The sequence below is a fragment of the Rhodococcus sp. G6(2025) genome (genome assembly GCF_058628105.1).
The window spans coordinates 112,935-168,100 of record NZ_CP179751.1; the positions used below are offsets into that span (position 1 = coordinate 112,935).

A 55,166-nucleotide genomic window follows, 5' to 3' on the forward strand; every position below is an offset into this window, starting at 1 on the left:
GTTGCCCAGTTCCGACGGGCTCCGGGGGCGGAAGTTCCGGAACAATCGTGTGGTGGTCGAGGGGATGCTGTATCGACTGCGGACCGGGTTGCCCTGGCGAGATCTCCCGTCGCATTTCGGGCCGTGGAAGACGGTGTGGAAGCGACATCGCCGCTACGCCGGAGACGGAACCTGGGATCGGGTGCTGACGGCTCTGGTCGCGATGGCCGACGCCGGCGGGAACCTGGACTGGGCGGTATCGGTCGATTCCACAGTGGTCCGTGTCCATCAGCACGGTGCGAACGCCGCCCGCCACACAGGGGGATCTACCGAATTACACGAACCTCGGTGACGAGCCTGCCGATCACGGCATCGGCCGGTCGAGGGGCGGGTTGACCAGCAAGGCGCACCTGGCGTGCGACGGTCACGGGCGCCCACTGTCGGTGCTGGTCGGCCCCGGCCAAGCCGGTGACAGTCCGATGTTCGCCCACGTACTGGAGGGAATCTGCGTCCCGCGGCTCGCCGGCGGAGCGCACCGCACGCGCCCCGACGAGGTCCGGGCCGACAAGGCGTACTCATCACGGGCCAACCGGGAACTGCTGCGCAGCAGAGGCATCAAGGCGGTAATCCCCGAGAAGACCGATCAGGCAGCGAACCGGGTGAACAAGGGCCGCTCGGGTGGGCGGCCACCGAACTTCGACCCGGAGTCCTACAAGGGGCGCAACGTGGTCGAACGGGCCTTCAACAAGGCGAAACAGTGGCGTGCGGTGGCCACCCGCTACGACAAACTCGCCCTCACCTACCGCGCCGGATTCCTGCTCGCCGGCATCGTCGAGTGGCTCAAACTATTAGGAGACATGTCCTAGTGTGAACCCGTTAATGTGACGCCGCTTACTCTTCCCCGACTCCATTGAATCCTCAACCAGCGTGTCGTTACCCTGATATCACGCCCTTACGCCAGCACTTTCCGCAGGCGACGAGGACAGGGAAGCATCCCCCGGACACGACGCCTTCCCATTCACCGATGTCGAGAACAGGCATCAGCGCATCGGCACTGCCATCCCGCTTCCGAACGTGGTGCCGATAGGCCGTCATCCCCGCCGTCGTCGCGTCACCGCCTGACCGCGGCCTTCTCCAGAGGCCGAGGAAACCCGGAAACGTGTCGAATAGGACTGTCGAGCAGCATGTCTCGGATACGTCGCTGCGCATACCAGTTTTCCAACCTTCACTACGAGGAGGCAGCCCACCCGCGTCTTCACATCAGACGGACCGGCACGAAGCGTGCATCTACTCGCCGGCCGCTCCCCTTTCCCGCACCCGGCACACCCGACTGCATAGTCCAATGTCCTCTTTTCGAAAGCGACTCATCCCACTCGTGTCTGATCTTCCGCACCTCCGCATCCACGCCGACGGGAACTGGCAGGACCTCGCATCGTGCCGCGGTACCGATACCGACCTGTTCTTCTCCCCCGACTGGGAACGCGGGAACGTCCGTGCCCGCCGCGAACACGCCGCCAAACAGATCTGCCGCGACTGTCCCGTGCTGACCGAATGCCGCACCCACGCCTTGTCCGCCGCCGAACCGTATGGCATCTGGGGCGGCATGTCCGAGACCGACCGCGCCCGCCACCGACGACGACGCACCCGCCCTGACAGCACACCCGTCCTGAACCACCCGCATCGTGTTCGAGCAGGTGACGGGCACCACGAACAAGGCGCCGACGCCCTGCTCGCCGGAACCTCGGCACCATCGACCATAGGGAACCTTCTCGCCGCACCCGCCCGAACCACCAAATGGACCCACCGATGACCACACCCACGCCGCGCCCTCTAACCACCGCAGTGTCCACCGCGTAGATCAGACACCACCTCGACCGCACCACACCCGATCACACACCCCCCGCCCGGCCTCGATGACCGACCCCACGACCGCGGTCCGAAACCCGAGGTAGGCAGGCGCCGATGAATGACATGTGCAGGCACCGATGAATGCCGATCCCGCCTTCGAGGATTCCGCCGACCGCTGCGCGGACGCGCTCCCCCGCAGCCGCTTCCTCACCGACCGCTACCTGCGGTCGGTCGACGCCGACGGCCTCGCGGTCATGATCTTCCCGGACCCGACCCCCCACGACCTCGTCTACGCCACCGACGAGAGAGAGCGCCGAGAAAATCGACGAACTCCAGCTCACCCTCGGTGAGGGACCCTGCCTCGAATCACACCAATTCCAGGCACCACACCTGATCGACGGCCTCACCGAACCCACCGCGGCTACCCGGTGGCCGATCTTCGTCACCGAAAGTCTCCACCCTCGGTGTCCGCGTCATCTACGCCTGCCCCTGTCCACCCGCCAGGACGGGCCGGTCGGAGTCTTCGAACTCGACCGCACCCACCCCCGACCTCACCCACGCCAAGTACCGATCCGCGCAGCGCTACGCCGCCGCCCGCGCACCGACCCTGGTCACCAATCTCCACACCCGCACCGCGACCCCCTGGCGCGATGACCACCACCTGTTCCGCCATAGCAACATCTCCGTCGCCGCCCGCCTGACCGCCCACCGTCTCGACACCCCCGCCGCGGAGGCACTCCTACGCTTACGCGCCGCGGCCTACGTCGACAACCGCGCCATCACCGACCTCGCCGACGACATCGTTGCAGGACATCGTTGCAGGACATCGTTGCAGGTCACCGCACCCTCCGACCAGCACACGAAAACACCGGCACAGCGGGCAGACCCGCACCGGCCGACCGCGGGGCAGGGACCAGAGCTGCACCCCTTCGGTGGTGTTCGTGTCGGCCGTCGGCGTTCGGGTACTCGGACCACACCCCACCCCAACCTGTTCCCTGCTCCCGGGAGGCCCGATGGACACAACCTTCACCTTCATCGGCAACGCCACCGCCCTCATCCGGCATGGCGAGATCACCGTCCTGACCGATCCGAACTTCCTCCACCAAGGACAACGCGCCTACCTCGGATACGGACTCGTCTCCCGGCGCCTGCGCGAACCCGCGATACGCATCGACGAACTACCGCCGATCGACGTGATCGTCTTGTCCCACCTGCACGGTGACCACTGGGATCGCACCGCACAGCACAACCTCGACCACGACATCCCGGTGGCCACCACCCCACACGCCGCGAAGAAACTCGTCAAACGCGGATTCGGTCGCGCCCACGGCCTCTACACCTGGTCGACCCACGAGATCCTGAAAAGTGGTACTCGACTGACGATTACCTCCCTGCCCGGCCGGCACGCACCCGGTTGGACGCGGCGGCTGCTTCCCCCGGTGATGGGGACGATGCTCGAGTTCGGACCTGAAACAGGAGCTGCGGAACGTCGCCTTTACCTCTCCGGCGACACCCTCGTCGTCGACGACCTCACCGCCATTCCGCAACGCTTCCCCGACATCGACACCGGTGTGCTGCACCTCGGCGGCACCCGCTTACCCGCCGGGCCCGCGCTGCCGTTCGGTCTCACCGTGACCATGGACGGTCGCCGCGGTGCCGACGCCGTCGAACTCATGGACCTGCCCCGGGTCATTCCCGTCCACTACGACGACTACACCGTGTTCGCCTCACCACTGTCCGACTTCGCCCGCGAACTTGACCGACGCGGATTGAGCGGGCGGATGATCCACGTTGACCGCGGCACCACCATCACCCTCTGACCACAACACAGCGACCCTCCACCCTGTCCTCCCCCGTGTGGGCCTGACATACGTGCGCAGTGTCGTGTCGACCTCTACGGCCCTCGGCGGCGAGCACAATAACCACGGGTTCCCGGACCGACGAACGCCAACCTCAGTGGAAGCGCAGACTTACTGGGCGCCACATAATCCCTTCGCCGGCGCGGACGGAGTCAGGCACCTCCGATCGCGAACCACCTCCGCCGGATTCCCACCCAGCAAGTACGGTCGTTTCCGTGCGTCGCTTCGACGGCGGTGCCCACCTCGTTCACGGGGCCGAGACCATCTAGGAGCAGCGAGCACCACAATCGCCAGTCGACGCGGGCATGGTCCTCTACAGTGAACCCTATGGCGGAGTTCCGGATCGCCGTGGAACCTGATGGCTTCGTGACCGCCAACACGCCTCATCTCCTCTTACACGCGGTCCCGCAGCGAGACAACGACTTCGTCCTCGCATCAACCCAACGGAGGGACGTACCGTTCGCTTGTGCCCGCAGCCCTCGGCGGTCGAACACCGCTGTCCAGAGGCGCTGGCGTCGCTGGGCGCCCGTGCCCGCGGGTGCGGATGCCGATCACACGGTGGAGCTGGGATATCGGGACGACTGCCCGTTGCGGTGCGCCCGCGACAGTCGCCGGTAGACGTCGATGTAGGCGTCAACCATGACACCGTCGGAACAATGTGACCCGGCCCGGGCGCGCGCCGCCGCACGGGACAGTCCCACAGTCTCCGGGATCGCTCGCACCAGGGCATCCAGGTCATCGGGTGGGACCAGCCGACCACAGTCCTCGGTCAGCACCTCCGGGATCCCGCCCCGAGCGAACGCGACCACGGGGGTGCCGCAGGCGAGTGCTTCGGCGACGACCAGGCCGTAGGGCTCGTCCCATACCGGTGTCACCAGCGCCGCCGCGGACCCGCCGATCGCCTCGGCCAGTGCGGGCTGCTCGAGGTGCCCGAGATACGTGATGCCGGAGCCGAGATGGGGGCTGATGGACCGGACGAAATAGTCCGTGTCGCTGATCGGGCCGGCCAGCACCAGAGGGTATCCGGCGCGCCGCGCAGCAGCGATCGCGAGGTGGGCACCCTTCTCGGGCACCAGACGGCCGAACCAGATCAGACGCCCGCTGCCGGCGCCGACCGGCCACGCGGCGAGGTCGACCCCGTTGGGAATGACCTCGATATCGCCGACCACATGCGCCCACGCGGCGGCGGTGTGTGCGCTCACCGCCGCGAAATGGGCACCCTGCCCGCGGCTGACCGCGATGGCCGACTCCAGCCACGGGGTCGGCGGGGTGTGCAGCGTGCACAGAATCGGGGTGGGGACGGTGTCCGCCATGGCCACCGGCAGGTAATGCAGGCTGTGGTTGTGGATCACGTCGAACGCCCCCGCCAACGGGCCTGCGAGGGTGAGCATCAGCTGCAGATACGCGTGATGCTCGGCCATGAACCGGGTCGACGGCATCGATGAATCCGCCCGTGCCGCCGCGCTTATCTCCAGTGTCCGGACCTCGAGATGCGCACAATCGAGCGCCGGATCCGAGCCCGGACCGGCGAACAACGTCACCCGATGCCCGCCCGCAGACAAGGCACGCGCCAACCACCACACATGCGACTCGAGGCCGCCGGCAAAAGGCTGCCGGATCGGGAAAAGGCACGAGGCGAGCAGCGCGATACGCAGCGGCGACCCGCTCACGACAGTGCCCGTCGGCGCCGACGAATCACAACGGACCCTGCATCTCCGGTGACCGCCACCCTCCGGGCACCGTCGGCCCATCGACCGGCACCGGGCCCAGAAGCCGGACACGGTCATCGTCGTCGAATTCGGAGGGACACCGAACAGTCACATCCGACGCCGAAGCCACTCGGATCATCTGCACACCCTCTCGCCGAAGAAATGCTGTCGTCACGTTCAGCACTCCTACCTACACTCCCGAACGGAACGTCGCCTCTGACGGTGCGGAACCTCTCCCAGCGTGCGACCACAAGCCGTCCGCTTCTCGACGCGTGCCCGAAACGGAATCCGCCCAAACGGGTGCTCCCTCGGATGCACGCGCTGTCCCGATCCGCGGCATCCGGGATCGCCTCCGTGGCGAACGGTAGCCGCGCCTGCTCGTCTCGATACGCCGCGTTCAATCTGTGGTGACGAGCTGTTGCGCCGCGAAAGCGTCACCGCTTCGACAGCATGAGTTCGAAGCGGTGGCGCTGCTCGCGCAGCGGCATGCACGATCTGCAGTCGAGCCGAAGTGGTGTAGCCGACCGCGGCTACCTTCGACCGCGGCTACCTTCTTGGTTCCTTAGATTCCATGTCTACGAGCCGAGACGGCCGGGAACACTCTCCCGCGCGGATATCAGCGCGCGCCTGCTGGACCGGTAACACCGTCCCAGCGTCGTGGCGTCCCGCCACCGCAGCGGAGTTGGGCGGAATTACGCTGCCGCGTAGGCACACCCACGCCGTTCGGTGGTTCAGTAACGCGCTGCTGCCGGGCAGCGACGTCAGTCGATGACCGCGTCCACCGCCTTCTTCAGAGCGGAAGGCTGCGCCGGTGAGGTCGGCGCCTTCTCCTTCAGTTCGAGCAATCCGGCACCGATCTCCTGCAGCTTCTTGCGTCCCAGATGCTCACGCACCTGCGGGAACCACTCGTCTTCTTCTTCCTGAATATGGTGCTCGACGTTCTCGATCAGCACGGTCGTCTTGGCGTCAAATCTCTCGTCCTCCGGGGACATCGCCGCCAGTTCAGAGACCAGGACGTCGGCGACATGGTGTTCCTCGTAGGACTCGAGCACATCGTCCTCCAATTCGGGAACCAGGTCGCGGACCTTCGGATACATTCCTTCATTCTCGATGTAGGTGTGGACGGTCAACACCTCGATGATCTTGCCGACAACCTCACCCTTCTTCGCGCCTTCTCCGGCACTGCGGAACGCACGGAACAACTTACGGATTTCTTTGTGATCGTTCTTCAAGATCACGATGGCATCGGACGACATGAGATCCCTCGATGAAATCGGGCCCGATTCCGGGCTGATGGGCGCCAGACGTTAGTACCCCAAGTCGCACGAGAGGAAACCGTGCGGCAACACCACACAAGCCAGTCGGGGGCGGGAAACCGCCTGTTCGACCGCCGCGTACGATCGCCCGTGCCCGTCTCCGGCCGGCAGGGCGATGCCAGCGGGCCGGTGTCGGCTCGTTTTGGCTTCGGCGGGGTGGGGCACACGCGGTGCATGACGTCGTTGTGGCGAGACCACCAAAGGGCCTCTCTCCCCGATAGTGACCACGGCGTCACGACGTCACGCGCTCACGCCGCACTCGGGTGTCGGGCGGACCGGTCACGTCGAACTCCACCCGAGCCCGCGCAACGGCGAGGCACATTCCTGCGGAACGGTAGGTAACGATGAGGATCGCAGTGTTCGGTGCCGGATACCTCGGTGCCACTCACGCCGCCTGTATGGCCGAACTCGGGCACGACGTGTTGGGGGTCGACGTCGACCCGGCGAAGCTGGCGACACTCGAAGCCGGCGAGGTGCCGTTCTACGAACCCGGACTCGAGGACGTGCTCCGCCGCAACGTCGCCACCGGGCGGCTGCGCTTCACCTCCTCGTATGAGCAGGCCGCCGCGTTCACCGCGGTGCATTTCCTCTGCGTCGGCACCCCGCAGAAGAAGGGTGAGTACGCCGCCGACCTCGTGTACGTCGACACGGTCATCGACACCCTCGCGCCCCTGATCACCGGTCCCGCGGTGCTCTTCGGCAAATCAACCGTGCCGGTCGGGACCGCCCAGCGGCTCGGCGCCCGTGCACGAGAGCTCTCACCCGCCGGAGCCGAACTGGAGGTGGCGTGGAACCCGGAGTTCCTGCGAGAGGGATTCGCCGTCCAGGACACCCTGCATCCCAACCGGCTGGTGCTCGGCATCGACCGCCACCGACTCGGCCGCGCAGAAGAAGTGGCACGCGGGGTGTACGCGCAGCTGCTGGCCGCGGACGTCCCCTTCCTCGTCACCGATCTGGCCACCGCCGAGTTGGTGAAGACGGCGGCCAACGCCTTCCTCGCCACGAAAGTCTCGTTCATCAACGCCATCTCCGAGGTATGCGAGGCCGCCGGCGCCGACGTCACCGTGCTCGCCGACGCGCTCGGATACGACGCCCGCATCGGGCGCCGCTTCCTCAATGCCGGAATCGGGTTCGGCGGCGGCTGCCTGCCGAAGGACATCAGAGCGTTCATGGCCCGGGCCGGCGAACTCGGCGCCGACCAGGCACTCACCTTCCTCCGCGAGGTCGACAACATCAACATGCGACGTCGTACCCGCACGGTCGAACTTGTCCGGCACACCTGCGGCTCCCTCCTCGGTGTGCGGGTCGCGGTCCTGGGTGCAGCATTCAAGCCGGACTCCGACGACGTCCGCGATTCGCCCGCGCTGAACATTGCCGGACAGATTCAGCTGCAGGGCGCGTCCGTGAACGTCTACGACCCGAAGGCGATGGACAATTCGCGCGTGCTGTTCCCGACGCTGGGATACGCACCGACCGCTTCGGACGCGTGCCAGGGCGCCGATGTGGTCCTGGTGCTCACCGAGTGGTCGGAGTTCTGCAAACTGCAACCGGGCGACCTGGATGCGGTCGTGCGCAACAAGGTGCTTGTCGACGGCCGCAATTGCCTCGATCCCCAGCAGTGGCGCCGCGCGGGATGGACCTATCAAGGGCTCGGACGACCATGACACCAATCCGGTCACCCCGGACTTTTGCACACACGTGCGGTTGGCGTCTCGGTGCCCGGCGCCTTTCTTGGTGGTGCCGAACGCAACCCGATTGCCACTGACATGTTCAGGTGTTACCCGCAAGCCGGTGCCGTGACACCAACCGATGGTGCCTCAGGCGCTTTCGTGGTCTTCGAGTCCGACCGGCGTCACGCAGTTCGTCCCGGTGCCGGGACAGTGCGGGTTTGTCGGTCGCGAGTTCGCCCATCAGGTCGCTCAGTGCGTCGGCGATCGCGTTGAGCTTGTGCCGGGCGTCGTCGGCCCGCTACTGAGTGTTCTGCAGCAACGCGACCAGCAGGAACGTGACGATCGTGGTCAGGGTGTTGATGAACAGTCGCCAGGAATCGATGTTGCTGATCACCAGAAACGACGGCGCCCACACCAGCACCAGGAGAACACACAACGCGAAGAACCACGCATGGTGACTTCCTTTTCGCACATGCTCCCTATCCCCTACCCCAGCACGGCAACTCTCAACCGGACATCGAGGCGTGACCGAGGCGGAGATGCCTGGCCGAAGGGCTTTTCGGGGGACAGTGACCAACCGGGCTCCGTCACTTCGGGGTCCGGAACCGGCGACGGTGACGTGCCAGGGGTACCTACCCGAACCCTGCGCGCCGACACCCGCCCGGTGCATGGGCAGGACCTGTTTCGGGCCTGGCCACCCCAGGTACTCGACACAGACCGCCCACACTCTCTGCAGACCTGCGAAGGGAATCATCATGGCTACCGGAGAAACCGGCTTCGACGACGTCAGCTTCGATCTCATCTCCGTCCAGTACCACTCACTCAAAGCCGGCCACGACTACGGCCAATATGTGCGTGACGCGAGGAACGCCGACCGTGACGACATCGCGTCGTTCTTCGAGCAGGTGATGGCCGAGGACGCCGACCGCGCCCGCCGCTGCCACGCCTTGCTCAAAGAGCTGTCGGGTTCGGCGGATGCCGGTCCGGCGATGACCTGACCTCGTCGGCGCCGGTCCCGAAGCCGAAACTCCGTATTGCTGAGGAAGTCTCCGATGTTCCACTCGCCCGACGACACCGTGGTTGTCGGCGACGACGTTTTGCCGGTCATCACTGCTCTCGCCGAGCTGACCGACATCGTCGCCGACGACCCGCAGGTGTATTTGCGCCACTCGAAGAGTCCGCGCGTCGACGCCGAGAAGGGCCCGTCCCGGGACTATGAAGCGCATCTGACGTTGCCGGGTCTGTCGGAGACCACGATCTCCCCGGAGCCGTTGCGACCGCCCGGTCGAAGAGTGGGTGGCCCGGCGGATTCACAGGCACGCCGAACTCGCCGCGGAAGACGGCTGCTTCGCCTGGCTGCTGAAGGGGACCGTGGTGGGCCGGCGTCCGGACCACGAACCGTTGCTGACCGATATCGAGCCGCTGGCCCGGCTGGATCGGAAGGTCCTCGACGAGGCCGCGCTGGTCTACCGGGAACGATTCGACCTGGGCCGGGAGTCCACCAGCTGACACGACGACACTCGTGGCTGTCGTCGCAGGAAAACAGGGAACAGCATCGTTTGAAACGACACCGGTCGCCGGACGGCTGCACCAGCTGTTGGATGTGAACTGATGCAGCCTCGACGGCTCTGATGCTCCGGAACACCGAAGCTGTCTGGAGGGTCGGGTACCCGGATTCTGAGGGGGCAAATCGCACTCGCGGTGTGCGTGCCGTATCAGCGAGTTTCGGTGGCGCAGGAGATGCCGCCGGGCTCGTAGAGTGAGAACCATGGGGCGGGTTCGGCGATAGAGGATGTGATTTGTGGAGGATCGGCGGCGGTCGCTGTGGCATGCCGTCGCGGACGCCACGGGCAGCCCGGGACAGTCTGGGTGGGCGCAATCGGTATGCCGCAACGGTGTTGCGGTGCTGCCGGGGGTCGATGCCGCGGCGGTGACGCTGCGCGCGACCGAGACCGCCCAGGACCTGCTCGGTGCCAGCGATGACTGGGCGCGGGCGCTCGAGGATCAGCAGTACACCCTCGGCGAGGGACCGGGGGTGGCGGCCTTCCGCACCGGGGAACCGGTGCTGGTGGGCAGCCTGGACGCTGCGGACCGTTCCTGGCCGGCGTTCACCGATGCCGCGCAAACGTTGGGGATGGGCGCGGCGTTCGCGTTCCCATTGCAGTTCGGTGCCATCGCGCTCGGCACCCTGGATCTGTATCGGCGCGCCCCCGGGATGCTGGCGGGCCGGGCGATGGCGGACGCCGCGGCGTTGGCGGACCTGATCACCCTGGCACTGCTCGGGAGGGAGCAGGCGCACAGGGGCGGGCAGGACTGGTTCTCCGGCGCGGGCTCGTACCACGACGTCAACATCGCCACCGGGATGCTGGCCGCACGCCTGGGGATCAGCCTAGGCGATGCCTTCGCCCGGTTGCGTGGGCATGCCTTCCTGCTCGACCGCACAGTGCTGGAACTCGCCCGGGACGTGATCGCCCACCGCATCGACGTCGACGACCTCGGCGAGTGAGACCATGGAAGCCAGGAGGCGAACCCACATGTCGCAGAAGAGCCCGGACCCGGGGGTCAGGGTGATCGACGCACTGTCGGAGATCGCCGGAGCGCTGGTCGACAGTCAGCAGGACGTGGGGGCGGTGCTCTTCCGGAGCACCACGATCGGGGTGGAGTTGTTGTCGGCGGCCGCGGTCGGGATCATGATCGTCGATCCGCGCGGCGGGTTCGGGGTGGTCGCCGCCTCCGACGAACGGGCCCGGTTGGTGGAGTTGCTGCAGACCCAGACCGAGAGTGGCCCGTGTCCGCAGTGCATCCGCACCGGGGAGGTGCTCGCGGTTCCGGATCTGGCGGTCGATCCCGACCGGTGGCCGGAGTTCGCCGCTGTTGCCCGCGACATCGGATATCGTGCGGTGCTCGCGATCCCGATGGTCCTCGACGGCCGCACCGTCGGCGGCCTCAACGTCCTCTACAGCCAGCCCACCGTCTTCGACCAGGAAGATCGTCGGCTCGGCGGTCTGCTCGCCGCCCTGATCGTGCTCGAGCTCACCCGAGACGAAGAGGACGACCGGGCCGGCCGGCTGGCGGAGCGGACGCTGGTGCTGCTCAACGACCGGGTGCATGCCGGGCAGGCCACCGGTTTCGTCGCCGGCACCCTGGACGTCTCACCGGCTCGGGCCCGCGGATTGCTCGACGACTACAGCCGTCTGCACGCGGTGCCGCTGCGGCAACTCGCACGCCGGATCACCGACGGCACTGTGCATCCCATCGAGCTGACCGAGACCGGCACTCTCGAGGCCGGGAGCGGGAAGTAACACCACCACACCGCCGACGGCCCTCAAGTCCGATGCACGTCCTGAGCTGACTTTACGGCCAGTCCGGATCGGACCGGCCGTGCGCGGCGGCGTCGACCTGACCGCGCAACCGATCGGATTCGGCGGTGCTGGTTGACCCCACGCAGTCGGAGTCGAACTCACCGGTGGCCTGCTCGGTGGACAGCCCACCCCACTGCCGCAGAATGCCGATGCTCTCCGCCCGGGCGGCCCGCAACTCGACAGATCGGCGCAGCCGCAGGGCGGCGGCACGCAGTGAGAGTTCGACGGGGCCGGACACGACGGGTCACCGTCCTCTCGTCATCGGCCGCGGACCGGGACAGGGATCGGGATCGGGACGGGGACCAGGCCCTCGACCCGGCCCTCGACCTGGACCTCGACCGGGGTCGGGACCGGGGCCGAGGTGGACGATCCGTTCCGCGACCTTGGCGACCGGGGTGTTCGAGTCCTGGGACAGGGTCACGAGGATCTGGAATGCCTGGTCCGCGCAGACCGAGAAGCGTTCCATCAGCATGCCCTTGGCCTGCCCGATCAGATCACGGCTGACCAGCGCGGACCGGAACTGCGACTCCCGTTGGCCGGCGGTGACCGCGATCGCGGCATGGGCGGCGAGGACTTCGCCGATGGTGACCGATTCGTCGTCGAACGCGTGCGCGGTCGTGGCCAGCACATTCAGGGCGCCGGTGGTTGCGGTGTGGGTGTAGAGCCGAAACGAGACGATGCTGTACACGCCGGCACGTAGCGCTTGCGGGGTGAACCGCGGCCACCGCACCTCGACGGTGAGGTCGTCGCTGCGGGTGACGAACCCGTCCACCGCGGCGTCGACGCACGGACCCTCCCCGAATCGGGCCTGCACCCTGTCGAGATCGGCCGGCAACGCCGACGTGGCGGCATGGGACTCGTAGTGGTGCCGTCCGGCGATGGTCAAAATGTCGGCGCTGTCCGCGCCCGGGATCAGGTCCACCGCGGCCTGGGTCACCGCACACAGGGTGCTGTTCAGGTCGCTCGGCGCGGTCCAGGAGCGGGCCAGATCGGCCATCAACACCCCGAGACGATCGTGATCGACATCGGTCACCGGTGCACCGCCCTTTCGCGTTGCCGGCGTCGGCGCCTGGGACATAGCAACGCTTCAGATTGTGCTGGGGCCACGCGAAATCACCGGAGGCATCTTCTCTCGCCTCACCTCGAACACTACGCCCCGACACCCACCGCAAACCGGCCCCAAGGGTCGGTAAAATGGGTTCGTTTACCGCGGTAGAGAAGCCTGCCCACCCCCAGCGGCAGGTGAGGTGTGCCTGACGCGTGTTTGCCAGGAGGAGATCACCGATGTCCCACCAAACCTTCTCGCCCGACAATGACCTCGACGTCATCGCCCGGGTCGACGCCGTCGCCTCCGCCCTGGATCAGTTGCGCGTACGCTTCAGCGTCGCCGACCCGCCCACCACCCCCGTCGCCGACCAGCCCACCACCTCGTTCCTCGAGCAGTTGTGCCGGTGGGCCGTCGACACCATTCCCGGCGCGCACATGGCCGGCATCACCCTTGTCCATCCGGACGGCCCCGCGACCACCCCGGCGTGCACCGACCCCCGGGTCGTCGACATCGACGCCGACCAGTACCGGACCGGGCAGGGACCGTGCCTCGAAGCCGCCGCCACCCGCACGGTCGTCAGGGTGAAACTCGACGAGTTGCCGGAACGCTGGCCTGATTTCGCCGCCGCGGTTCGTGGTCTCGGAGTGCGCAGTTACCTGTCCGCGCCGCTGCGCCTGGCCGAGGATCATATCGGTGCCCTCAACCTCTACAGCATCGACGGCCACGGCTTCAGCGACCTCGACGCCGCCCTGCTGACGATCTACACCACCGTCGGGGAAACCATCATCAGCCTCTCCCGCGACCTCGACCGCGCCCGCCACGACCTGTCCGGCGTGAAAACCGCCATGGAGAACCGGGGCGTCATCGAACAGGCCAAAGGCGCCCTCATGGCCTCCCGCGGGATCGACGAGGACACCGCCTTCGCGTCCCTCGTCGACGCCTCCCAACGCGAAAACGTCAAACTCGCCGCCGTCGCCCACCGGATCGTCACCTCACTCGACCGCCATTCCTGAAAATCGCTCCCCGACTGTCCCGACCATGCCGTGTGAGCCGACCCGGTGCCGTAAGACCCCACGGGAGCTTGGAATCCGTGCCGCGTGTCGAGGGCCCCCTCTCGAACAGCGACATCGCTTGACGCTCGATTCGACACACGCGGTGGGTGTACTGGCGGGGACGAACAGTCGTCTGCCACCCCTGGGAAAGCGGCAGCTCGGCAGGCTTCTATCATCGGAATCTGCAGGTTGAGAGAGCAGCCCTGGTAATTCTTCGCCCCGGCGGAACGAGTCCAGGTTTGATCGCCACACGTCACCCTGCGTCGGTTCCCCGGGATGTCCGTCCGGAGGCCCCCTTCCCATGGCATCGCTACCGTGCCCTGTTCCACCGACCATGCACCCCGAGGGTCGCGATCCCCGGCGCACCGACCCCCACGGTCCGCTCGTCGCCGAGTGGGGTGCCCGGGCAGCATGCCGAGGCGTCGACGCTGCGATCTTCTTTTCCCCCGACAAGGAACGCGGACGCGACCGCGCCCGCCGGGACGCCGAAGCGAAGCGGCTCTGCGCGAGCTGCCCGGCGCTCGCACCCTGCCGCAACTACGCCCTGTCCGCTCCCGAACCGTACGGCACCTGGGGCGGGATGAGCGAGACCGAGCGACGCCGATACGCCCGCCAGCAGCGGCGTGCCGCGAGCATGCAGTAGTCCCGCAGCGGCCGACGACCGGGGACGCGAAACCCGCGTACGCGCACACGGCCTACGGGCTCAGTGGTACGCCGGTGACGAGGAGGAGGATCGGCGCCCGACCACGACGGGGTGGTCGGCGCCGCGGTCGTCGGGTACTGGTGGCGATCGCGGTGCCGGCAACGGCCGTGACGTCGCGGGACGAGGGCAGCACAGTCGGGTCGCTCTCGGTCCCGGCGCCCGCTCCCACCGCGAGTGGCAGCCCGGCCCCGGCCGCGCCGCCGCCGATGATCAGCTTCGAACCGATCGCCCCGGCACTTGCGATTGTCGCGCCGAACGTGACGCACCGCGCAGACGTGGGCAACGGCGGCGGGAACGGCAGCCAGGGCGGCGGCAACGACGGTCCGGGCCACCGGAAGCAAGGAACCACCAATGGGGCAACGGCAGTGGCGGCGGCGGGAACTGAGCGGATCATTTACGGTGCTCGCTGGCCATCACCAGGAATCGACTGCGCCGCTTCCGCGGAGTGCGGGGATCATTAATGACAGGAGGGAACCTTTGGTGCGATGGTCACTTCGGTGGACCCATAAGGATGTGTCAGCATGGCGATCGTGACGTGATCGCCTTGGCGCGTCGTTCAACCCGAGCTCCAATGCCGTTGGAACTACGCACGATTGAAGCGGATGCGCCGTGCCGGCCGAGGTCGACGGCGACTCGGTGTGCGTGGGTCCCGCGAATCGGCGTGGAGCGGCGCCGAGATCAGGAGAAAACTGCGTCGCCGATATCCCGGTGCACGAGTTCGAACCATGCACTGGTTCCGCCGCGAACGTGCGGATCCGGGTAACACAGGGCCAGGCGTTGCCCGTCGAACGCGGTGAACCATTCGTACCAGGAAATGTGCTCGAGTCCCGCGGTGCCTTGGCCCGGCACGTCGATGCGCAGAACTCCGGCGCTGTTGGCGGTCGCCGTGTTCGTCATCCTCGCCGGTGCGCCGTGGTGCGCCTCGACCCAACGGCGGATCTCGTCATGGTCTGTGGTGATGTGGCGGTGTGCGCTCTGCATGGTCATCGGATCAGTTTCTCGGTCGCAGTCAGCCCTGAGCTGGGTGTTTCTTTTGGAGGAGATCCCGGATTACCCACAACCGCGACAGATGAATCGAACACCAGCTCAGGGCCCGGCATGGGGGCGAGTCGAGGGTTCCGCGGTCGAGGAGCCACAGGGCATGCTCGGCGGGGTTGTTGCGCCAGCGGTAGATCACCCCGTCGGCGCCCGGGTCGGCGCCCAGGGTTGGGGACGCCGCGGTCCCAGCCGACCACCGTTCCCGACAGGGCCAGAGCCGAACGCACCACACGGACGGGAGAACAGTCTCAGCCCTCGTCTGGTGGGGTGGGTTCGATGTCACCGTCGTCGACGAAGACCAGAGTGCCGTCATCCGCGGCGACGGCCCACCGGCGCACCGGCGCCCACTCGGGACCGGCACCGGTGCCCGCCTCGGCTGCGTAGTCGTCGACCACCACACCGGACATCCAGGCTGACCAGGCGCCGCTACCTGCCCGTACCCGGACCCGTGCACCCGGCCACGATCGGGCCACGAGCCTCCTTCGGCGTTTCGGGCAGGGAGATGATTGTGGGATGATTGTGGTATCCCCACCCCGAGGCCTCCTCGCACAGCCCCGCCGACGGGTGGACACGTGCGACGAACCATTTCCCCACCGACGAGGGGCAGTGTGTATCCACCAACTCGCTGGGCGATGATCTAGGGATCGGGGGCAGTGAGGGAGGCGATCAGCGTCTGGGCGACACGGTGCAGCTTGGTGCCGGTCCGCTGCGAGATCTCCACCAGCCGGGAGAACGCCTCATCGGCGGTGATGTGGTGCATCGCCATCAGCATGCCCTTGGCCTGGTCGATCTCGGCCCTAGACATCAGCGCCGCCTCGAGTTGCCCGACCGTCGCCGCCGCGCTGTGCCAGCGACGGCTGTTGCTGATCGCCGCCGACGCCGCCGTCGTCAGCAGGCGCATCAGCTTCTCGTCGAACGGGTCGAACGCCTCCGCCCGGTAGCTGTAGACGTTGAACGACCCGACCAGCTCCCCCGGTCCGTCGCCGTCGACGATCACCGGAACCGACAGATACGCGCGGATCCCCGCCAGCTTCGCGGCCGTATCGAATTCGGGCCACTGATCGGTATGTTCCCCGATCACCGCGCGGACCGGTGCGCGGCTGTGGGCGGCTTCGAGGCACGGTCCCCGGTTTGCCGCGTACTGCTGCGCGTCAATGTCCAGCACGGTGTCGTCGGTGGCCACGATCGTGACCGGATCCGGGGTGTCGATCCGTGTCACGCTGACCGCGTCCGCATCGAGCAGGGCGATCACCGCCGTGCGGGCTAGTCGGCCCAACACCGCCTCGAGGGTTTCCTCCGCGGCGGTCGCCGACCGCAACTGGTCCAACGCCTCGGTGACGGTGTCCAACGCGACACCGACCGTCTCCATCGACACAGACCCGGCGCCGTTCGCACCCAGCTCACCCATCACGACCAGGCCTCCAACCCACTCAACCCCGTCTCCCCTGAGTATCCCCCTCCACGCATACTCCGCGAAGTCAGGTGCCCAGCTAGAGCCGTCGACGAGCGACCGTGGTCATCCGCTCGACCAGCACCGGCCGCAGCGGGGCCGGCGCAGCGACGTCGAGGTACCCGACCAGTGTCCGGAAGAACGCCGTGGTGTCCATCCCGAAATCGGCCCCTGATGACCTCGGCCGGGCCGCCGCCGCGGGCGCACCACCGCAATGCGAACGCCACCATCCGACTCAACTCGGTCGAATCCGCGGTCACCACCGCCCCTGGCGGTGCTGTGCACCGGTTGCCGCCCCACGGGTCCAGGCCGCCAAGACCTGCCGCGAACACGATTGCCCGGTGCCGGCGGCATCGCCGGCGACGGCCACCGGGTCGAGGTGGGCACTCCGTCGGGTGGATCCGCCGGCAGCCGGCACAGTGGATCGGCACGGTGCTCTCATCCGGCAGCGCTCAACCCTTCCGGGCGGCCGGCGCCGACGGCGAGGGCTGCGAGAGAGCCGTTCGACGAACCCGACCGGCCTGGGATCGGGAACGACGGATCCCTTCTGCCGGCGTGCCGTTGGGGTGCGCGGGCCGCCAGAAATGCCTCGGCGACGGTGGCGAAGCAGGGCACCGCCGCACCGAGGCCGATCCTCCTCAGCATCGAGCGCACCTCCGCCGATGCCGCCACGGTCAGGCGGCACCGCTGCGCCGACAGATCGGTCGCGGTGTCGTGCAACGCGGCGAACCCGGGGCAGCCGAGAAACGGAACATCCAACAGGTCGACGACGACACTGTGACCGGTCAGCACCGATTCGTCCAGGCACGCCGACAGCCCCGGTGCGGTTCCGGCGTCCACGTTCCCGGCCACCCGGATCACCACCGGACCGCCGGGTGGCTCGTCGATGTCGATGCGGAACTCGGTGGCCCCCGACGCGGTGGCGTTCGGCCGCCAGGTGTCCGTCAACCAGGACTGCACCTGCTCCGGTGAGTCGACGACGGAATGGAAGTAGGTCATGAGGTTTCCTCCGGGGTGGAACCGGCCCGAAAACCCAAAAAAGGCCGAGAATCTAGCCGGTGACGGACAAAAATGCCTGCCGGGCTGTGTACTCAACCTCTGCCCTCAACGATAACGCCCATTGCCCAGGAAGCAACCCACATCCCGGGACACGGCATACCGCCGACCCACCATCCCGGCCGCTGCCGGAGATCCTCATCGCAGGCACGTCCGAGCAGTGGTTTTACCCCACGGCGGACGGGGTCGCCGTCACACAGGTTCCACCCCGTCGGGCGGCCCGGCTCGGGTCGAGATCCGTTGGGGTGATTCGATGTTCGATCAGTGTCGAACCGAACGGACCCTCGACACCAGCGAGGCATGCGCCCGCTACGGCGTCAGCTCGCGTGCGCGTGCCGGTGCGAAGGGAGTTGGGCGAGGAGCTGCTCCCATTCGTCGAACCGGACCGCCTCCGGTGTGCGCCGACCGGGCGAAGCCCCGGCGGCGAGGTCGACCAGATGCCGGGCAGCACCGACCACGGTCAGGTGATGGCGGCGGGAGACGTCGAGGAGTTCGTCGAAAGCCTGGGCGTCGCTGCAGCGGCGGGCGGCCATCAGGATGCCCTTCGCGGTGGCGAGAAGTTCGCGACCGTCGGGGCGGCGCCGGGGCATCAGGCGCGTGGGGGCGGGAATCGGGGTCAGGGGTGATTCTGCGGTGTCCTCGAACATGTGGTGTGTCCTTTGCTCTCCTACGTCGGCCGGGAGGTGCCGGTGTGCCAACAACCACTCCCGAACGGACGCGAAAATGTGAGTCACGTCACTGCCGATGCCCGATAGTTCTAGCACACGCCCGCCGGGCCCGCGATCCGCACACCCGCCCAAGTACCGGTATCGGTCGCCGTCCCCGCAGGTCACGGCGTGTTCCTGTCAACCATGAAGCATCGCCGCGGAACGAGGGCGGCGGCGGGTCGCCGGTGGTCAGGTGGGTAGGGACGAGAGGACGGTCAGCGCGCTGAGGGCGAGCGTGACGATCAGCCCTCCGGTGATCGCCCCGCCGCTGCCCGCGCCGAGAACCAGGGGTCGTCCATCACGAGGAGCGCCCTCCGGGTCGTCTGCGGTCATCAAATTTCTCCTTGGTTCCTGGCTCGTCACGGCGAACTTATCTGCATCTCAGGATATAGATTTTTTACCTTCTCGGCGTCGGAAATTCAAGCCGAAACGCACGATCACCGACTCGACGCGCACAGCCCCGATCGGCGTGGCACGATCCCCGCCTGCCCCACATCCCCCACATGAAGCTCGGCTGCCATTCGCACGAATGACGCGGGTGAAAGCGGGACCTCGGCGAGAACACTTCTCCGGAGTGGGGTTCAGCCGAGAGGGTCCACCCGCCCCTCCTCCGAAATGTCCAGATCCCCTGCCAGAAAACGACAATCGAAAGATCGGCAAACTCCGAACGGACCCGAATCACGATCCCACCCCGGAAATGCGGACGCTACAGCACGCCCGGACCCCGGGCACCGGGTCACCTCACCGGACCCTCTAATGTGACGGGTCCGAACACGCAGAGCTTGAAGGAAAACCACCATGGCCACCGATTACGACGCCCCCAGAGTCGGCGAATCCGACGACACGGCGGACACGTCCCTCGAACAGCTGACCGCCAGCCGGAAAGACATCCAGTCCCCCGTCGTGGACGTCGAAGACACCGACACCGCCGAGTCCTTCGAACTGCCCGGCGCCGACCTGTCCGGTGAAGAACTCACCGTCCGCGTCCTCCCGAAGCAGGCGGATGAATTCACCTGCACCAGTTGTTTTCTGGTCCACCACCGCAGCCGCCTCGCCGACCCAGCGCAGCTGATCTGCCGGGACTGCACCTAACCGAACACCGGAAGCCACCGGCTACCTCGGATGGCCCTGGGCTCCTCGCCGCCGCACGAGCATCCCGCATCCCAACATCTCGGGGCGGGACCCGCCCGCGGGCGGCGGTGTGCCGCCGTCAATCTCCCCGGTGCCGGCCGGGTGTGGGCCACGGCCCCATCCCGATCACGTTCCGGGATGGGGCCGTGGAAACTCGGATCGACGGGCAGGTCCTCGGTGTAGACGAAGGTCAGTCGCCCGTCGTCGACCGCGATTCCCCACCGATGCACCGGCGCCCACACGTGCCCACCACCGCCAGGGTCGGTCACTGCCGCGTCGTCCGCGATGATCTCCCCGATGATGTCGGCCGCGGCGCTCCTGCGAACCAGCTCCCGGACCGGCCGTCAACGGCATGATCCCCGGCAACAGGAACCCCACATCTCGTCGACCCGCTGCTCGAGATCCACGCGATGGGTCGGGACCTGGGCACGGCCCGATGCCGGAGGAGCAGGCCGCTCGCGCGCCCCCGGTGAACGCGCCGAAGACGAACCGCGCGAGCGTCGGCGGGCCGCGGGTCCAGCTCAGCAAGATCACCCCACCAAGGCAGTCCCCACCGTGTCCCTCGCCCAAGGGCGGCGACACCGGCACGATGCGGATCAACCTCAACTGAACCCGCGGCCGGCGCGGACTCCTCGGCAACGGCGCAATCGACCTCGAACTCGCCTGCCTCTACCAACTCAACAACGGGTCCAAAGGCGTCGTCCAAGCACTCGGCAACGCATTCGGCGACCTGCACTACCCGACCTACATCGCCCTCGACGGCGACGACCGCTCCGGCACCAACACCGGCGGCGAGAACCTCCACATCAACCTCGCCCACCTCGCCGACTTCAAACGCATCCTCATCTTCGCCTACATCTACGACGGCACCCCGAACTGGTCCGCCGCCGACGGCGTGGTCACCTTGTACCCACCCCACGGCCCCCAAGTGGAAGTACGCCTCGACTCGCCCGACAACCGCGCCCGATCCTGCGCCATCGCCCTGCTGAAGAACGAGAAGAACGAATTCACCGCCATACGAGAAGTGCGATACATCAACGGAACCCAATCCGAAATCTCCAAAGCCTACCGCTCGGGAATGAAATGGACCGCCGGCCGCAAATGACCGCACCCGAGTGGCCCGACCGAGGGGTGATCGCCGCCGGACGTACGACCCCCATCCGACGACCACACCACGATGTCAGCGCGAGTGCCGGGAATCGACCACCGACTGAACCGAAGCTGATCGGCCTCGCCTGACCGCAAGAAGAGACCACACAGCGACACACCGTCCGGGCAAATCGGCCACCGATAGTGGCCGTTTCGGTACGGGAGACAGTTCTCGGCACCGACACTCACCCAGCAGGTGCCAGCGGAACTCCCATCGGCCCCTCGGTGCACACTGTCGACCAGCGCTCGTGAATGCAACCTCCCGTACCAGTCGCACCGACCGTCCGCCCGCGTTCATGGCTGTGACACCGGCGCGCTCATCTTCGGTGAGCCTGGCTTCGAAGAGACAGGCAAGGGTTCGTCCACTGAACGTCCGTCGGATTGAGAGACCCCGGCAACCCGGAGTCGGTGTGTCACGCTCAAGAGCGGACACCACTCGGTTCAGCCGCCCACAGCCGGCAACTTCGCCGCAGCGTCATGGAAGGCACGCACGATTGCGGCCGAAATCCGACCGCGAAAGGACACTTCACGGCCCTCCCCGATCGCCCACTCTCGAATCTCCTTGGCCGTCGTCTTCGCCGGAGCCGTGCCCGCCGCCGCTCCCTTCACCGGAGCATCCTTCTCGACAATCTTCTCCACGGCCGTCTTCTTCGCCGGAGCCTTCTTCGCCGGCACCGTTTTTGCCTGAGCCTTCTTCGCCGGCACCGTTTTTGCCTGAGCCTTCTTCGCCGGCACCGTTTTTGCCTGAGCCTTCGTTGCCTGAGCCTTCGCTGCCTGAGCGTCATGGAAAGCTTGCACGATCTCGGCCGAAATCCGGCCGCGGGAAGACACTTCGCGACCCTCTCCGATCGCCCACTCTCGAATATCCTTGGTCGTCGTCGCCGCCGGAGCCTTGCTCACCGCCAACGCCTTCGTGGCGACAATCTTCTCCGCCGCCGTCGACTTCGCCCCTGCCGTCTTCGCCGGCGACTTCCTCACCGACGCCTTCTTCGCAGCCGTCATCTTCGGCCCTGCCGTCTTCGCCGGAGACTTCTTCGCAGCCGTCTTCTTCGCGGGAGCCTTCTTCGCGGGAGCCTTCTTCGCAGCCGTCTTCTTCGCGGGAGCCTTCTTCGCGGGAGCCTTCTTCGCGGGAGCCCTCCCCTCGACTATCTTCTTCGCGGCCGCCTTATTCGCCGGCGCCGCTTTTGCCTGAGCCTTCGTTACCTGAGCGTCATGGAAAGCTTGCACGATCTCGGCCGAAATCCGGCCGCGGGGAGACACTTCGTGGCCCTCTCCGATCGCCCACTCGCGGATCTCCTTGGTCGTCGTCTTCGCCGAACCTTCGGAAATCCTCGGTGATACCACCTTCGCGCTCTCCTTCTACGTCAGGGCAATCGTCGAACGCACACAGTAACGGCAGGCTCGTCCTGGAAATGAGGAAGCTCACCGAACTAACAATTCAACGTCTCAAGACATTGTCCATGTGGGCAGACCAAACACGATCCTCTTCGAGCTCAAAATCACATCGCACCGAGCTTCATGCAGGACGAGCACGACTCACCCCGACAGGGACCATTCTCCACCGAAATCCCGAAATTGCCTCGGCAGCTGCGGCATTGAAATGGTCGACATTGCCGAATTCGGTGTTCACGGTGCCGAGCAGGGTGTGCGCCCGACGGCCCACCACCTACTCACCGACGACTGTGCCGCAATTCCGGCGGTGCAGCGCCTCCCTGACTCGGGTCACAGCGGCACCGAACCTTACCTCGCGAAGGCCGCGCGCCGGCCACATCCCCAGCAGCCCGGAGAACACCGTCGTGGCCGTGCCACCGCATTCGGGGGGTGGTCACCCACAGCCGGCATCATTCTCTTCCGCACCGCACTCACACACACGGTTCACCCGAAACCGGCTGCGGCACCGTGCACACGAGTGCAGACAACTCGACACAACACCGCGATGATCAACAGCACCGGGACGGCTACCCCTCGCGACAACAGTGGGGCGCGCGCCGGCCGAGAAACCGCGGGTGCTCACTCCGATCAACTGGCGTCAGCCATACGTCGCCTCGCTATCCCACTGTCAGATCGAAAATCGTGACCGAGCGAGGCGAGCACCATCTCTCGGGCCCATCCGTCGGCATCGAACGGCGCCGACCGCACCACCATCAGCATCGGCGGTTTCCGTCCGTCGACCAGCATGAGCGTGAGTTCATTGCATCCGTGCCGGCACTCTGTAATGCAGCCCTGCGCGGCGACAATCGTGCGGGTCAAGATGTCGGTCACGGTCCGGCGGGTCTGCGCGTAGTCCCACCCACGCCGTCAGCTAGGCGCCCTGGCCGAGCCAGATGATGTTCCGCTGGCCACCGCAGGACCGCCACCTCGACATCCTCGTCGAGCACCAATCCGTCCACGACTTGTCGGCCAACCGTCGCGTGCGGACGATCAGGTCCGGTGGCCCTGGCCGCGCAGTATTGCCTCGGCAACCACGGCGCCGACGGACAGACCGATATACACCGCGGTCAGCTCCCCCATCGCACCTGTTCCCTTCAGCGCTGACAAGGTCTCGAGGCACATCGTCACGGCTCGGCACCCGGCCCCGGAACCCTGTGTCGGGGGCGGTAGATCTCCCAGTTCAGGCTGAGTGGCCGCCGGTGTGGGTCGCCGCGCGCATACGAATGCCCTCTACCAGCACAGATGCGGTGAGGTGCGGTTGACGTACGGTGTGGGGATGGGATCGCCCATCACCAGTCTGTACGCGCGCGTGGCGCAGGACTTCACCAATCGTCTCCTGGGCTGCCCGCAGGACCGCTGGAACTCGGCCTCCCCCTGCCCAGGCTGGACCGCCTGGGACGTCGCCGCCCATGTGGTGGGTAACCACCGACGGGCCTGCGCAGGGCTCAGGGGAAATGACTACCGGGCGCCTACCCCTGGGGAGGACGTGGTGGCCGCATGGCTGGATGCGACGGCCCGGGTACAGGCCGCCCTGGAGTCGGAGGCGACCGCCCAGCAGGTATTGGGCGCCGAGTTCGGCAACCTGCCTTTCGAGCAATTCGTCCGGCGGATGGCGTGCGCCGACACGCTGATACATACCTGGGATTTCGCGCGCGCCACCGGGCAGGACGAACACCTCGATCCCGAGGCAGTCGAGCTGGCCCGAACCTTTCTGGTCGCAGAAGACGACCGGATCCGACTCCCCCACGCCTTCGGGGCCAAGGTGGCGCCCACAGACAACGCCGACGCCCAGACCCAGCTGTTGAACTTCTTGGGCCGCGCCACCTAACAGAAGAAACTGCCTGGCGCACAGAGTCGGCCGCACGGCTCTATCGACGATGTGCCGATCGACTGGGCTGATCGCGCGGCGTCGCCATTCTTCATCGTCGCAGTCGCGTTTCGGCGTTCTGGTCGCGATCGCCGCGCGGCTCGATCTGCTCTTCAGAGTGACGTTGCTGCCCTGAACTGAGGAACCGCATCGAAGACACTGAGTGCGGAGATCTTCTCCGCCATCCCGCGTTTTCCCGGATCGACCGTGACCGGAGATGCAACGCGCCGTTGCCGGCACCGTCATGCCTCCCGCACCGGATTCAGATGCGTTCGCTCGGCGCCCAGAACCTCACTGCCCACCGAATGTAGGGTCGGGAGCCGGCTCGGTGGCAGATCGACCGAAAGTCGCGCAGCCACTTATGAGCAGAGCGGATTCCCGCTCAGCTGTTCTTCTTCGCGACCATGGCCATGGTGCCCCGTTTCCAGCTCCCGCACTCAAACACTCGCTCAGTGTGCGGCTCGGGTCGGGACCACGAATAGAGACCGTATGCTCGCACAGCACGGTTCTAGGTCGCGAGCCGACCACCTCGGCTCCCCGACTCCGCTGAGCCGATTCGATCAGGTCCCTATTCAGCACAATGGCAACACTATTCGGTCTGTTTGGGGTGCCCTGTGCCCGCATGCTTCAGCCACAACGTGCGGTGCTCGATATCCAGCACATACCAGATCCGGCCGCCGGCGGTGACCTCGTACTGCCACTGCTCCATCTCAACACCGTTGTGCACCCCGGTCGCGAGCTTGCCCTTCAACCGGTGATGGCGTGTGGTCGACTCCCCCGCGACCGTACGGCGTCGCAACTCCTCGTACGCCACCAGCGTGTTCGCCGGCGCCTGCCGGCACAGCTCATCCCACCCCTTCGCCGCCTCGCTGGTCGCGAACCGCAGGTCCCACAGCTCCCCGGCCGCTGGCGGTGCGACGCGCTCACCCCGCTTCGGGCTCACAGCTCCGGCACCGGCACGGCCCCGAAGTCACCCTCGGACGGCATCGACAGGATCCTGGCCAACTCCGGATCGGCATACACCTCCGCCGTGTGGCGCCAGGTCTCGATCGTGCGGGCCGGCGGAGCCGGATTGTCCAGCGATGAGCCCGCCCGCAGCGATGCGATCAGCTCGTCGACGAAGCCGGCGACCTCCTCACCCGAGAGGTAGCTCACCCACGGGAACGCCGCCGCCACGACCTTGCGGACCAGAGCGCTGTCATCCGAGTGCAGCAGGGCGTCGACCATCGCCGTCGCCGCCGCGAGTACCTCCCGTTCCTGATCCGCCCGGGCAGCCGTCATCAACACCAAATCCTCGTCATCGCGCCGCGTCACCCGCAGCGGCCGCGCACCCGACCGCTGCCACTCCGACAGCGTCGCCTTCCCCTTGTTCTGGATATCCGAGAACGGCACCTCACCCACAGACATACTTTCAATGTACTTTTAAAGTGTGCGGTCGGCAAGGTGCTGGCGGACGAGGCGCCGGCAGGCCAACTCCCCTCAGTTCTCCGCATCGCCGCCCCTGTAGAACGAGTTCGTCAGCGCCGTCATCGGGGCCACGGAATCCTCCACAGACCTGTCAGCGCAGATCCTCAACAACCCCGACCTCGCCCAGAAACACCTCGGAGAGCTCCTGCCGGGCGTGTATCGCAGTCACAACCAAGGTTGCTGATCGACCGTGCATTCATGTTCTGCGACGGCTTCAACGCTCACGACACGGCTACACCCTCGCGGCACGGAGGACTGGCAATTGTGGATGGCAACATGGCCGGACCGGAAGCTAATCCTGCGTCTTCGATGCTGCCGTGGCCGCGAGTGTTCCCACACGGGCGCGGCCCTCGGGGGCACTCAACAACGAGCCAGGTCGGTACGTGACCTGAACGACCTGGGAACCGTTTCGCGCGGCAACCCAGTACATGGGGAAGCTGCCGACCTCCGGATACTTGATCGACGATGTGGTGCCGTGCCGGCCCAGCGCCTCCTCGGCCACCGGGATATCGAAGAGTTCCTGCTGTTCGTGATAGGCGTAGCCGGATCCGGTGTCGGCGGTGTCCCAGGAGACACACCTGCTTGCGATGTCTCGATAGGCTGCCAGCGCTGCCGAGGCTGTGTCGGCGCTCGAATAGGTCCAGGCCTGGCTGGTGATCAGTTCCACCTCAGCGGCCGAATCGAAATGCCATGCGCCGGCGGCATCGTCAAACACCTCGGGCGTCTTCAGCGTCCACGACTGATTACTGCACTCCGGCTGCGACGACGCCTGTACTTCCGCAGCTTCAGGGTCGGTGTCCCCATCAGTGTTCCACCCACTCCCGATCAGCTCATCATCAGTGAGGAGCAGTTCCCCAGCCGCCGGTTCCACGCGACTCGACACCGTGGCCGGCGTCGAGGTAGCGGACGCCGGCGCGACCGCCGAACCTGACGTTGACGAATTCGCGACCACTGCCGCGGACTCACCGGCCACCTCCGAGGTGTCCGTTCCGCCGCATCCGGACACCAGCACTACGGAGACGGCTACGCCAACGGCGCCAACGCATCTGACTAGCCACGGCGTCGAATCAACTGTCGCGCACGTCTGGGACTGTTTCGGCATGCCGCAAATTGTGTCAGCTGCCGGGCACCAACGAGTCGTCCCCTCGGAGAACCCCGCCGCCGCGCCAGATCGCGGCCACCTCCACACCCCACGGCAGCGACTTCTCAGGACCGATGCCGCAGCGAAAGACAACGTCGTACGCCGCGGCACCAAATCCGCCAGCCACGAATGCGGATGACAACTTGCACGCCCGGCGCGCAGCGCCGGTGCCGCCACACGCACACCGCGCACAGGCAGCAGCCCGGGTTCGTCCAGGAGTCAAGCCCGGTGAACCGGAGGGATATCACCTGCCCGACCGGGTTCATCTCCGCCTTGGACATGGCCGCACCGCCCGCACCCCCATCCAATCCGCAGGCTCGGCGCGCCCCGGGATACCTATGGTGGCGGTGTAGGCGGCCCAGACCACCTCCTGTTCCGCCATGGTCAGTTTCGGCGCAGTTACCGCGTCGCTGTGCGGTGGACGTTGTCGAGCGAGTATTGCTCGGCGATCTCGCTCGTCTCCCGGGCCAGCCAGGTCAGCTCCCCCGGCGTGTCATCCCCGGCCGTGATCAGATCCGCCCACCCGCACTGCGGGCCCCGGACGCACACCAACGCCAACCCGTTCTCGGACAACGTCTGCCACAGCTGCTCCACCGCGGACGACCCCATGCCTCCCATTCAACCGCAGCACCCGCCGGCGCCCAAGGATCGGAGTCGGCCATGTCGCATGTCGGTGCCGTACCCGGCACCCCAGTTGCGGCGTTCTATCGATTATTGGTACCCATATGGGATGCGATGTGCGGCCGAGGAACCGGACGGTAGCGGCATCGTCGTAGTGCCTCCGCCGGAAGTGCAGCTCACGTGTTGCCGTACGAACGCAGTTCTGACGGCTGCCTCAGAGCAGTCACGTGCATCGACCTCCCTGACTCAGGTTGCCCGCGCGGACTTCTGGATTTCTGAGGTGGCGTGAGAATTCTTGCCTCCTCCCGGTCTGGAGGGAAACTGGTGAGGATCGGTCGACGGTGGGTCTACCACCGACAGACTGATCAGCTCACCTCCTCAGCGGCGTCTCCCCAACTCGCAACCCAGGGATCGCGAATGTAATGCAGGAGTCCTTCTTGGATACTCACAATGGGTAGCGTTCGATATTCGATTGCATCGTGACCCATTGGGTTTCGCAGAACGAGTCGAGATTTGCGCGGACCCCACCGAAGTGGCCACCGGAACCAGAGGCTTTCGTTCCCCCGAAGGGAATGGTCGCCTCGTCGCCGACGGTCTGGTCGTTGATGTGGACCATGCCGGACTCGATCCGGTCGGCGAGTTCGAAGGCCGCGAAGGCGTTGCCGGTCAGGATGCCCACGGTAAGTCCATACTCGCTGTCGTTGATCAGTTCGATGGCTTCGTCGATCGTGTCGTAGGTGATGACCGGCGCGACCGGGCCGAAGATTTCCTGCCGGTAGGCCGGACTGTCGACTGTCACGTCGGCGAGCACGGTGGGCCGGTAGCAGAGGTCGTCGTATTCGCCGCCGGTGACCAACCGGGCACCGTGCTCGATGCTGGCGGTGACGATCGAGTGCACCTTGTCGCGCTGCTTCTCGTCGATGAGCGGACCGAGTGCATGAGCGCGGTCGGTGGGATCACCGACCCGGATTTGCGCAGCCTTCTGCGCGAGGGTGCTGACGTACTCGTCGGCGATCGACGAGTGGACGATGTGTCGGCCGGTGGTCATGCAGATCTGGCCTTGGTGAAGGAACGATCCCCAAGCCCCCGCTGAGGCGGCTGCGTCGATGTCGGCGTCGGGCATGACCAGCAGGGCGTTGTTGCCGCCGAGCTCGAGGTGAACCTTTTTCAGTAGCGGAGCCGCTGCTGCGGCGATCGCGCGTCCGGCACCGGTGGAGCCAGTGAAGGAGATGCACGGGATGTCGGGGTGCGCGACGATGGCCTCGCCGACGTCGGCGCCGCCGGGAAGAACGTGCAGAAGTCCCTCGGGCAGGCCCGCTTCGGTCAGCAGGTCGGCGAGGGCCAGGCCTCCAGAGACCGGTGTACGGGGGTCTGGTTTGAGAATGACAGCGTTACCGACCGCCAGTGCAGGGGCCACCGATCGGAGCGAGAGGATGGCGGGGAAGTTGAAGGGGGAGATCACTCCAACCACTCCGAGCGGGATGCGCCGGGACATCGACAGCCGAGGCATGGTCGAGCGCAGCAGTTCCCCGTAGGGCTGGGAGGCCAGCGCGGCACATTCGTTCAACTCGCCGATCAGCATCGATACCTCAAAGACGGCCTTCCCGAACCCGGAGCCGGATTCAGGGATCAGCCATTTCCGGATCCGGTCCGGATCTGCTTCGAGCAGTTGAGCAGCCCTGCGCAGGACGGCAGCGCGCTTATCGTAGGTGAGCGCCGCCCAGTCCTTCTGGGCGCGCGTGGCCAACCCAACGGCGGCGTCCACATCCTGAGCGGTGGCGGCGCGGACGGTGGTGAGCACCTCCCCAGTGGCCGGCGCGGTGACGACAACCGTTGCGCCGTCGCCCACTTCCGCCGAGGTAGTGTTCCAGACGGACCAGTCGGTCGTGGTGGGCTCTGCTGTGGTCGTCATGGTAAAGATCCTTCTCTGAGGGAACTGACGCCGTCGAAAAATTAATCGAAGCCGGCGCAGCGGGGTGGTGGTTCGAGCGGACGCACCGATGAGTTCGTGCGCTGACGTTTCCGAGCCGTCCGCCCCCAACGGGTGGGTGGGCCCGGTCCGTCGACCGCGCAATGCGTGGTGTCACGCGCCGTGGCCGGACTGGGGACGTCCCAGGTCAGTGACGCCCGGTAAGGACGGTGATCATGCCGTGATTCCAGGGCTCGCCAGGGTGCCGTCGGGACGTACCCGGCTCAAGACGCCGGCGACGGCGTCGACAGCCCGATCGGCCTCGGACTCGGTCATCACCAGCGGGGGTGAGAAGACAAGGTTGTGGCTGCTGCTGACGCGGACGACGACACCGGTCTCCTCGCGGATGACGTCGGCGATGCCGGTCCCGACTTCGGGCAGCGCTTGCCGGGTTTCCTTGTCGGCCACCAATTCCAGGGCAATTCCCATCCCAGCCTGTCGGATCTCTCCGACCACCGGCAACTCGTACAACGACTGCAGGCGGTTGGCGATGTGGGCGCCGATGCGCTGCGCTGCCGCTAGCAGGTCTTCCCGCTCGAGGATGTCCAGGTTGGCCATCGCGATGGCACAGGAGACGGGTTGGCCGCTGTAGGTGTAGCCGACGGGGAAGCCGTGCCCGGTCATCACCGTCTCGGCGACCTCGCCGCTGAGCAGGACCGCCCCGAGTGGGGCGTAGCCGCTGGTCAGGCCTTTCGCGGTGACCATGATGTCCGGGGTGATGCCGAAGTGGTCTGCGGCGAACCAGTGGCCGATACGCCCGAAGGCCGTGACGACCTCGTCGAGGATCAGCAAAATCTTGTGATTGCGCAAGACGGCGCTGATGCGGGGCCAGTAGTCCTGCGGGGGAACGACCATGCCGGCGACACCCATGATTGGTTCGGCGATCATCGCCGCAATGTGGTCGGCACCGAGCCGGTCGATCGTGGCTTCGAGTTCCGCGACGCAGTAGTCGGTCGGGTCCTGGCCGTCGAACAGCCAGGTCCGGAACGGGTGCGGCGGGGTCAGATGAGCAACGTCAGGCAGGTGAGGGCCGACACCCAGCTTCATCTCGTCGAAGCCGGTGGCGGTGCCGCCGCCGTAAGCGAGACCGTGGTAACCGGTGGTCCGAGAGAGGATCCAGGTGCGCGAGGTATCGCCGCGCTGGGTGTGGTAGTAGCGGGCAGTCTTGATGGCAGCATCGTTGCCTTCGGATCCGCCGGAGGTGAAGTACGCGTAGTCCAGACCTTCGGGGGACAGCTTCGCCAGTCGGGCGGCCAGTTCGATCGCGCGATCGTTGGAGAAGTCCCAGAAACTGGTGAAGTACTCGAGGTTTCGCATCTGGACGGCGGCGACGTCGGCGACCTCATCGCGGCCGTGCCCGATCTGCGCGAGCCAGAGACCACCGGTCGCGTCGAGGTATTCCCGTCCCGAGGTGTCCCACAGGGTGCAGCCTTTGCCGCGCACGAAGATCGTGCGGTCCTTGGCGCTCAGCGGGAGGTGCGGATGAACCAGGTGCTGGCGGTCGAGCTCGAGAAGATTGTTCGTAGTCAACGAATCGTCCTTTCTGAGATGGTGGAAGCGTCGGGAGTGTCTGGGCCCACACCGTCTGCCGTGGTGGCGGTGGCGGACAGGTTTACGGGGTGCCCGCGTCGTGCCGCCAGTAGTGCCGCACCGAACGACAGCAGCCCGGCCACCGGGATCAACAGGGGTAGCAGCGCGGCCGTGGGGCCGGTGATTCCGGTGAGGCTGTCGAAATTGACGACCGCCAGGACGATCCCCACGGCCAGACCGAGTGCGCCGAGGACCGGCGCGATGAGGGTCTGCCACAGCGGACCGCCGGGGCGGGTCCGGAAGAACACGATGACCGCGACGGCGACGGCAGCCTGCAGAACCAGGACAGCCAACGTGCCCAGCCCCACGAACCATGCGAACAGCTGAGTAAAGGGATCGAGTCCGGCGGCCATGATTGCCACCAACGCGACGAGGGTGATCACGCTCTGGGTGACACTGGCACGGTGAGGGCTCTGGAAGCGGTGGTGGGTGCGCCCGAGGTGCACCGGCAAAAGACCCCCGCGGCCCAGCGAGAACATGTAGCGGCTGAGTGTGTTGTGGAACGCGGCCAGTACCGCGAACACGCTGGTGACGACGAGAATCTGCATGAGATCGGTGGAGAACTGACCGACGAAGATCGTGTTCACGCCGGTGACGAAGTTGACCGGGTCGTCGGCCGCTTGGCTCATCACTGCATCGGAGCCGTGCGCCAATCCGATCGTCCAGGTGGTGATCGTGTAGAAGACGCCGATCATAATCACGGCCACGTATGTCGCCCGTGGCACGGTGCGACGGGGATCTCGTGCTTCCTCCCCGTAGATCGTGGTCGCCTCGAAGCCGACAAAACAGGTGAGGGCGAACAGCAGCGCGATTCCGGGAGTACCCGAAAAGACGTTGGCGGGGGCGAACGCATCGGCGTTGATGCCCTCAGCTCCGCCCTTGCCCATGACCAGGACATCGAAGATCACCAAGATGAGGACCTCGGCGACCAGCAGGACACCGAGCACCTTCGCGGAGAGGTCCACTTCCAAGTACCCGAGTATCCCGACCAGCACTAATGCCCCGATGGCCAACACCTGCCATGAGATATTCCATCCCCACCGGTTGAGCAGGTCGGATGCGAAGACACCGAACTGTCCGAACAGGCCCAGCAGCATGCAGTTGTAGGCGAACAGGGCGATACCGGCGGAGGCGTGGCCCAGGCGTTTGCCCAGACCCAGTGAGATGTAGGCGGTGAACCCGCCGGCGCTCGTGACGTGCCGGCTCATGGTGGCGTACCCGACCGCGAACAGCAGCAGAATGGCACTGGCGACCAGATACATTCCGGGTGCACCGACACCGTTCGACGCGAAAACCACCGGCCCCGCACCCAAGGTGGCGCCCAGCGGAGCCGCTGCCGCGACGACGAAGAAGGCAATGCCGGCAGTACCCACGGCTGATTTCTTGAGCTGCCCCGAAGTCTCGGTACTCATCGCACCGCCTTTCTGAAAAATCTGCAACCACCAGCGAAGTTGCAGGTGCGTTGAATCGACTATGAACAGCGAATGAGATCTGGACAACGACGAGATCGAGAACGCACAATCGTGTGTGGCGATCGTCGAGGTCAGTGGCGGTCACAGTGCGCCTCGGGCGCGAAATCTATGGCGCTTGGGAGTCGATGTGGAGATACGCCAGCTTCGGTATGTGGTGCGTTTGGCCGAAACACTGCACTTCGGTCGTGCCGCCCGGCTCGAGCACATCGCGCAGTCGGCGTTCAGCACGCACATCTCCCGACTCGAACGGGAACTCGGTGTGCAGCTGTTCGATAGGAGCCCGCACCGGGTGGCCCTGACACCGGCGGGTGGTCGCATTCGTCGAACGAGCAGAGTTGATCTTGGCGCAGTTGACCGATGCGGCGGCGGAGGCTCGGACGCACGCGTCGGGCGAGCAGCAGATCCTCCGGGTCGGTAGCTTCGCCGAAGCCGCGGGCGAGCTCACGCCGATCATCTTCTCCGCCTACCGCGAGCTGCGGCCGGACGTCCAACTCGAGTTCACCGAGCTGACGATGGCTGATCAGCTCGACAAGCTGCTTTCCGGGGATGTCGATGTGGCAGTTGTTCGCGGCCCCTTCGAGGACGAGCGCGTCGAACTCAAACCGATCTTCGCCGAACCCCGTGTCGCGGCGTTACCCCGCCGCCATCCGATGGCCGAAGCTCACGATCTCTCGGTCGACGATCTACTGGACGAACCCTTCGCCATCGCCGACGCCGGCGAACTCGCCGGATGGGGCGAGTACTGGACGTGCGACGATCGTCGCGGCGAACCCGGGCGGGTGGCAACCCGGGTCCGGTCGGTCGGCGAGTCACTGATGGCGATCTCCTGTCTCGGTGCGGTGGACACCTTCCCGCAGACTGCCGCCCGTCTCTTCCAGCATCCCGGTGTCATCTACGTGCCGCTCGAGGATGCCGCGTTGAGCACGATCAATGTGGCCACCCGACGAAAAGACCCGCGTCCGCACGTCCAGGCGTTCGACCTCGCTGTCGAGCACGCCATCACCGAACACCTCGGGTCGGTTCCCGACGCCGTACGCGTCGACGGTCCCTGAACGCGACCCGCGCTCGAGGTGCGAACACACCTGCTGCCCAACGTCATCGCGACTCGCTAGTAGCTGTAGATCAGGCCAGCACGTCGCCGCCGGTGCCGGTTTCGAGCTGCCGAATATGCCATCCTCGACGCGGCCGCCACCCCCGCCGGGGACACGGAGCCCGCCGACCCATCCAGGGGCTGGCACACTTAGTGGTCTGATTCATAAGTTCGTCGGAGGTTGTTGCCAGGCGGTCGAGTCGCCGAGGTACAGGCCACAGGCGCAGTCGAGTGCGTCCTCGCCACTGCCGGCGAAGTTTCCGTCGGGCAGGACCCCGACCGATGCGCGTCAACCACGACTACCGCCGTGGTGGGGCGTTGGCGTATCTGGCGGCCTACGACGTGCACCGGGCGAAGGTGTTCGGCCGGTGCGAAGCCACGACGGGCATCGCCCCGTTCATCGCGCTGGTCGATCAGGTCATGAGCCAGCAGCCGTATGCCTCCGCAGCCCGGGTGTTTTGGATTGTCGATAACGGGTCCTCGCATCGTGGGCGGGCCGCGATCGATCGGCTGGCCGCGAGGTATCGAACGCGGTGATGGCCCATACCCCGAAGCACGCCTCGTGGCTGAACCAGGTGGAGATCTACTTCTCGATCATTCAACGCAAGGCGCTCTCGCCCAACGATTTCGAAGATCACGATGCTGTCGAACAGCGTCTACTCGCCTTCGAGGAACGGTACAACGCCACCGCTGCGCCGTTCAAATGGCGCTACACCACTGCGGACCTGCACCGGCACCTCGAACGACTCGACCACCACGATCGACCTCTGCAAGCGGCATGACCCCCGACGAATTTATGAACCGAACCACTAAGACTCGGGGCCGTGCAGCACTGCGACAAGCCAGCTACTTCTGGATGCTCGGTGGCACATATGCAGACGCCACCGGAACAGCATTGTCGGGGAGGCGTCGAAGCCCAGCCGCGCTACGGCCCGCGCATATCGGACCAATGCACCGGGTCGGCCGAGGCATCATCCCGGCCGGGAGCCACCAGCGCGGAATTGAAGCACCATTTTGGTGGCGGCGAGGACGTTGACACAGCGTGAGTGCCCTTTGCGACCGTGTACTTTGGTCGTCGTTTGGGCCGAATGGCGACTCTGGGATGCACCTTCGCACAGCGCCACAGATCTGTCGCCCGAAATCCCAGGGTGCAGTCATCCCTGCCACTGTCGGAGAAGCAGTGGCCCCGTCTCGCTGGCGCGGCGTGATCGTCGGATCCGCACAAGTTTGGGGTATCGGTACGGATCCGACGATCGCCCTCTCGTGTTGCTTCCGTCAGGCGAGGGCGGCCGCCGAGCGTCCATCGAGGGCGGATTGCACCAGGTTGCTCTTGGGCAGCGTCGAGCCGGCCCTCACTGTCTCGATCCACTGCGCGGTGGTCGACACCGCAGCGAAGTTTGACTGCAGCAACACCATCAGCGCAGTATGCAGGGACTCGGCGGAGATCGTGCCGGCCTCGTTGGCGAGATCGATGGCGCCCGTGGCGTCGGACAGGATTTCGGTGGCGAACCCGAGCCCTTCGGCCTCCACCGCCGTGGCGAGGTCGCAATTGTTGGTCATGTATCCGACGATCGTGATGGTGTCCACGTTGTGCGTGTGGAGCCATTGCGCCACATCCGTTCCGGCGAACACGCTCCCGTACTGTTTGTGCACCCGCTTGGCTGCCGGATGGATGCACTGTTCGATCTCTGGATGCAGCGACCATCCCGCGGTGCCCTCGGCGAACACGGGAGCGCCCTGCGGCATCTGATGCTGGACCACGAGAACCGGGAGGTCACGTGCGGTGGCCGTCTTCATAGCGTTGACGATGTTGGCGAGGGACTCCGCGCGCGGCGGGTACTGGATCTCGAGTGGCCCCTCGAAGTACTCCTGCTGGACATCGACGACGACAAGGGCGCGGCGGGGTGCGGTCATCAGGTCTCTCCTTCAACGGTGGTGGTGGCGTCGCGCCACCCTGTGGGCGCGGGCCCGTCCCAGTGTTCGGCACCTCGGCTTCGTCCACGAGTGGCATGGATGCATACTTTCGATGGAATCAGGCCAACCCGGAGGCATCATGCGCATTGCTGTCTACGCGTTCGACGACATCACCATGTTTCACCTGGCGGCACCGTTGATGGTGTTCGGCGAGGTGGACCGCCTCGGCCTTGCCGACGACTGGCAGACGCGGTTGTGGTCCGATCGTGCCGGCACCATCCGCACCATCGAGGGATACCCGATCGGCGAGGTCGCCGGTCCGGACACCGTCGAGTGGGCCGACATCATCGTCATTCCCTCCTGGCCCCAGTCCCTCACCCCTGTTAACGACGTGTTGAAGACCGCGATCACGGCTGCGCATGCCCGCGGTGCCGTCATTGCCGGCCTGTGCCTGGGCGCCTTCGCTCTCGCCGACACCGGCCTGCTCGCAGGACGCTCCGCGGTCACGCACTGGGAGGCGATGCCTCTACTTGCCGAACGCAGCATCGGCAGCGAAGTGGACTCCTCGGTGCTCTACATCGATCACGGTGACGTCCTCACCTCCGCGGGCACGGCCTCGGCGATCGACGCCTGCCTCCATCTGGTGCGCACACACCTCGGATCCGCGGTCGCCACCCGGATCGCCCGCAGCCTGGTCGTCGCCCCGCACCGGGAAGGAGGACAGGCACAGTACATCGACCGCCCCCTCGCTCAGCCGGCATCCGACACCACGATGGCCGAAGCCCAGCAATGGGCACTGACCCATCTCGACGAGCCGCTCACCGTCGACCGCCTCGCCGATCAGGCACGGATGAGCAGACGCAGCTTCGTCCGCCACTTTCACCAATCCACGGGCACCACCCCGGCACGCTGGATCCTCGAACACCGCCTGCAACAAGCGCGGGCCCTCCTCGAAACAACCGACTGGGGAATCGACATCATCGCCGCCAAATGCGGCTTCGGAAGCAGCGTCACCCTCCGGCAACGATTTACGGCAACCTTCGCCACCTCCCCCACCGCATACCGGCGGCAATTCGCCGACACGCGCGGCACCACCGCCGCCCGACCCCAATAGAGCAGAGGCCGCTGCTCGACGCTGCCGCCGCGTTGCGAAGTCCGCACGGACACACTGCCATGCCCCCCGGGGCAGGGCAACGACCCGCACTCAGTTCGGTGTCAGGAACCGTTGACCACTAGATCGATAAGCCAGACGAGCCACGGTACCCCACCTTCAACTGGCAACTCCCACATCGTTTCCTCCCCATCTCCTTCGGTGCGGTGTGACCGCCATTGGCTCCCACCCACAACAACAACCAGACCAGGCACATCCCCGGCGAGTCCCGAGCCGATACCCGTGACGAATACAGACACCGATCGAAGGCGTCGACCGCGCACTTACTGCTCGGCAATTCGGGGATGCAGAAATTTGTTCAATGGCGTGGATCACAGTCTCTGGACTTCCCGGTGCCGGCTCACGAAAATCAGTGGTGCGCTGCTCGTCACTGATGTGCAGGTTGTCCGTGTAGCGCCCCTGCCAGCTGATATCCATCGTTGGCGGGGGCTGCGCTTGGCTGCGCCACACGAAAACTCACGTCGTCGCCCCCAATACCCCCTCGGTGCGCTGCCGCTGCTCGACGGCAACCGACCCAACTGTGTTCGATGTTCGGATCAGAGGTTCAGGTGACCGGCGAGACGGCTGATCGGATGCGGTTCGATAGTCAGATTCGTGGCCGCCGACGGACCGGTGACGCACACGCCGGCACTTGCCCGCAGATGAGCGGCCCCGCCCAACCGGACGGTGGCGGTATCCGTCGCGGCGATCATGCTCGCACCGAAGGCTTGGACGTGACACTGGCAGTGCGCGAGAACAATAGCGCTGTCCTCAGCGCGGATCCTGGAATGATCTGTCCCCACGAACCTGACTCTTCCCGCGGGCATCGACGGTACTGGTGTCAACGGCCTCGACGTGGGCGTACTCGTAGGCGGTCACTCGTGCCTCGTTCGACACCTGAGAAAGCAGCGGCCGACAGCCGCGACGGCGCCGCCGCTGATGCCGCCGCACGACTGTCCGATCAGCTTGACCGCAACGTCCCGCGGGATGCACCCGAGATCGAACCAGCGAAGGGCCTCCCGGACCGGATTCAGATGTGCCAGCTCGGTGCCCAGGACCTGGCATCGCAATGACCAGGAGTAGATCCCCAGGACCGCCAACGCCGTCGAGGTGGCCTGCCACACCATCCACGAACGCTCCGTCGGCCCCAGACGCCGGCTCAGGGCCGCATGAGCTCTTCTGCCGCGGACGACACCATGGCGCCCATTCAACCCCAGCACCCCACCGAACGAGTGAAGCACAACCACCGCGTACCCCACCGGGACAACCACTCAGGGCGCGTGCCCGACATGTCGAGGGCGCCGAAACGGTACCGCCGCTGGTCACGTCAGCTGGCCACGTCGTGCTGCTCACGGAGATACGCAGCACGCTCCGACTCGGACATCCCGCCCCAAATTCCGAACGGTTCCGCCGCGACCAAGGCATGCTCGCGGCACTCGATCAGGACCGGACAGCGCCGGCACAGCGCCTTGGCGCGGGCCTCCCTATGGGCACGGGCCCCACCGCGTTCACCGTCGGGGTGAAAGAAGACGGCGGAATCGACTCCGCGGCACAGGCCTTCCAACTGCCAGTCCCATACATCCACGATCGGCGCGAGACGGTGATGATGTGCAGGCGGCACGACGGACTCCTCAAACTTCGCGCTCGATATCGAGCGGACCGACTTCGTCCCCGTCCTGTACCCCCGCCCCTGTGCACAGAAACAGCGCCGCCCGGGCCCGTCGGGACGTCGACCCGGCCAGCCGACGTCTCCACTGGAGTCTGCGATTCCGGCACACCGTGGTCGCCGTCCGGCGGAAAATGGCCCTACATCGCCCGAGAGGACCGGTCATGAAGGATTCATCGCGCCCCGTCTGCCGCGCCTTCTCGCGGCCGGAATCACAACCCTGGCGCCGCTGACGGCTGCGATCGTCGGTGCACCTTCCGTGTCCGCGGCACCGGTCGATACGGTCCTGCCAGTGCCGGTAGCCGGCAACACGCTGTCGTTTCAGTATGCGACGTGGATGGGCATCTGCCAGGGCCGCGTCATCGCGCGAACCGACACCGCGACACCGGGTCTCACGTACTTCCGCATGGAGACCGGATGCACCGGGACCGTGCATTGGCGCAACCTCACCACCGGCGCGGCCGGGGATGCCGAGGTGCGAGCATCCAACTCCCCGCAATCACCGCCACCCGCGGCCGCCGCGACCGGGTCCGGTGTCCTCGTCGCCACCATCACCCTGGGTATCCCCTACAGCACCACCTTCTGGCCGGGGATGGGTATGTGGACTGTGCCCTGACCCGGAGACTTGGGCTGGTTTCCAGGCACGCGGGTGACGTGGCAGCGCATGCCCGACCCCAGTGAACGTCACCGGGGGCACGACCCCTTCACACCGGCGACCAGCACCCCGGGCCCCACACGGCATCAGGTGGGATCCCACGGTGATAGTTCGAGACTGTTGAACTCATCGAGGACCTGGTCGACGGCGGTGGTCGGGATGCGGAAGTCGCTGCCCTCCGAAGCCCGCAGTCGGTCACGCACGTAGGCGAGCATGGCGAGTTCACGCTCGACGTCTGCTGCCGTGCGGTCGCTCACGGTCTCATCCTGCCGTGAGTGGGCGGCGATTAGCTGCAGACCCCTCTACTGGCTGCAACGAAAGCAACGATATAAGATTGCGGTGCAAACGTAGCAAGGAGTGCTCATGTCGACCCACCGATCGATCTCTCCCAGGCGACACCACAAACTCGCCGGCCACCGCCTGCGCCGCGACACCGCCACCGGCCGCTACACCCGCGCCGGCGACCGCCCGCACGCCGCTCCGTCGCCGGACGAACGGCGTTTGTCGGATCTGTCGACCCCCGAACTGATCGACGTCGTCGCCTCCGAACTCGCCGCCCGCCCCGAGATGCACCTGGTCCGCAACCAGGTCACCGCGCTGCTGGCGATGGCACCGACCCTGACCCACCGCACCCAGGCCGCCCGAATCGGCGCCGACCTCGTCGACGACGCCATCGCACAGGCCGACCTCGAGCAAGCCGCCCGCCGGCACATCCTCGACCACCCGATGCTCACCGCCGGCCAGGTCGCCGCCGTCCTGCACCGGCCCGCATCAGATCGCACCGTCGCCTCGAGGCTGCGCACCACCGGCAAGGTCGTGGCCCTACCCGTCGGCAACAGCTACCGGTACCCGGCATTCCAGTTCGACGAAGCCACCGCCTCGGTCCGCGACACCGTCGCCGCGATCAACACCGCCCTCGGGGCGGCCACCGACCCGTGGGGTGTCGCGTCGTGGTGGCTGACCCCCTCCACCCGCCTGCCCGAGGGGCAGACCCCCGCCGACCTCGCCGCCGACCCGAACCCCGCAGCCGGCCAGAAACTCGAGCGACTCGCCGCCGCGGTGCTGCCCGACTGATGCCGAACATCGAACCACCGGCCGCAGGGTTACTCCGGCCGGCACACCGCACCGTGCTCACTGCCGGAACAGTGGTGTGGCGGGTGCACAGCAGCCACCGCGCCGCGCACGCCCCGAACCCGACCCCGCAACCCGACGAACTCGCCGGTGGCCGATTCGACTCCCTCGACGGCAGCTACGCCTACCTCTACATCGCCGACAGCCCCGACGGGGCGATCGCCGAAACCATCTGCCGGGACCTCCCCTGGACCCATCGATCACGCGGATCGTTCCTGCCTCCGCCGTGACCGGCCGCACCCTGACCGCTACCCGGATACGGCCTCGGAGAGTTGGAAGGTCACCAAGCCGCGCGACGAAATCGAGGCGACCAAGGAGTGCAACGACCGCACCTCGACGAACATGCGCCACCTCGCGAGGATGGCCCGCGCATGGAAAAACGCCAACGGCGTGAACATGGGCGGCCTGCTCATCGACACCCTGGTGCACCGGTTCTTCGCCCAGACCGACGAATACGACTCTGCCGGGACGGATCGTTCGACCTGATGGCCCGCGACTTCTTCGACTTCCTCAAGGACGAGCCGGACAAGGACTACTACTTGGCCCTTGGGTAGCAATCAGCGCGTGAAGGTCAAGGCGCGATTCCAGCCGAAGGCCAAGAAGGCATACAACCGCTGCCTCGAGGCGATCGCAGTCGAGGGCAAGGCCTCGGCGAACAAGAAGTGGCGAGAGGTGTTCGGTACCCCGGTGCCGCTGAAGGCCAGCGAGTCCAGGTTCAACTTCAAGAACACCGAGGAGTTCATCGAGAACACCTTCCCGGTCGACGTCAGCGAAACGCTGACCATCGACTGCCAGGTAACCCAGAGCGGCTGGCGACCGACCTCACTTCGGGACATGCTGCGGGCCAAGAGTTTGCTCCTGCCGAACAAGGATCTCGACTTCGCCATCACCCACTGCTGCGTCTCTGAGCCTTACCAGGTGAAGTGGAAGGTGCTGAACCGTGGCGACGAAGCCGAGCGCCGCGACAAGATTCGCGGGCAGATCGTCAACTCGAACCGCCCACACGAGAAGCTCCACGAACGCACCCAGTTCCGCGGCGAACATCTCATGGAGTGCTACATCGTGAGGGACGGCGTCGTGGTCGCCCGCGACCTGATCGAGGTGCCGATCGACGCGGGTTGAATCGGCTACCAGCCCGAACGGTTGTCGCAGTCCGCCATGTCCAAGCAGCAGAGCGAGGACAGCGCCCTTAGTCCGAGTCGGCTGTCGGCCGATCAGAACGGGGAGGCGTGCAAAGGAGCGATTTGTAGCCGAGGTTGAGCCGCCGGCTTGGCTCAACCTCGGCCCAGTGTCATCCCCGCGGCTGCCGTCGCAGCGCCGTAATGCTGCGCGAGCTCATCCCGAACAGGGCATTCGGCGAGGTCGCGGTACCGCGGCGATACGGGTAGCCGGCGATGATCGCCGCGGCGATGAGTTCGCCGTTGCTGACGTAACCGTCGAGTGCCCTCTCTGCCATGTGTTTGAGCCCGTAGCTATGGGCGTCGTTGTTGAGTGTCTTGCGCGGTGCGATGTTCTGCAGGAGCCACTCCCGGACCTGATCGACATGCGCCCAGCTATCGCGCAACTCGATGCGCCACTGGGTGAACTGCTCACGCCTCTGCTGCATTGTGTTTGCAAGGAGCCCGAGCCGAAGCCGTTGAGGCACAGGGCGGCTCGCGATCCATCACGGCGGCCAGCTGCCGGTCGACCTCCTCAGCGTCGATCAGGTCGCCCCACGAGCCGTAGCCGGCATCAACCGCGACCAAGTGCTGAACTCGCTGAAGCCCTACGGCGGCGTCGCCAGTCGCGCGTAGGTCCTTGAGTTGCGCCTTAGCGCGTTCCTTGAAGTATCGGACGGTGTCCACGTTGGTTCACTACTATTCTGACTCGATTCCGTGCTCGCATGACGGTCGAGCCGATGTTACGTGAATCAACGGATCGTCCAGTGAATCTGCTTGGAATGGCGAAGCCTTCGCGCGAGCTGCTGGCACATCCAGGTGCCTACGCTCAGGATACTCGGAGCACAGGCAAGGCGGTGCACTCCACCCCCGAGCAGTACCGGCCAGGCCCTTATTCGGGTACGTGTGCGACGGGCCGACCCTTCGCGTCAGTCGCGAAAAATTTCGTTCCATCGCAAGACAGCGGCCAATGTCCCGCGACGATCGCGTCAAGCCGCTACACGCGTGGGCCGGTATCGCAGGGCGACCGCCCCCGACCGGAACTCCTGGCGACCCACGAGCTCGAGCTCGATGCGCTGGGGCAGACCGGCGAGCAACGTCGGCCCGTGTCCGGCAAGGACAGGCTGCACAAGGAACTCGTACTCGTCGATGAGTCCCAGATCCGCCAACGCCAGGGGCAGAGTCACGCCACCCACCCACAGGCTCTCGCCTGGCTCCTGCTTGAGCCGCTGAACCGCTTGATTCACGTCGCCTCGCACCAGCTCGGCATTCCAATCGACCTCGCTGAGCGTGCTCGACACGACGTACTTCTTCGCCTGGTCGATGGTTTCGGCGAACGGGATCTCCCACTCACCCATCCAGCCAGGCCACGTTCCCGTGGCCGGCTGCCGCCACGCCGACTCCATCATCTCGTACGTCACTCGACCGAACAGCAGGGCATCGGCCCGCTCCATCTCAGCGGTCCAGTAACGCATCGACTCCTCGTCCGGCGGGAGCCCCGCCTCATGATGGCAACAGCCATCGAGCGTGACGTTAATCGAGTATCGAAGCGGTCTCATCCTGTTGCTCTCCCTTGATGCGCTCGGCTTGTACTCACCGGACAGTGGTCTGGACATGTTGTGGCGCGCCGCTACGATGGTCGGCACTGCAGATGCACTGGATGAGCCGGAGGCGTCACCCCTTTTCGGTGGGTGCGTCTCCGGTTTTCTTTTTTCGCTCACGTTCTTCGGTCATGCGCTTTTTCAGCTCCCGGCGGGCGCGTTGCTTCGGCGTCTCCACCGGCTCGGCGACCGGGCCGTCGTCGACGGGCCGGTAGACGGCGCGGCCGGAGATGATGTCGGGGTTGACCATGAGTTCGGGGCGGCCTTTTCCATCGGTGAACAGTCCCATCAGCTGGCCTTTCCTTGTCCGGTGATGTCGCGTAGCTGGACGATCATGCGGCGTCCGATCGCGCCGTCCGGTCGACGGTAGCGCCCCTGTCCTGCGGAGACGACCTCGAACCGCATCCCCCGGGGCAGCAGGTGCGCGGTGTCGTCGACCTTGTCCGAACGCCCCAGGTACATGACCCGGTCCGTCTCGATCTCGAACACGAGGTCGCGTGAGTCCAGGTCGGATTCGAGCTGGTGGATGGTGTGCGTGGTCATGGTGAAGCGGTCGAAGTCGAGCATCGATCCCTGCTGCAGCGCGGCAGGGAGATTCGTCCCCGACGCGGGCACCGTGTGCGGGAGCCGGGCGGCACAGTAGACGACGTGCCCTCGGTCGTTGACGCGTTCGGCGGTCTGGATCGCCCGGTCGATGCGTTGGACCTGGTTGCGGGTCTTGTCGTCGAGGTGCTGGGCGTCCCCGCGCGCCATGCTCAGTGCCGTGCCGATCTGCGACCAGTGGTCGGTGTCGGTGATCAGTGTGTCGACGGCCTTGTAGCCGACGGCCGGAAGCTGTGTCTGGACGGTGTTTTTGGTGACCGAGCGCGCCTTGCGTTGCCGTGCCGATGGGGGAGATCCGGATCGAGTCGGGGATCGGTAAGGCGCGGCGTTTCCGTGGGGAGACCTCGATGACCGCGGCTCTGGGGAAGGCGCGCTCGAGGTCTTTGCGGGCCCGGGTGAATGCGCTGTCTTCGACCATCATGTCGAGTTCGCGGGCGGAGGTGCGTTCGGCTGCCCGGTCCTGGTGGCTGGCCTCGGTGCGGTAGCCGGCGGGTTTGATCGCCGGGGAACTCGAGTGTCCGATCTCGGGGTCGAGCTGGGTCGGTGGGCCGTCCGGGCTGGCACTGTAGCCCACTCTGTGTCTCCCCCGGATCGGTGAGGGCGGGCGGGCGGACCGACCGCGGAAGTAAGGGGCGTGGCAGACGGAAACGTTCCAGTTGGCGTCTGCCACGCCGGGCGGAAAACGCTGGTGCCGGTAACCAGCCGGCGGCGCATCCCGCCCCGCAAGCATACCGGAGCCGGGCGAGCACCGGCCGACAGGACAACACTGAGGGGACGTGTCATATTCGCAGTTCAGACAACAATTTTCGCAGTGCAGCCATGCCTGCAGGGCAGGTCGTGAATCAGTTGAGGATGCGGGCCTGCCGGGCGGCGCGCAACCAGTCCGGGTACTCGCTGAGGAGCAACTCGTACAGCGCCGCGTCGCTGAGCGTGTCGATGTTCTCGACCGCGAAGAACCCGGCGTTGTCGACCAGTCGGCCGGTCAGGGTGTCCAGTTTCTCGAGGACACCGAAGCTGGACTTGCCGATGCCGATGAACTGCCAGAACGCCGGCAACGCCGACGCCGTCCGCATCAAGGTGGTGATCTGCGCCCTCGCGTGGAATCCGCCGTCGGTGAAGAACAGCACCAATGTCGGGACCGCGGCGATCTTGTCGAGGGTGCCGATGATCTCCTCCATGATCGGGACGTCGTTGTTGGTGCCGCCGATCGCATCGAAATCGATGTCACCGTGCCGACCGTGCAGGTGGACATAGGTGTTCACCCACGTGTCGGCGTCGGCGACGGTGACGTCGGGCAGCTTCACAAACCGCTGGGCATAGGCGTAGGCCTCGAGGTTCCCGTCCGAATCGAGCTGCGTTGCGACCGGCACCATCCGCTCGATGATGCGTTTGACCTCACCGGACCGGTATCGCTTGGACATCGACCCGGTGTTGTCCATGACCAGGACGACACGGCCGACCGGGTTGGAGGCGCCCTTGTGCAGGAGGACTTTCGCGACCTCCCGTTTCTGCAGGTTCAGCTTCTCCCGCTTGACCAGCGACAGCGTGGCCTCCCCGGGAACCGTCCGCACGCCGTGCCCGTCGACGGTCGCCGAGGCGGAAGCCGACTGCGCGGGTGCGGGTGTCTGTGCAGGTGCAGGTGCGGGTGCGGGTGCGGGTGCCTGTACAGGCTCGGGCGCCTGTGTGGGTGTGGGTGTCTGCGCGGGGGATTCGTCGACGCTCACGCCGTGCTCGGTGACCAGGGCATCCAGTCCCCCACTCCAACCGGCCGACCGGTTACGCACCTTCCAGGACCCGTTGCGCCGATACACCTCGAGCAGCACCGCCGACCGCTCGGTGGTCAGGCCCTCCGCCGGGATCTCGAACGAGGTACCGCCCGTCTGGGTGACCGTCACGGCCAGCCCCGGCACCTGGGCAAGGCTGCCGGCCACGTTCTCATCGAGTGCGACGGCCACCGCGAGGGTGTCGATCGCCGTGGGGACAGTGCCGAGGTTCAGCGTCACCCGGTCGCCGGAGAGAGTGACCGCACCCTCCGGGGTGCTGGGGTTGTTGAAGAACACCAGATCGGCATCCGTCCGCACCTTCAAATCGGCACCGAGCTGGAAGACGAACAGATCGACCGTTCCCTGCCGGGCCCCGGTCACCTCCACCGTCGTGGTTGCCGTGTCGATCGGGCTGTTCGCTCCGCGAGTCAGAGAGGTCATGGTGTGTGCCGGCCCCCTCAGGTGGGGCCGAGTCCTTTCCTTCGTCAACTGGTGTGGCGCAGACCGGCTGTCGCCGGGGCGAATTCATGCCCGGGTCCCGATACTCCATCGTGGAGGCCGCCAGCCGGCCCCGTTACGGCCGGCCCGAACCATCCGCGCCCGATGCCCGGACTCTGCACGGACAGAAATCAGGTCGGATCCCACGGCGATCGTTCGAGGCTGGTGAGCTCATCGAGAACCTGATCGACGGCCGTGGTCGGGATACGAAAGTCTTCGCCCTCCGACGCCCGGAGACGGTCACGTACGTAGGCGAGCATGGCGAATTCACGCTCGAGGTCTGATGCGGTTCGGTCGCTCACGGTCTCATCCTGCCTTGCGGTGGGCGGTGATCCGAACTGTTGCCGCCCGGCGACGGCGGGACGAAGGCATCCACACGTCCATCGCGGCGTTCGATGTCGCGACGAGCAGTGGTTCCCGCCGTGGCCGGGTTCGCCGGCGCGGTCCTCGTGCACACCCTCGACGCCGAGACGGGTGGGCCACGACATCTGCCGGCCGCGGAGCCCGCCGAATGGGCACCTGCGATACGTCTGGCGACAGATTCCCGGTAGGTCAGACCTTGGTGAATTGCACGGTCAATAGCGCCGGTGGTCGCGGAACCGGGACGTTCTCAGTGCACATCAATCCTCCGCCGACTGAAACGCCCTACCCGCCGATTGCTGCGCCCCGTGAGGGATCGGGCTTGTTCGGGAGTTGATCGAGCGGCGCGATCCGGGTGTGTCGAGGCGAATCGGCCCCGGACGACGGCTGCTGGACCGTGAGCGCGGGTACTGACACCTCGGTGAGTGGTATATTCCGTGTGAAGCCACCCCATCGAGGTGGGGCTGGAAGTGAGCCACAGGATTACTCGCCGGACGACGAGGCCTGTGGCTCGCGTCGTTTCCAGATCAAATCTGCCGCAGGTCGACCGCACCGGAGAGTTTCGCCAGGTAGCTGGGATTCCCGACCCGGGATTGGACCACCGCGCCACACACGATGTCCGCAACCCAGAGCGCCGGCTCAACCATTCCGACTGCATGGTTCACCCGCAGTGATGAGGTGATGACCTTCTGTGCTCGGAACTTCTGCAGGATGTCGAGGTCGCTTGCGTCGAGGTGGCTGCGAGATTCGAGTGTGATGTGGCTGCACGGCATCTCGGCCAGGTTGGGGAGCAAATACTCCAGGCACTTTCTGCGGTGGCGCCGGTCGGAGACGGCGGCTTCGGTGTGAATGACGACCAGACCTGCCAGCGGAAGCGCCGCGACTGCCTCGATGAGATCGTGCCGGCGGTCGGCGCTGCTGCCGTGCCAATGGACCTTTTCTCCGTGGCCAGACGCAGAGATTCCATTGTTTTGCGGACGTCCGGGACATCGTCCTCGTCGCACAACGCTGCCGCAATCAGGTACGTGTCGGGATCGCGGTCGGGCTGCGATCCGCTCTCATCGCCCCAGGCAGTCAGCATGAGTGAGAAGTCTAGGGAGTCGCCGCGACACCGATCACCGGAGCACCAGGTCAGCGTGATCCCTGTGCCACCTGCCCCTGTCGGTGGTGCGGTGTAGTGCGTTGACGCCGTCGCCGGTTCGCCCCATTGCCGCTCTTCGCGGCGGCCGTGCCTGCGGCCAGCACCGTCTTGAGCTCGCGTACCCGGAGCCCGGTCAGCTCGTCGAACGAATGCGCCCGCACCCCGCCAGAGCGTAATGCGTCCACCGTGTCTGGTTCGTCGTCGACGAACGCCGACAACCACTTCCCCACAGCTCGACAGTGGCCGGCCTTGACCTCGACCGCAGGCCGGAGCTCACCACGAGAGCGGCACAGCAACGCCCGGCCGGGCGGAAAACCGTTCCTCCCGAGCCATATCCGGGTCTGTTCCGCGCAGGAGACGGGCCGGGTCGTGGAATACACCACCACCAACCCCAGACCGGCCACCGCCTCCACCAGATCTCGGCCCGGTTCGATGACCGCCGCCTGCCCGACATGGTCGAAGAACCGCTGCCACGCCTGTCGGCGGCTCCCGTCCGAGTCGCCGGTCAGGAGGTGGGTGAAGGCCGACAGGTCCGCCAGGCCGCCGTCGATGTCGAACATCACCACCCGCTCGCTGCCGCTCACCTGCTCGACCCTAGCCACATGGGCCGGTCGGGGTCCCGGCGCCACGCCCACCGCCGCGGATTCTGCCAGCCCCACCCGTGGTCACTAGAGAGCCGTAGAGAGCGCAACAACGGTGTTCCACACCACCAGCTCGCGCACACCCGAGAGCAATTCCAGAGGGTGCACAGCCCACGAGGACGGTGCGTCGATGCGCGGCTGGGGACGGCGGCGGGTGCTCCATCTCGGGTGCGGCCGATACAGTTGGTTCGATGATGACAACGATCCGCGCCCAGCGGACGGGCCTGGTCGGGCGGACCTGTGGTGGACTCCTACAGCCCTGACGCCGCCTCCGGTGATCAGGCCGAGATCTCCTCACCCGGGCTGTGGCGCTGAAACGATCTCGGGACTCGCCGCGGTTAGCCGGAACCTGCGGGTAGACCACACCGCCGTTCTCCCTGAACGTCATTGCGACGCAGGCCCCTACTCAGGTCGGGCGTGCGACTCGCCCGCTTGGCTGGTTGCCGATGAGAGCGAGGAAGCACTGCAATGCCGGGTTGGGGTTGTCGGGCCTGTAGGCGATGCCGACGTCCAATGTCATGGGCGGGCCGGCCACTTCGCAGAGGTGCACGCCCGGGACCCGAAAGGTGAGAGCACGACCGCGAGGGATGGGTGCGATACCGACGCCCGCTGCGACGGCGTAAAGGACCTGCTCGTCGTCGGCCTCGTTTCGTACGACGGTCGGAGATGCCTTCGGCCACAGCTGTTCTACGATTCTGTCGTACATTCCGGGTCCGTTCTCACGCGGCCAGAAGACGACGGGTTGGTCGATAAGCGCGTCGCGGTCGATCGTGCGGTGTCCCGCGAAGGGATGGTTTTCGGGTACGGCGATCAATAATTGTTCGCTCTCCAGTATTCGGACGATGAGGCTCAGACTGTCGATCGGCGGCCGGATAACCGCCACGTCGATGGATCCCTCCGCCGCGAGATCGGCGTTGCGTGTCGTCCAACCCCGGTACACCGACACTTCGATTCCCGGGAAGGTGCGCCGGTACTCGTTGATCAGGTCGGCGATGACTCCCCCCGCCCAGGATCGGGTGTGAGCAACCCGGAGTTCTCCCTCGAGGCCGGCCGCCGCCTGACGGATACGCTGCACGGCCCGGTCGGCGGACGCTAGGAGGAAGCGTGCTTCACGCACGGCAACTTCTCCCGCCGCGGTCAAACTGATGCGTGGTCCCCGCCGGTCGATGAGGGTCACTCCGACCTCACGCTCGAGGACCTTGATCTGCTGACTCAACGCCGACTGCGCGACATGCATTTCCACGGCGGCCCGGGTGAAGCTCTTCTCATCGGCTAACGCCACCAGATACCGGGCACGTTGAAGGTTCACGCAGTCATTATAAGCAATAGTGATGGGTCCGTCGTTTATTGGACTTGGACAACGGAGAACAGTCGCGTGGATGATCTAGGTCACAGGCCACCGCGTTCGCGAGCAATTGCAGAAGTCGGAACCTTTCCCGTGAAGGGCGTCCACACCGGGGCCATATCTTCGAGGAGCAACGTTTGTGAATCCCACTATTACGACGGATGACCTGGGCGCTCAGGACGGCGTGTTGCTGGAGCGCCTCCGAGCCATCGTGGGCAGCGCCCACGTCATCACCGACCCGCTCACCATGCGCAGTTACACCACCGACTGGACCGGCCGGTGGCAGGGGGAGGCGGCCGCCGTGGTGCGGCCGGCGACAACGGAGGAAGTGTCCACCGTGGTGGCCGTCTGTTATGACCGACGCATCCCCATCACCGCGCAGGGCGGAAACACCGGGCTGGTCGGTGGAGCCATCCCAGCGGCCGGAAGCATCGTCCTGAGCACTCGGCGTCTGAACAGCATCGACACGATCGACCCGATCGGACGAACCATCGCGGCAGGGGCGGGAGTCACGGTCGCGGAGGCGGACGACGCCGCATCGAAGCACGGACTGCGGTTCGGGATCGACCTCGCCTCACGTGATTCGGCCACCCTGGGCGGCATTGTTGCCACGAACGCCGGCGGCGTGCGGATGGTTCGCCACGGGAACACGCGGACGCAGCTGCTGGGAGTCGAAGCAGTTCTTTCCGACGGAGCGGTACTCAGTCGCTGGAGCCCACTGGTCAAGGACAATGTCGGGTACGACTTACCCGGGCTTCTCGCCGGAAGCGAAGGCACCCTCGCCATCGTCACGAAGGTGCTGATGAAGCTGACCACCCCCGCTCCGGAGACTCAGGTCGTGCTCGCCGGAGTCGGCACCATCGCGGCGGCGTTGGGTCTCTGCGACCGCATGCGGCGGCACGGACTGACGATCGAGGCCGCCGAAATCATGACGGCCGAGGGCGTCACCCTGGTGTGCTCGCACTCGGACGCGCGAGACCCCTTCGCCCAGCCATCACCGCTCTACGCACTCCTCGAGATCTCCTCGCCGGGCAATACCGAAGCCGCGGTTCTGGAGGTCTTGTCGCAACTCGCAGACACCATGGACGATGCCGTCGTCGAACCGGGCCCCGCCCGCAAACTCTGGCAGATCCGCGAAAGCCACACCGAGTGCATCAGCCGCGCATCGTCCACGCCGGTTGTCAAACTCGATGTGGCGGTACCGCTTCCAGCGATGAGCAAGTTCATCGCCGCCCTCGAGGCCGCACTCGCTGCCGAGTTCAGCGAGGTGACCCCCATCTTGTTCGGCCACTTCGCCGACGGCAATATTCACGTCAACATTCTCGACGTCCCACCCGATGTCTCGGATGCCATCACCGGCCGAGTATTCGAGATTGTGGCCGCCCACCACGGCAGCATCAGTGCCGAACACGGCATCGGACGAGCCAAGAAGTCATGGATCACCCTGGGCCGGTCCCCGGTAGACATTCGCCTCATGAAACAGATCAAATCCACCCTCGACCCACGAAGCATCCTCAACCCCGATGTCCTACTGCCCCTAGCCCCCGCCGACTCGGCGCACACCTGAGACGCCGGTAACCAGATGCCCACGCAACACCACGCGATATCGCGCCGAACCGTCACCACGTCCATCCGGCAGGGACACGATGTCACCTGCGATACCGTGATCCGCGCCGGCACGCCCACCCATCAGATATGCCCTCCTGTCCGCGTAGCTCCTCAGAGGACACAACCATGAACAGCAACGACAACGGTTCCACCGCAGTCAAAGACGCACAGCCCCACGACGATCACGACGCCACAACGATTCCCCGCCGCCGGAACCACCTCCTCAACGCCATTGCCTTGAGCGGGTTGGTACTGTCGCTGGTCGCCGGGATCATGGTGGACGGCCCCACACTGTGGGGGTTACTCCCGATCGCCCTCTACGCCGTCCTCGCCCTCCTCGGCATGGACATCATGGTGGCGACCGTCGTCGCGATCGTCTCCGCCTTCCTGATCCTGCTCCCCGCACCGGACGCCGTCGCAGACGTGCTGGGCGAGTCGGTGGGAGACCAGATCACGATTATCGGGTTGATCATCATGCTCGGGGCGGGCCTGGCCGAGGTACTGCGGGCGACCGGCGTCGCCGGCACCATCGTGCACGCGATCATGCGCACCGTGGGTGAGAAGAACAAGACCGCGGTGACACTCGGGATGATGTTGTCCTGCTTGATTCTGGTCGCGGCACTGGGCACCCTGGCAGGCGCCCTGGCGATCGCGGTACCACTGCTGTTGCCGATCGCCGCCCGAATGGGGTTCACCCGGTCGGCCACTGCGTCGATGATCTTCATCGGCGGATGCGCCGGACTGGCACTGGCACCGTTCGCCGGCTCCAATGTGGCAATCATGGACGCCGCCGAGGTCGGCTACCTGCAGTACCTGCTCTACGGCGCCGGCCCCCTTGCGGTTCTCTCCCTCATCATGGGGCTGTTGGTGGTGCCGTGGATGCAGCGACGGACCTTGAACGACAACGACTTCTACGATGCAGAGGACCTCGGTGCCCTCGACCACCAATCCACCCCGTCCAGCAAAAGAGCCACCGCAGTTTTCGTCGTCGCCCTCCTCGCGAGCATCGTGTACGCCACGATCACCTCGGCGGGGACGACCTTCCCGCTCCTGGCCCTTCCCGTTCTCGCCATGGTCACCGGCCTGGCCGGTGGACTGACCCCACACAAGATCGCCGCCCAAATCTACGACGGCGCAGCATCACTGATCAGTGTTTTTCTTCTGTTCTGGCTGCTGGCGGTGTTGTTCGCCGCCATCAACCTCATCGAGCCCTTCCACGTGATCCTCGATTCATACGGCGGCAAGCTGAGCGGACTCTCCCCCTTCGTCTTCGCACTGGCCATCGCGCTCCTCGGCTGGGTCGGCATACCCGGCGCCACCGCAGCGCAGGTCGTGCTCCTCGACCAGGTCTTCGGCGGATTGGCCGCCAGCGTCGGCGTCGGCGCAGGAACCTGGGTGGTCGTACTGCTCTTCGCGTCCAAGGCCGACACCTACGGCCCCTTCCCCAACGCCAACATGATCGGTGCCATGGGACTCGCCCGGTCCCTCAACCTCAGGAACATGCTGATCACCGGCTGGCTAATGCTGATCCCCTCCACCCTGATGTACACCGCCATCATCTTCTTCGAAACCCGATAGGAGCCGATTTTCCGTGCAGTACGACCTGACACTGACCGGCGGAAACGTCATCGACGGGACCGGTACCCCCAGAATCCGCAGCGACATCGCCGTCACCGGTGGACAGATAGCAGCCATCGGCCCCGGCCCTTTTCCCGCCCGGACGACGATCGACGCCGCCGGGTGCATCGTCGCGCCCGGTTTCATCGACCTCCACTCACACGCCGACTTCACCCTCGAAGCCCACCCGGCCGCGGTCACCCAGATACACCAGGGCGTCACCACGTTGATCGTGGGAAATTGCGGACACTCCCCCTTTCCCGCCACCGACAGTGCCCGGATCCGCCGGGCAACCCTGTTCGACGACACCCAGCTGAGCTGGAGCTGGAACGATGCGGCGGGGTTCGGCCTGGCGCTGCGCAACGCCGCGCCCGCGGTCAACGTCGGCCTGCAGGTGGGCCACAACGCGCTGCGGCTCGAAGTGCTCGGTGACGAAGACCGGCAACCCACCCCCGCCGAACTCGCGCAGATGTGCGCCCTCATCGAGCGATCGTCCACCCAACCCGGCGTGGTCGGGTTCTCCACCGGGCTGATCTACGCCCCCGGGGTCTTCGCCGACTCCCCGGAGATCCGCGCTCTCGTGGCCGCGGCGGCCGGGTCCGGGCTGCTGTATTCCACCCACATGCGCAATGAGACCTCGCAACTGCTCGCGGCTGTGGAGGAGGCCATCGACGCGGCCGAATTGTCGCAGGCACGGCTCGAGATTTCCCACCTCAAGGCGATGGGTCCGGAGAACTGGGGCTCGGTCAAGGCCGCCCTCGACCTGATCGACGCAGCCCGCCTCCGCGGGCTCGACGTCGCCGCGGATGTCTACCCCTACACCGCATCGAGCACCACCCTCTTGTCCCGGCTGCCGAAGTGGGCACTCGACGGCGGAAACGACGCACTACTCGAACGCCTCGCCGACCCCGCCACCCGCGACCGCATCGCCACGCAGCTCCGCGCCCGGTTCGGCCGCGACATCGACCCCGAAGGTGTGGTCCTCGCCGAACTTCCAGAAGGGCCCTACCGGAAGCACATCGGCTTGTCGATCGCAGCGATCGGTCGCCTACATGGATGCGACCCGGCCGAGGCGGCCCTCGCGGTGCTCGCCGCACACCATGCGACCGCCACCATCGTCAATCATGCGATGAGCGACGCCGATGTCACCACCGTGCTCACCCACCCATGGGTTTCGGTGGCCAGCGACGGCTGGACCATGACAGCAACAGGCGACGGTCACCCGCACCCGCGCAGCTTCGGAACCTTCGCCCGTGTACTCGGCAAGTATGTCCGCGACGAACACGCACTGCCCCTGGAAGAGGCGATCCGGAAAATGACGTCGCTGCCAGCCTCCCGCATCGGCGTCACCAACCGAGGAACCCTACGGGCGGGGAATGCAGCGGACATCGTCGTGTTCGACCCGTCCACCATCATCGACACCTCGACGTTCGATGACCCCTGGCACCTGGCCACCGGCGTCCGCACGGTACTGGTCAACGGCATACCCACCCTCTTGGAGGGACGAACTACCGGCGCCACCGGCGGACAACTCATTTCGAAGACACCCCACCGCCGCTGACCACGTTCACCCGACCACCGACAGGAGCACAGTGACAGACGCGCAGCACATTCATCAAGGAAAAGACATGGAGATGACAGATACGTACCGAACGACCCCGTCGAATCCACGACGTTGGACAGCCCGACTCGCCGCACTCGGCCTCCAACTCCCACCCGTGGCCGCCCCCGCCGCCGCCTACACCCCAGCACTCCGCACCGGAAACCTCGTCTACACCTCCGGACAGCTGCCGCTCGTGGATGGCTCGTCGGCGTACACCGGCAAAGTCGGAGCCGACACATCCTCCCAAGAGGCCACCGCAGCAGCCCGGATCTGCACACTCAATGCCCTCGCAGCCATCGATGCCCTGGTCGGAATCGATCACATCGTCAAGATCGTCAAAGTCGTCGGATTCGTCTCCTCCAGCCCCGGCTTCAACGGCCAACCAGCGATCCTCAACGGCGCCTCCGAACTCCTGGTCGATATCTTCGGCGATGCCGGAACACACGCACGTTCTGCCGTCGGAGTTGCCGAACTGCCGCGCAACGTCCCCGTCGAGGTCGAGATGATTGTCGAAGTGCGATCGGCCTGAACCCCATCGTGCCCGCCTCTGTGGACTCCACCCCGTCAGGGGAGGACGGGTGGCGTCCGTGCGAATTTGTAGCTCTGCCAAGGAATGACCCATCGGTCACTCGACGGCGCGCACGGGTACTTCCTCGGCGCCGTCGACCCGGGCACCGGCCGATGGTCTCTTTATGACACAGAGCAAGCCGCCCATAAATGTTCCAAAGTCCTCCGCAGCGCCACTCAGAGACAGTTCATTGGAATTCGGTTTGGAACTCCCCGAGGTTCCCGATCCGCATGAAGGCATTGTCGGTGCCCCGGGTCGAGCTTGGTCGATCTCAACCCGACCCGGGCCCTGCGCCTGTCGGCGGACATGAAAAACTGCCCATAGGCGGACACGAAAACGCCCACAGGCGGACGTGAAACTGCCCACTGGCGGACACGGGTTTCTGCCCACTGGCGGACACGAAACTGCCCACCCGGGTCT

Annotated in this window: 63 protein-coding genes and 3 pseudogenes (1 of these 66 only partly in view); 32 read left to right on the top strand and 34 right to left on the bottom strand. The window is 66.1% G+C overall.

What is annotated here, in order from left to right; genetic code table 11:
- The 4 genes from ACLIVD_RS37505 to ACLIVD_RS37520 all read left to right on the top strand — a co-directional run.
- Positions 1–845 (top strand): IS5 family transposase gene (locus ACLIVD_RS37505; RefSeq protein ID WP_491933075.1). Its coding sequence is split into 2 segments (ribosomal slippage): positions 1–310 and positions 312–845, totalling 909 coding nucleotides; it begins 65 nt to the left of the window's first position; the frame shifts between segments, so codons are not numbered across the junction.
- Between the two features lie 476 nt (positions 846–1,321).
- A complete protein-coding gene (locus ACLIVD_RS37510) occupies positions 1,322–1,789 on the top strand; it encodes a WhiB family transcriptional regulator (protein ID WP_491933076.1) in 468 nt (155 codons plus the stop codon).
- A gap of 175 nt (positions 1,790–1,964) precedes the next feature.
- Positions 1,965–2,177 carry a hypothetical protein gene (locus ACLIVD_RS37515; RefSeq protein WP_491933077.1) on the top strand — a complete coding sequence of 71 codons (213 nt, stop codon included), beginning with the start codon at positions 1,965–1,967 and terminating at the stop codon, positions 2,175–2,177.
- Between the two features lie 663 nt (positions 2,178–2,840).
- Positions 2,841–3,647: an MBL fold metallo-hydrolase gene (locus ACLIVD_RS37520; protein WP_491933078.1), complete on the top strand. Its 807-nt coding sequence runs from the start codon at positions 2,841–2,843 to the stop codon at positions 3,645–3,647.
- A gap of 590 nt (positions 3,648–4,237) precedes the next feature.
- Here the strand turns inward: ACLIVD_RS37520 and ACLIVD_RS37525 are convergent.
- Together ACLIVD_RS37525 and ACLIVD_RS37530 are read right to left on the bottom strand one after the other, a co-directional pair.
- The gene (locus ACLIVD_RS37525; protein WP_491933079.1) at positions 4,238–5,356 is read right to left on the bottom strand and encodes a glycosyltransferase; all 1,119 of its coding nucleotides are present in this window, start codon (positions 5,354–5,356) and stop codon (positions 4,238–4,240) included.
- An 800-nt stretch (positions 5,357–6,156) separates the two neighbouring features.
- The gene (locus ACLIVD_RS37530; RefSeq protein ID WP_491933080.1) at positions 6,157–6,651 is read right to left on the bottom strand and encodes a hemerythrin domain-containing protein; all 495 of its coding nucleotides are present in this window, start codon (positions 6,649–6,651) and stop codon (positions 6,157–6,159) included.
- A gap of 404 nt (positions 6,652–7,055) precedes the next feature.
- Here ACLIVD_RS37530 and ACLIVD_RS37535 point away from each other — a divergent pair, with 404 nt between their 5' ends.
- A complete protein-coding gene (locus tag ACLIVD_RS37535) occupies positions 7,056–8,375 on the top strand; it encodes a UDP-glucose dehydrogenase family protein (RefSeq protein WP_491933081.1) in 1,320 nt (439 codons plus the stop codon).
- A 153-nt stretch (positions 8,376–8,528) separates the two neighbouring features.
- Here the strand turns inward: ACLIVD_RS37535 and ACLIVD_RS37540 are convergent.
- Positions 8,529–8,853, bottom strand: a pseudogene (locus ACLIVD_RS37540) (low affinity iron permease family protein).
- Between the two features lie 283 nt (positions 8,854–9,136).
- On the opposite strand from ACLIVD_RS37540, the gene ACLIVD_RS37545 reads away from it, so the two are divergent.
- From ACLIVD_RS37545 to ACLIVD_RS37565, 5 genes and pseudogenes are all read left to right on the top strand, one after another.
- Complete coding sequence (locus ACLIVD_RS37545) at positions 9,137–9,379, top strand: acyl carrier protein (RefSeq protein ID WP_491933082.1); 243 nt, start codon at positions 9,137–9,139, stop codon at positions 9,377–9,379.
- Positions 9,380–9,433: 54 nt separating this feature from the next.
- Positions 9,434–9,592, top strand: a pseudogene (locus tag ACLIVD_RS37550) (DUF6098 family protein); the annotation flags it as partial.
- A gap of 85 nt (positions 9,593–9,677) precedes the next feature.
- Positions 9,678–9,890, top strand: a complete 213-nt coding sequence (locus tag ACLIVD_RS37555; RefSeq protein WP_491933083.1) for a DUF6098 family protein — start codon at positions 9,678–9,680, stop codon at positions 9,888–9,890.
- A gap of 292 nt (positions 9,891–10,182) precedes the next feature.
- Positions 10,183–10,887: an ANTAR domain-containing protein gene (locus ACLIVD_RS37560; protein WP_491933084.1), complete on the top strand. Its 705-nt coding sequence runs from the start codon at positions 10,183–10,185 to the stop codon at positions 10,885–10,887.
- A 28-nt stretch (positions 10,888–10,915) separates the two neighbouring features.
- Positions 10,916–11,683 carry a GAF domain-containing protein gene (locus tag ACLIVD_RS37565; protein ID WP_491933085.1) on the top strand — a complete coding sequence of 256 codons (768 nt, stop codon included), beginning with the start codon at positions 10,916–10,918 and terminating at the stop codon, positions 11,681–11,683.
- 52 nt (positions 11,684–11,735) lie between these two features.
- On the opposite strand, the gene ACLIVD_RS37570 is transcribed toward ACLIVD_RS37565, so the two are convergent.
- A complete protein-coding gene (locus tag ACLIVD_RS37570; protein ID WP_491933086.1) occupies positions 11,736–11,981 on the bottom strand; it encodes a hypothetical protein in 246 nt (81 codons plus the stop codon).
- A gap of 6 nt (positions 11,982–11,987) precedes the next feature.
- Complete coding sequence (locus ACLIVD_RS37575) at positions 11,988–12,776, bottom strand: GAF and ANTAR domain-containing protein (RefSeq protein WP_491933087.1); 789 nt, start codon at positions 12,774–12,776, stop codon at positions 11,988–11,990.
- A 251-nt stretch (positions 12,777–13,027) separates the two neighbouring features.
- Between ACLIVD_RS37575 and ACLIVD_RS37580 the strand changes: the two genes are divergently transcribed.
- Together ACLIVD_RS37580 and ACLIVD_RS37585 are read left to right on the top strand one after the other, a co-directional pair.
- Positions 13,028–13,804 (top strand): ANTAR domain-containing protein, encoded by a 777-nt coding sequence (locus ACLIVD_RS37580; RefSeq protein WP_491933088.1) that lies wholly within the window; start codon positions 13,028–13,030, stop codon positions 13,802–13,804.
- A gap of 340 nt (positions 13,805–14,144) precedes the next feature.
- Positions 14,145–14,486, top strand: coding sequence for a WhiB family transcriptional regulator (locus tag ACLIVD_RS37585; protein ID WP_491933089.1), 342 nt, complete (start codon positions 14,145–14,147; stop codon positions 14,484–14,486).
- Between the two features lie 52 nt (positions 14,487–14,538).
- Here ACLIVD_RS37585 and ACLIVD_RS37590 read toward each other — a convergent pair whose 3' ends face one another.
- The 7 genes from ACLIVD_RS37590 to ACLIVD_RS37620 form a co-directional block, all read right to left on the bottom strand.
- Entirely contained in the window at positions 14,539–14,940 is a 402-nt protein-coding gene (locus ACLIVD_RS37590; protein WP_491933090.1) for a hypothetical protein, read from the bottom strand.
- 284 nt (positions 14,941–15,224) lie between these two features.
- The gene (locus ACLIVD_RS37595) at positions 15,225–15,533 is read right to left on the bottom strand and encodes a hypothetical protein (RefSeq protein ID WP_005563969.1); all 309 of its coding nucleotides are present in this window, start codon (positions 15,531–15,533) and stop codon (positions 15,225–15,227) included.
- A gap of 299 nt (positions 15,534–15,832) precedes the next feature.
- The gene (locus ACLIVD_RS37600; protein WP_491933091.1) at positions 15,833–16,057 is read right to left on the bottom strand and encodes a hypothetical protein; all 225 of its coding nucleotides are present in this window, start codon (positions 16,055–16,057) and stop codon (positions 15,833–15,835) included.
- Positions 16,058–16,221: 164 nt separating this feature from the next.
- The gene (locus tag ACLIVD_RS37605; RefSeq protein ID WP_491933092.1) at positions 16,222–16,992 is read right to left on the bottom strand and encodes an ANTAR domain-containing response regulator; all 771 of its coding nucleotides are present in this window, start codon (positions 16,990–16,992) and stop codon (positions 16,222–16,224) included.
- Positions 16,993–17,472: 480 nt separating this feature from the next.
- Positions 17,473–18,033, bottom strand: a complete 561-nt coding sequence (locus ACLIVD_RS37610) for an STAS domain-containing protein (RefSeq protein ID WP_491933093.1) — start codon at positions 18,031–18,033, stop codon at positions 17,473–17,475.
- Between the two features lie 374 nt (positions 18,034–18,407).
- Positions 18,408–18,737 (bottom strand): ANTAR domain-containing protein, encoded by a 330-nt coding sequence (locus tag ACLIVD_RS37615; protein ID WP_491933094.1) that lies wholly within the window; start codon positions 18,735–18,737, stop codon positions 18,408–18,410.
- A 249-nt stretch (positions 18,738–18,986) separates the two neighbouring features.
- On the bottom strand, positions 18,987–19,130 hold the full coding sequence (locus tag ACLIVD_RS37620; RefSeq protein WP_491933095.1) for a hypothetical protein: 144 nt from the start codon (positions 19,128–19,130) through the stop codon (positions 18,987–18,989).
- A 465-nt stretch (positions 19,131–19,595) separates the two neighbouring features.
- On the opposite strand from ACLIVD_RS37620, the gene ACLIVD_RS37625 reads away from it, so the two are divergent.
- Together ACLIVD_RS37625 and ACLIVD_RS37630 are read left to right on the top strand one after the other, a co-directional pair.
- The gene (locus ACLIVD_RS37625; RefSeq protein ID WP_491933096.1) at positions 19,596–19,889 is read left to right on the top strand and encodes a DUF4193 domain-containing protein; all 294 of its coding nucleotides are present in this window, start codon (positions 19,596–19,598) and stop codon (positions 19,887–19,889) included.
- Between the two features lie 967 nt (positions 19,890–20,856).
- Entirely contained in the window at positions 20,857–21,033 is a 177-nt protein-coding gene (locus tag ACLIVD_RS37630; RefSeq protein WP_491933097.1) for a hypothetical protein, read from the top strand.
- Between the two features lie 485 nt (positions 21,034–21,518).
- Here the strand turns inward: ACLIVD_RS37630 and ACLIVD_RS37635 are convergent, their stop codons facing one another.
- Positions 21,519–21,977 carry an Lsr2 family DNA-binding protein gene (locus ACLIVD_RS37635; protein WP_491933507.1) on the bottom strand — a complete coding sequence of 153 codons (459 nt, stop codon included), beginning with the start codon at positions 21,975–21,977 and terminating at the stop codon, positions 21,519–21,521.
- Between the two features lie 13 nt (positions 21,978–21,990).
- Between ACLIVD_RS37635 and ACLIVD_RS37640 the strand changes: the two genes are divergently transcribed.
- Positions 21,991–22,269 carry a hypothetical protein gene (locus tag ACLIVD_RS37640; RefSeq protein ID WP_491933508.1) on the top strand — a complete coding sequence of 93 codons (279 nt, stop codon included), beginning with the start codon at positions 21,991–21,993 and terminating at the stop codon, positions 22,267–22,269.
- 26 nt (positions 22,270–22,295) lie between these two features.
- On the opposite strand, the pseudogene ACLIVD_RS37645 reads toward ACLIVD_RS37640, so the two are convergent.
- Positions 22,296–22,421, bottom strand: a pseudogene (locus tag ACLIVD_RS37645) (Lsr2 family DNA-binding protein); the annotation flags it as partial.
- 1,363 nt (positions 22,422–23,784) lie between these two features.
- Here ACLIVD_RS37645 and ACLIVD_RS37650 point away from each other — a divergent pair.
- On the top strand, positions 23,785–24,336 hold the full coding sequence (locus ACLIVD_RS37650) for a TIGR03086 family metal-binding protein (RefSeq protein ID WP_491933098.1): 552 nt from the start codon (positions 23,785–23,787) through the stop codon (positions 24,334–24,336).
- Between the two features lie 628 nt (positions 24,337–24,964).
- On the opposite strand, the gene ACLIVD_RS37655 is transcribed toward ACLIVD_RS37650, so the two are convergent.
- The 7 genes from ACLIVD_RS37655 to ACLIVD_RS37685 form a co-directional block, all read right to left on the bottom strand.
- On the bottom strand, positions 24,965–25,318 hold the full coding sequence (locus ACLIVD_RS37655; protein WP_491933099.1) for a hypothetical protein: 354 nt from the start codon (positions 25,316–25,318) through the stop codon (positions 24,965–24,967).
- Positions 25,315–25,782 carry a hypothetical protein gene (locus ACLIVD_RS37660; protein WP_043787180.1) on the bottom strand — a complete coding sequence of 156 codons (468 nt, stop codon included), beginning with the start codon at positions 25,780–25,782 and terminating at the stop codon, positions 25,315–25,317. The genes ACLIVD_RS37655 and ACLIVD_RS37660 overlap by 4 nt, the downstream gene beginning before the upstream one ends.
- A gap of 352 nt (positions 25,783–26,134) precedes the next feature.
- On the bottom strand, positions 26,135–26,713 hold the full coding sequence (locus tag ACLIVD_RS37665; protein WP_491933100.1) for a hypothetical protein: 579 nt from the start codon (positions 26,711–26,713) through the stop codon (positions 26,135–26,137).
- Between the two features lie 669 nt (positions 26,714–27,382).
- Complete coding sequence (locus tag ACLIVD_RS37670; protein ID WP_491933101.1) at positions 27,383–27,592, bottom strand: hypothetical protein; 210 nt, start codon at positions 27,590–27,592, stop codon at positions 27,383–27,385.
- A 457-nt stretch (positions 27,593–28,049) separates the two neighbouring features.
- Entirely contained in the window at positions 28,050–29,516 is a 1,467-nt protein-coding gene (locus tag ACLIVD_RS37675) for an aldehyde dehydrogenase family protein (RefSeq protein ID WP_491933509.1), read from the bottom strand.
- A gap of 231 nt (positions 29,517–29,747) precedes the next feature.
- Positions 29,748–31,103 (bottom strand): aminotransferase family protein, encoded by a 1,356-nt coding sequence (locus ACLIVD_RS37680; RefSeq protein WP_491933102.1) that lies wholly within the window; start codon positions 31,101–31,103, stop codon positions 29,748–29,750.
- Positions 31,100–32,575, bottom strand: coding sequence for an APC family permease (locus ACLIVD_RS37685; protein WP_491933103.1), 1,476 nt, complete (start codon positions 32,573–32,575; stop codon positions 31,100–31,102). Before ACLIVD_RS37685 ends, ACLIVD_RS37680 begins: the two co-directional genes overlap by 4 nt.
- 187 nt (positions 32,576–32,762) lie before the next feature.
- Between ACLIVD_RS37685 and ACLIVD_RS37690 the strand changes: the two genes are divergently transcribed.
- The 4 genes from ACLIVD_RS37690 (at position 32,763) to ACLIVD_RS37705 (ending at position 34,507) form a co-directional block, all read left to right on the top strand.
- On the top strand, positions 32,763–33,053 hold the full coding sequence (locus tag ACLIVD_RS37690; protein WP_491933510.1) for a LysR family transcriptional regulator: 291 nt from the start codon (positions 32,763–32,765) through the stop codon (positions 33,051–33,053).
- Positions 32,971–33,687, top strand: coding sequence for a LysR family substrate-binding domain-containing protein (locus ACLIVD_RS37695; protein ID WP_491933104.1), 717 nt, complete (start codon positions 32,971–32,973; stop codon positions 33,685–33,687). Before ACLIVD_RS37690 ends, ACLIVD_RS37695 begins: the two co-directional genes overlap by 83 nt.
- A gap of 320 nt (positions 33,688–34,007) precedes the next feature.
- Positions 34,008–34,262, top strand: a complete 255-nt coding sequence (locus ACLIVD_RS37700) for a hypothetical protein (protein WP_491933105.1) — start codon at positions 34,008–34,010, stop codon at positions 34,260–34,262.
- The gene (locus ACLIVD_RS37705) at positions 34,262–34,507 is read left to right on the top strand and encodes a hypothetical protein (RefSeq protein WP_491933106.1); all 246 of its coding nucleotides are present in this window, start codon (positions 34,262–34,264) and stop codon (positions 34,505–34,507) included. Before ACLIVD_RS37700 ends, ACLIVD_RS37705 begins: the two co-directional genes overlap by 1 nt.
- Before the next feature lie 493 nt (positions 34,508–35,000).
- On the opposite strand, the gene ACLIVD_RS37710 is transcribed toward ACLIVD_RS37705, so the two are convergent.
- Complete coding sequence (locus ACLIVD_RS37710) at positions 35,001–35,639, bottom strand: isochorismatase family protein (protein WP_491933107.1); 639 nt, start codon at positions 35,637–35,639, stop codon at positions 35,001–35,003.
- Between the two features lie 139 nt (positions 35,640–35,778).
- Between ACLIVD_RS37710 and ACLIVD_RS37715 the strand changes: the two genes are divergently transcribed.
- Positions 35,779–36,753 (top strand): GlxA family transcriptional regulator, encoded by a 975-nt coding sequence (locus tag ACLIVD_RS37715; RefSeq protein WP_491933108.1) that lies wholly within the window; start codon positions 35,779–35,781, stop codon positions 36,751–36,753.
- A 593-nt stretch (positions 36,754–37,346) separates the two neighbouring features.
- Here the strand turns inward: ACLIVD_RS37715 and ACLIVD_RS37720 are convergent.
- Positions 37,347–37,502 (bottom strand): hypothetical protein, encoded by a 156-nt coding sequence (locus tag ACLIVD_RS37720; RefSeq protein ID WP_005572642.1) that lies wholly within the window; start codon positions 37,500–37,502, stop codon positions 37,347–37,349.
- Positions 37,503–37,670: 168 nt separating this feature from the next.
- On the opposite strand from ACLIVD_RS37720, the gene ACLIVD_RS37725 reads away from it, so the two are divergent.
- Positions 37,671–37,862 (top strand): hypothetical protein, encoded by a 192-nt coding sequence (locus tag ACLIVD_RS37725; RefSeq protein ID WP_491933109.1) that lies wholly within the window; start codon positions 37,671–37,673, stop codon positions 37,860–37,862.
- A gap of 254 nt (positions 37,863–38,116) precedes the next feature.
- On the opposite strand, the gene ACLIVD_RS37730 is transcribed toward ACLIVD_RS37725, so the two are convergent.
- Positions 38,117–38,410, bottom strand: a complete 294-nt coding sequence (locus ACLIVD_RS37730; RefSeq protein ID WP_052024068.1) for a WhiB family transcriptional regulator — start codon at positions 38,408–38,410, stop codon at positions 38,117–38,119.
- 304 nt (positions 38,411–38,714) lie between these two features.
- Between ACLIVD_RS37730 and ACLIVD_RS37735 the strand changes: the two genes are divergently transcribed.
- Positions 38,715–39,071 carry a hypothetical protein gene (locus ACLIVD_RS37735; protein WP_491933110.1) on the top strand — a complete coding sequence of 119 codons (357 nt, stop codon included), beginning with the start codon at positions 38,715–38,717 and terminating at the stop codon, positions 39,069–39,071.
- A 125-nt stretch (positions 39,072–39,196) separates the two neighbouring features.
- Here the strand turns inward: ACLIVD_RS37735 and ACLIVD_RS37740 are convergent, their stop codons facing one another.
- Positions 39,197–39,367: a hypothetical protein gene (locus tag ACLIVD_RS37740; protein ID WP_491933111.1), complete on the bottom strand. Its 171-nt coding sequence runs from the start codon at positions 39,365–39,367 to the stop codon at positions 39,197–39,199.
- A gap of 106 nt (positions 39,368–39,473) precedes the next feature.
- On the opposite strand from ACLIVD_RS37740, the gene ACLIVD_RS37745 reads away from it, so the two are divergent.
- The 4 genes from ACLIVD_RS37745 (at position 39,474) to ACLIVD_RS37760 (ending at position 41,363) form a co-directional block, all read left to right on the top strand.
- Positions 39,474–40,184 carry a hypothetical protein gene (locus tag ACLIVD_RS37745; RefSeq protein WP_491933112.1) on the top strand — a complete coding sequence of 237 codons (711 nt, stop codon included), beginning with the start codon at positions 39,474–39,476 and terminating at the stop codon, positions 40,182–40,184.
- Positions 40,184–40,471, top strand: coding sequence for an RES family NAD+ phosphorylase (locus tag ACLIVD_RS37750; protein ID WP_005572637.1), 288 nt, complete (start codon positions 40,184–40,186; stop codon positions 40,469–40,471). The genes ACLIVD_RS37745 and ACLIVD_RS37750 overlap by 1 nt, the downstream gene beginning before the upstream one ends.
- A 112-nt stretch (positions 40,472–40,583) precedes the next feature.
- Positions 40,584–40,727, top strand: a complete 144-nt coding sequence (locus tag ACLIVD_RS37755) for a hypothetical protein (RefSeq protein WP_491933113.1) — start codon at positions 40,584–40,586, stop codon at positions 40,725–40,727.
- 78 nt (positions 40,728–40,805) lie between these two features.
- Complete coding sequence (locus ACLIVD_RS37760) at positions 40,806–41,363, top strand: nucleotide-binding domain-containing protein (RefSeq protein WP_491933114.1); 558 nt, start codon at positions 40,806–40,808, stop codon at positions 41,361–41,363.
- A 169-nt stretch (positions 41,364–41,532) separates the two neighbouring features.
- Here ACLIVD_RS37760 and ACLIVD_RS37765 read toward each other — a convergent pair whose 3' ends face one another.
- The 4 genes from ACLIVD_RS37765 to ACLIVD_RS37780 form a co-directional block, all read right to left on the bottom strand.
- The gene (locus ACLIVD_RS37765) at positions 41,533–41,847 is read right to left on the bottom strand and encodes a hypothetical protein (RefSeq protein WP_491933115.1); all 315 of its coding nucleotides are present in this window, start codon (positions 41,845–41,847) and stop codon (positions 41,533–41,535) included.
- A gap of 540 nt (positions 41,848–42,387) precedes the next feature.
- A complete protein-coding gene (locus ACLIVD_RS37770) occupies positions 42,388–42,957 on the bottom strand; it encodes a dihydrofolate reductase family protein (protein ID WP_491933511.1) in 570 nt (189 codons plus the stop codon).
- A 115-nt stretch (positions 42,958–43,072) separates the two neighbouring features.
- Complete coding sequence (locus ACLIVD_RS37775; protein WP_491933116.1) at positions 43,073–43,288, bottom strand: hypothetical protein; 216 nt, start codon at positions 43,286–43,288, stop codon at positions 43,073–43,075.
- Entirely contained in the window at positions 43,288–43,752 is a 465-nt protein-coding gene (locus ACLIVD_RS37780) for a hypothetical protein (protein ID WP_491933117.1), read from the bottom strand. Before ACLIVD_RS37780 ends, ACLIVD_RS37775 begins: the two co-directional genes overlap by 1 nt.
- Before the next feature lie 197 nt (positions 43,753–43,949).
- Here ACLIVD_RS37780 and ACLIVD_RS37785 point away from each other — a divergent pair, with 197 nt between their 5' ends.
- Positions 43,950–44,087, top strand: coding sequence for a hypothetical protein (locus ACLIVD_RS37785; protein ID WP_491933118.1), 138 nt, complete (start codon positions 43,950–43,952; stop codon positions 44,085–44,087).
- A 357-nt stretch (positions 44,088–44,444) separates the two neighbouring features.
- On the opposite strand, the gene ACLIVD_RS37790 is transcribed toward ACLIVD_RS37785, so the two are convergent.
- The 5 genes from ACLIVD_RS37790 to ACLIVD_RS37810 all read right to left on the bottom strand — a co-directional run bounded on the left by ACLIVD_RS37790 (position 44,445) and on the right by ACLIVD_RS37810 (position 49,314).
- The gene (locus ACLIVD_RS37790) at positions 44,445–45,806 is read right to left on the bottom strand and encodes a VWA domain-containing protein (RefSeq protein ID WP_491933119.1); all 1,362 of its coding nucleotides are present in this window, start codon (positions 45,804–45,806) and stop codon (positions 44,445–44,447) included.
- 188 nt (positions 45,807–45,994) lie between these two features.
- Positions 45,995–46,165 carry a hypothetical protein gene (locus ACLIVD_RS37795; RefSeq protein ID WP_491933120.1) on the bottom strand — a complete coding sequence of 57 codons (171 nt, stop codon included), beginning with the start codon at positions 46,163–46,165 and terminating at the stop codon, positions 45,995–45,997.
- Between the two features lie 585 nt (positions 46,166–46,750).
- Positions 46,751–47,017 carry a hypothetical protein gene (locus ACLIVD_RS37800; RefSeq protein WP_491933121.1) on the bottom strand — a complete coding sequence of 89 codons (267 nt, stop codon included), beginning with the start codon at positions 47,015–47,017 and terminating at the stop codon, positions 46,751–46,753.
- Positions 47,018–47,354: 337 nt separating this feature from the next.
- Positions 47,355–47,948: an HAD family hydrolase gene (locus ACLIVD_RS37805; protein ID WP_491933122.1), complete on the bottom strand. Its 594-nt coding sequence runs from the start codon at positions 47,946–47,948 to the stop codon at positions 47,355–47,357.
- A 463-nt stretch (positions 47,949–48,411) separates the two neighbouring features.
- A complete protein-coding gene (locus tag ACLIVD_RS37810; RefSeq protein WP_491933123.1) occupies positions 48,412–49,314 on the bottom strand; it encodes a LysR family transcriptional regulator in 903 nt (300 codons plus the stop codon).
- A 220-nt stretch (positions 49,315–49,534) separates the two neighbouring features.
- On the opposite strand from ACLIVD_RS37810, the gene ACLIVD_RS37815 reads away from it, so the two are divergent.
- The 4 genes from ACLIVD_RS37815 to ACLIVD_RS37830 all read left to right on the top strand — a co-directional run bounded on the left by ACLIVD_RS37815 (position 49,535) and on the right by ACLIVD_RS37830 (position 54,707).
- A complete protein-coding gene (locus ACLIVD_RS37815; protein ID WP_491933512.1) occupies positions 49,535–50,917 on the top strand; it encodes an FAD-binding oxidoreductase in 1,383 nt (460 codons plus the stop codon).
- Positions 50,918–51,084: 167 nt separating this feature from the next.
- Positions 51,085–52,536 (top strand): Na+/H+ antiporter NhaC family protein, encoded by a 1,452-nt coding sequence (locus tag ACLIVD_RS37820; RefSeq protein WP_491933124.1) that lies wholly within the window; start codon positions 51,085–51,087, stop codon positions 52,534–52,536.
- Between the two features lie 13 nt (positions 52,537–52,549).
- Positions 52,550–54,136 carry an N-acyl-D-amino-acid deacylase family protein gene (locus tag ACLIVD_RS37825; RefSeq protein ID WP_491933125.1) on the top strand — a complete coding sequence of 529 codons (1,587 nt, stop codon included), beginning with the start codon at positions 52,550–52,552 and terminating at the stop codon, positions 54,134–54,136.
- A gap of 73 nt (positions 54,137–54,209) precedes the next feature.
- The gene (locus tag ACLIVD_RS37830) at positions 54,210–54,707 is read left to right on the top strand and encodes a RidA family protein (RefSeq protein WP_491933513.1); all 498 of its coding nucleotides are present in this window, start codon (positions 54,210–54,212) and stop codon (positions 54,705–54,707) included.
- Positions 54,708–55,166: the final 459 nt, after the last annotated feature.

What these genes read in the sequence shown, in the direction of transcription:
- ACLIVD_RS37510 (WP_491933076.1), top strand. Translation starts at nt 1,322, where the DNA reads ATGTCCTCTTTTCGAAAGCGACTCATCCCACTCGTGTCTGATCTTCCG.
- ACLIVD_RS37515 (WP_491933077.1), top strand. Translation starts at nt 1,965, where the DNA reads ATGAATGCCGATCCCGCCTTCGAGGATTCCGCCGACCGCTGCGCGGAC.
- ACLIVD_RS37520 (WP_491933078.1), top strand. Translation starts at nt 2,841, where the DNA reads ATGGACACAACCTTCACCTTCATCGGCAACGCCACCGCCCTCATCCGG.
- ACLIVD_RS37530 (WP_491933080.1), bottom strand. Translation starts at nt 6,651, where the DNA reads ATGTCGTCCGATGCCATCGTGATCTTGAAGAACGATCACAAAGAAATC.
- ACLIVD_RS37535 (WP_491933081.1), top strand. Translation starts at nt 7,056, where the DNA reads ATGAGGATCGCAGTGTTCGGTGCCGGATACCTCGGTGCCACTCACGCC.
- ACLIVD_RS37545 (WP_491933082.1), top strand. Translation starts at nt 9,137, where the DNA reads ATGGCTACCGGAGAAACCGGCTTCGACGACGTCAGCTTCGATCTCATC.
- ACLIVD_RS37565 (WP_491933085.1), top strand. Translation starts at nt 10,916, where the DNA reads ATGTCGCAGAAGAGCCCGGACCCGGGGGTCAGGGTGATCGACGCACTG.
- ACLIVD_RS37580 (WP_491933088.1), top strand. Translation starts at nt 13,028, where the DNA reads ATGTCCCACCAAACCTTCTCGCCCGACAATGACCTCGACGTCATCGCC.
- ACLIVD_RS37585 (WP_491933089.1), top strand. Translation starts at nt 14,145, where the DNA reads ATGGCATCGCTACCGTGCCCTGTTCCACCGACCATGCACCCCGAGGGT.
- ACLIVD_RS37590 (WP_491933090.1), bottom strand. Translation starts at nt 14,940, where the DNA reads ATGATCCGCTCAGTTCCCGCCGCCGCCACTGCCGTTGCCCCATTGGTG.
- ACLIVD_RS37595 (WP_005563969.1), bottom strand. Translation starts at nt 15,533, where the DNA reads ATGACCATGCAGAGCGCACACCGCCACATCACCACAGACCATGACGAG.
- ACLIVD_RS37605 (WP_491933092.1), bottom strand. Translation starts at nt 16,992, where the DNA reads ATGGGTGAGCTGGGTGCGAACGGCGCCGGGTCTGTGTCGATGGAGACG.
- ACLIVD_RS37610 (WP_491933093.1), bottom strand. Translation starts at nt 18,033, where the DNA reads ATGACCTACTTCCATTCCGTCGTCGACTCACCGGAGCAGGTGCAGTCC.
- ACLIVD_RS37615 (WP_491933094.1), bottom strand. Translation starts at nt 18,737, where the DNA reads ATGTTCGAGGACACCGCAGAATCACCCCTGACCCCGATTCCCGCCCCC.
- ACLIVD_RS37620 (WP_491933095.1), bottom strand. Translation starts at nt 19,130, where the DNA reads ATGACCGCAGACGACCCGGAGGGCGCTCCTCGTGATGGACGACCCCTG.
- ACLIVD_RS37625 (WP_491933096.1), top strand. Translation starts at nt 19,596, where the DNA reads ATGGCCACCGATTACGACGCCCCCAGAGTCGGCGAATCCGACGACACG.
- ACLIVD_RS37650 (WP_491933098.1), top strand. Translation starts at nt 23,785, where the DNA reads ATGGGATCGCCCATCACCAGTCTGTACGCGCGCGTGGCGCAGGACTTC.
- ACLIVD_RS37660 (WP_043787180.1), bottom strand. Translation starts at nt 25,782, where the DNA reads ATGTCTGTGGGTGAGGTGCCGTTCTCGGATATCCAGAACAAGGGGAAG.
- ACLIVD_RS37670 (WP_491933101.1), bottom strand. Translation starts at nt 27,592, where the DNA reads ATGGGGTCGTCCGCGGTGGAGCAGCTGTGGCAGACGTTGTCCGAGAAC.
- ACLIVD_RS37675 (WP_491933509.1), bottom strand. Translation starts at nt 29,516, where the DNA reads ATGACGACCACAGCAGAGCCCACCACGACCGACTGGTCCGTCTGGAAC.
- ACLIVD_RS37685 (WP_491933103.1), bottom strand. Translation starts at nt 32,575, where the DNA reads ATGAGTACCGAGACTTCGGGGCAGCTCAAGAAATCAGCCGTGGGTACT.
- ACLIVD_RS37700 (WP_491933105.1), top strand. Translation starts at nt 34,008, where the DNA reads ATGCGCGTCAACCACGACTACCGCCGTGGTGGGGCGTTGGCGTATCTG.
- ACLIVD_RS37705 (WP_491933106.1), top strand. Translation starts at nt 34,262, where the DNA reads ATGGCCCATACCCCGAAGCACGCCTCGTGGCTGAACCAGGTGGAGATC.
- ACLIVD_RS37710 (WP_491933107.1), bottom strand. Translation starts at nt 35,639, where the DNA reads ATGACCGCACCCCGCCGCGCCCTTGTCGTCGTCGATGTCCAGCAGGAG.
- ACLIVD_RS37715 (WP_491933108.1), top strand. Translation starts at nt 35,779, where the DNA reads ATGCGCATTGCTGTCTACGCGTTCGACGACATCACCATGTTTCACCTG.
- ACLIVD_RS37720 (WP_005572642.1), bottom strand. Translation starts at nt 37,502, where the DNA reads ATGATCGCCGCGACGGATACCGCCACCGTCCGGTTGGGCGGGGCCGCT.
- ACLIVD_RS37745 (WP_491933112.1), top strand. Translation starts at nt 39,474, where the DNA reads ATGTCGACCCACCGATCGATCTCTCCCAGGCGACACCACAAACTCGCC.
- ACLIVD_RS37750 (WP_005572637.1), top strand. Translation starts at nt 40,184, where the DNA reads ATGCCGAACATCGAACCACCGGCCGCAGGGTTACTCCGGCCGGCACAC.
- ACLIVD_RS37755 (WP_491933113.1), top strand. Translation starts at nt 40,584, where the DNA reads ATGCGCCACCTCGCGAGGATGGCCCGCGCATGGAAAAACGCCAACGGC.
- ACLIVD_RS37765 (WP_491933115.1), bottom strand. Translation starts at nt 41,847, where the DNA reads ATGCAGCAGAGGCGTGAGCAGTTCACCCAGTGGCGCATCGAGTTGCGC.
- ACLIVD_RS37770 (WP_491933511.1), bottom strand. Translation starts at nt 42,957, where the DNA reads ATGAGACCGCTTCGATACTCGATTAACGTCACGCTCGATGGCTGTTGC.
- ACLIVD_RS37775 (WP_491933116.1), bottom strand. Translation starts at nt 43,288, where the DNA reads ATGGGACTGTTCACCGATGGAAAAGGCCGCCCCGAACTCATGGTCAAC.
- ACLIVD_RS37780 (WP_491933117.1), bottom strand. Translation starts at nt 43,752, where the DNA reads ATGGCGCGCGGGGACGCCCAGCACCTCGACGACAAGACCCGCAACCAG.
- ACLIVD_RS37785 (WP_491933118.1), top strand. Translation starts at nt 43,950, where the DNA reads ATGACCGCGGCTCTGGGGAAGGCGCGCTCGAGGTCTTTGCGGGCCCGG.
- ACLIVD_RS37790 (WP_491933119.1), bottom strand. Translation starts at nt 45,806, where the DNA reads ATGACCTCTCTGACTCGCGGAGCGAACAGCCCGATCGACACGGCAACC.
- ACLIVD_RS37820 (WP_491933124.1), top strand. Translation starts at nt 51,085, where the DNA reads ATGAACAGCAACGACAACGGTTCCACCGCAGTCAAAGACGCACAGCCC.
- ACLIVD_RS37830 (WP_491933513.1), top strand. Translation starts at nt 54,210, where the DNA reads ATGACAGATACGTACCGAACGACCCCGTCGAATCCACGACGTTGGACA.